The organism is Holdemania sp. 1001302B_160321_E10 (genome assembly GCF_015552275.1).
Taxonomy (GTDB): domain Bacteria; phylum Bacillota_I; class Bacilli_A; order Erysipelotrichales; family Erysipelotrichaceae; genus Holdemania.
Window position 1 is genome coordinate 1 of sequence record NZ_JADNEM010000013.1, and the last position, 57671, is coordinate 57671.

Genomic DNA, 57671 nt, shown 5'->3' on the forward strand with positions numbered 1-57671 from the left:
GCGCTGACGCCGGTGGATCAGCTGTTTCTGCTGGACTTCGACTTTCTGGCGAAGGCAGATCAGCCGGAGAAAGCGATACATGTCTATCAGTTAGCGGAGATCCTGGATCATGACATCTTGACAAACCTGATCTCGGTGGTTATCATAGAGATGAAGAAGATAATTCAGATGAATCATAGTTATGAAGAGCTGAGCCGGGCGGAAAAGTGGTGCTGGTTTCTCGAACGGTATGACGAGGAACACAGCGATTCGGTGGTAGTCCGGTTAGTGGAAGAAGATGAAATCTTTAAGGAGGCGGACAGCGTAATGAAGAGAATGAGCAGTGATCCGGCAATGCGGGATGCGGCGTTTGAGCATAACCGGCGGATGATGGACATGGCGCAGCTGCGCTATGAAGGCAAACAGGAAGGTTTGGCAGAAGGCCGGGAAGAAGGCAGAGTAGAAGGCATCGAAAAGCAACGATTAGAAACCGCAAGGGAAATGTTGAGAAATCATTGTGATGATCAGCTCATCCAGCTCTGCACCAAGATCAGCCTTCAACAACTGGAACAGTTAAAGAAAGAAATCGTTCCCGGTTTCAATCAAATCGAGGACGACTCAGAGCAATCCCATCTGGCAAGCGACTGAAAATAGTGAGGGGGATCAGGTGAAAAAATCAGTAACCTGTGTTACGGTTAGTCCGCTGTATTTTACGATCTGGAACATCGGATGATCAATTAGAGCTTTTCAGAGGCAGACAGCAGAGGATCGCAAAAATTGATTTTCATGAGAAGACCCGTTCCGGGTCTTTTTCAATAGCAGCGCATAAAAAAAGCAGGATTTCTCCCGCTTCAGCGATTTTCTTCTTTATAACAAATCGGCGACTTTCTCCGTATTTTTGAAATGCAGCTTCGCTACTTCTTTTAAATGCTGCTCGCCGTGTTTTTTGACGAAGGCCGCGCCGTCCTGATCGACAACGCTGCCGGCGCCTTTGGAAAACGACATATCCCATTGTTTCTCCATCGCGTCCCAGGCTTTGAGGAATGCGCAGCGGGCGATCATGGAAGCGCAGGCGACGGCAGGATAATGGCTTTCCGCTTTGGTTTCAAAATGCAGGCCGCGGATGACTTCTTTCTGCCCTTGACAATAACGATAATAGCTGGCTTGGGGCGTGAATTGATCGACGATCGCCGCCTGCGGCAGACTTCCGCGCTTACGCTTGAGATGCCCATACGCCTGATTATGCAGGATCGCCTTGATCTGGTTCATATTGCACTGGGTATGGATCTGATTGTATTTGGCCGGCGGCAGAATCAGTAAGGAATACGCTAGCCGTTCCATTAAAAGCGGCGCGGTCTGCAGAATCACTTCGTCGTTGATCTGCTTGGAGTCGTTGACTTTTAATTCCTGCAGCCATGCCAGATCCTGCTGCTCGACGGCACAGGCACACACGCAGACGGAACCGAAATAATCGCCGGTGCCGACCTCGTCGCTGCCGGCGTGGGTCTGTTTGGCGAAGCGTCGAAAATCAGCCTTTCCCTGGCTGAGATTGGTATTGACATTTTCCAGCTGATCCTCGGCCTGAAACGGCGCGGCGTAAATCATCGCGTCCTTTCCCTGAAAGACGACTTTATTGGATTGGTAAGCGGTAATCGTGCAGTTTTCCGGCTTGAGCTGATAGCGCGCATAGGCCGGGGCTTTGACTTCAAACTCGCTCCAGGCGGCGTACAAACGCTCGATCTGGGAGCTTGTCAGCAGCAGTGTTATCGTGTTCATGGATTCACCTCTGGTACTTATGATAACACAGGATTTGCAAAATCGCTTGTTTTTCGGTATCATGTTCCTCGGGTAGGAGTGATGGAAAATGGTAATTGAGAGCCAGACTTATATGGTAATTAACGCCGCGGTGCTGATCCTGGCGGCGATTCAGATTTTGATCGGGGTAAAACGAGGCTTTTTAATCCAGCTGATGGACTGCGTGGGTTTGCTTTTGTCGCTGTTTGCCGCGTGGCTGTTCTCGCCGGTGCTGGCGGAGTGGGTCGCGATCGTTCCAGCGTCGCTGAATCCGGCGCGGGATACGGTGCTGGGGCCCTGGGTGTATGGCTTGATGAATCAGATCGTCTGGTTTATCGCCGTGTTTATCCTCTGCAAGCTGATTCTGCTGCTGGTTCGTCCGGTGGTGAAAATGCTGGGGAAAATTCCGCTGGTCAAACAGGCCAATCAGCTGTTAGGCGGTTTGTTCGGGTTGGTCAATACCGGGATTTGGCTGGTCGTCTTTTCGATTCTGCTGATGCTTCCGTTTTTTGAAAACGGGCAGCAGGTGATCGACGCGACGCTGTTGTCGATGCCTGGCAAGGCCGCGGCGGTAATCAATGAAAAATTGCTGGAAATGCCGCAGGATGAAAACCAGCTGCAGAAGCTGGTCGACGGCTGGGATCAGCTGACCGACGAGGACCGCACTTTGATTAAAGACTGGCTGAATGAAAATCAGCTGACCTTTCAAAATCTTCAAGCTTTACTGAATTCACTGAAAGGAGAATAACGATGAACAGTAACAACGGCCTGGAGCTGGCGCTGATTAAGCAGCAAATTGCTCAGCTCTGCGCCTTTTCGTTAGGAAAACAAAAAATTGAGGAATTGCAGCCAAGCTTTTCGCCATTGGTCATTGCGAAGGAAAACCGGCGGATCGCAGAAGCGCTGCAGGCTGTAATTCAATTCGGTCCGATGCCGTTTTATGGAATCCGCGATCTTTCGCGGTCTCTGCATACGGTGCTGCGGGACGGCGTCTGTACGCCTCAGGAACTCATTCAGGCGGCCGATCATGCCCGCGGTGTCAGCGGTGCGCAGGGGTATCTGAAATCCGTGGAGCTGCCCTGCAAGGAAATCCATGAGCTGGCGGATACCATGGAGCCGCATCTGGAAGTCGCCGAGCAGCTGGAACGCTGTTTTACGCCCTATGGCGAAGTGCTCGACAGCGCGTCGCCGGAGCTGAAGCAGATCCGCCGCAGTCTGCATCAGACGGAAGCTGAGCTGGTGCGGGAAAGTCAGCGCTTCGTTCAGTCGCATGCGAGTCTGTTGACGGATTCGATCACGACGACCCGCAACGGCCGAATCGTGGTCCTGGCAAAAATTTCGGAGAAAAACAGCCTGGGCGGGTTTGTCCACGGCGAGAGCGCCTCGGGGGCGACAGCGTATGTCGAACCGGGCTGTCTGATCGAGCTGAACAACCGCAAGCAGACGCTGATCTCCCGTGAACAGGATGAGATCGACCGGATTCTCGTCGAATGCAGCCGTTTGTTAAAAAGCGTTGCCGAACCGTATTTAGCTAATCTGGAAACGCTGGCGATCCTGGACGCGCTGTTCGCCAAGGCTCAGTGGGGCCAGCGTTATAACGGCGTCGTCGCGAAGCTGTCGGAAGGGCGGACGCTGGTTCTGAATCAGGCCCGCCATCCGCTGATCGATCCGAAGACGGTCGTCGCCAACACGTATCGGATTATCGAACCGCAGAAAATGCTGATGATCACCGGTCCGAATACCGGCGGTAAAACTGTTTCGTTAAAGATTATCGGACTGTTTGTGTTAATGAGCTACTGCGGCATTCCGGTGTGCTGCGAGGATGCGGAAATCCCGCTGTTTGATCAGGTGTTTGTCGATATCGGCGATGATCAGTCGATCGTGCAGTCGCTGTCGACGTTTTCCGCGCACCTGGCGAAGCTGGCCGACGTGACTCAGCACGCAACGAAAAAATCGTTGGTTCTGCTGGACGAATTAGGCTCCGGCACCGATCCGAAGGAAGGCGAAAGCCTGGCGATCGCCGTGCTGAACGATCTGCGCGAGAAAGGCTGCTTAAGCGTCGTCACCACCCATTACGGCCGTTTAAAGCTTTATGGTAAGCGGCATGAGGACATTCTGGTCGCGTCGGTACAGTTCGACGTGGAGAAGATGATGCCGACCTATCATTTTATCGAAGGCCTGAGCGGTCAGTCGAACGCCTTTGAAATCGCCCGGCGATTCGGTTTGAAAGAGAAAATTATCCGGGAAGCGGAGTTTTTAAAGCGCCAGCAGCGTTCCCAGGAGGACGAGCTGATCGAGAAGCTGGAAGCCCAGATTCTGGAAAATCAACAATTAAAAGAAAAACAGGAAGCGCTGATCGCGCAGACGGAGCAACAGCGGCAGCGCCTCGAGCGTGAGCTGCAGAAGCTGAGCGAAGAAAAACAGCGGATTCTCGACGCAGCAGAAAAACAGGCGCAGAAGCAGCTGGAAGAGGTAAAAGCGGAAGGCGAGGCGCTGTTGGAAGAATTGCGTCAAAGTCAAAAGACGATGAAGCTGCACGAGATCATCGAGAAGCAGCATCAGCTTAACGCTCTGGGCAAAAGCGAAGCCCAGCTGGAAGAGGAAGCCAACGATGAGCCGGAACCGCAGTTTCAGGTCGGCGCCTTTGTGGAATTGAAAAAATCCAGTCAGATCGCCGAGATTTTGCAGCTGAAGCGCAATCAGGCTGTCGTCGATCTCAACGGCATCCGCACGACTGTCAAGCTGGAAGACATGCGGCCGACCCAGCGGCGGAAAAACAAGCCGGCGCTCTCCGGCATGTCGATGAAAACCCTGCGCGCGAAGACTGTGAATCTGGAATGCAATATCATCGGCTGCCATGTTCAGGATGGGCTGGAAATTGTCGACAAATATCTCGACGACGCCGTTGTCGCCCGGATCGGCTCCGTCCGAATTATCCACGGCGCGGGCACCGGCGTGCTGCGCAAAGCGGTTCAGGAGAAGCTTAACCGTGACAAGCGCGTCGAGAGCTGGCGGATCGGCGGCGCGGGTGAAGGCGGCGCCGGAGCAACCGTCGTCACGCTGAAGACGGGGAAAGCGAAATGATCAGCTCCGCACTGAAGGCCAAGCTGCAGACGCTGCCGTTAGAGCCCGGCTGCTATCTGATGAAGGACAAAAATGACACGATCATCTATGTCGGCAAGGCCAAGAAACTGAAAAACCGCGTCAACCAGTATTTTGTAGGCGCGCACAATTACAAGACGACCAAGCTTGTCAGCAACATCGTCGATTTCGACTACATCGTCACCTCCAGCGAGAAGGAAGCGCTGGTGCTGGAAATCAATCTGATCAAGAAATATCGTCCGCGCTACAACATCATGTTCATGGACGATTCCTCTTATCCCTATATCAAGCTGACCCATGAAGCCTATCCGACGCTGCGGGTTGTGCGCGACGCCAAGAAAGACCGCAAGGCGAAATACTACGGCCCGTTCCCGGACGCTTCGGCGGCGCATCAGACGATGAAGCTGCTCAACCAGCTCTATCCGCTGCGCAAGTGCGATAAAATGCCGAAGAAGCTGTGCCTGTACTATCACATCGGACAGTGCCTGGGGCCCTGCGAACTGAACGTCGATCCGGAAATCTACAAGGAAATCTCCGAGAAAATCACCCGCTTTCTGCGCGGGGACGTCAAGGATCTGGTCAGCGAGCTCAAGTCTAAGATGAACGCCGCAGTAGAAGAACTGGCGTTTGAAAAAGCCCGCGAGTACCGGGATTTGATCACTTCGATCGAGCACATCACCGACAAGCAGCAGGTTCAGGTTGAGGATAACAAGGACCGCGACGTGTTCGCCTGTTATGCAGATAAGGGCTACCTCGCGATCCAGGGCTTCTTCATCCGCTCCGGCAAGCTGCTGGAACGCCAGCTGTCGCTGACCCCGCTGTATGGCGATCCGGAGGAAGAACTGATTTCCTTTTTAATGCAGTATTATCAGAATCACCCGCTGCCTCAGGAAGTGATCGTGCCGCTGGAGCTGGATATCGAAGCGCTGCAGGAGGTCATCACCTGCAAGCTGATCCAGCCGGTCAAGGGCTACCGCAAAAAGCTGCTGGACATGGCGTCCAACAACGCCAAGACCAATTTGCTTCAAAAATTTGAAGTGATGGAGCGGCAGAATGAAACGACGGAGGAATCAATGCGGCAGCTGGCGCAAAAGCTGCGGATACCCGGCTTGTCCCGGATTGAGATCTTCGATAACTCGCATATTTCCGGCGCCTTCACCGTTGCCGGCATGGTCGTATTCGAGGACGGCTTGCCATGTAAAAACGATTACCGGCTGTTTAAGCTGCATACTGAAAACAGCGATGTCGATTCGATGAAGGAAGTGCTGTACCGGCGCTATTTCCGGCTGCTGAACGAAGGCGGACGGTTTCCTGACCTGCTTTTAGTCGACGGTGGTCTGACTCAGATTGAAGCGGCGAAGGAAATTCTTGGTTCGCTTGACCTGGATATCCCGATCTGCGGCCTGGTGAAAAACGACAAACATCAGACGTCCAGCCTGATGAACGAACGTCTGGAGATCGTCGACGTCGAACCGGGATCGCCGTTATTCTTCTTATTAACGCGGATGCAGGACGAAGTCCACCGCTTTGCGATCAGCTATCACCGCAAGCTGCGTCAGAAAGCCCAGACAAAGTCGATTCTGGATGAAATCGACGGGGTCGGCGAAGTCCGCAAGAAGAAGCTGATGAGCACATTTAAGAGTTTTAAGCGGTTAAAAGAAGCGACGGTTGAGGAGATCGCCCAGGTTGTGCCGCAGGAAGTCGCGGAAAGAATTTTTGAGACGCTGCATGTGGAACCTTAACCCTGTTGTCCTGCATACTATGGTTTAGAAACCAAGAGGAGGACAGCGATGAAAAAGATTCTGACCCGGCGGGAGAAGGAAGTCTTTGATCTGTTGGTCAGCAATTACGATACGAAAGAGATCAGTGAACAGCTGAACATCAGTGAGAAAACCGTCCGCAACCACATCTCCAACGTGATCCTGAAGCTTGCCGTCAAAGGACGGGCGCAGGCCGTGGTGGAGCTGATCCGATGCCGCGAAATTGAAATCTAGCCCCCAAGAGGGGGCTATTCTTTTCGATTTATGTTATACTAAGACATGAGGTGGTTTTTTTGAAAATCAAACGCTTGCTTTTTGTCGCGGCGGTTGCCGCGTTATGCGCCGGGTGTTTAATCGTGATGAATATCCGCTACGACCGGCTTTCCCGCTATCCGTATCAGGATCCGAAAAGCCGCGCGCTGATCGACGAATACTTAAGCGATGAGGACATCGAGTATATCATCGAATATTCGATTGCCCCTTCAACGTTCGTACCGTATATCCAGGCGGAGCGGTTCAGCGTTTATCATGCCCCGGAATACAACTACATGGAGGAGGCGTTCTCCTACCGCAATTACGCGCCGGCCCTCATCGTCAAGATGGTAGAGGAAACGCGCGATCAGATCGCAGTGCAGGATCTGGCGCAGCTGATGCTGGTGTACAGCTACGAGGAAGTCAAGGACTGGCTGGACCGCGGCGATCCGTATTACCGCAGCGCCACGCTGGTGCTCGATCCCTCGGCGCTGGATACGCTGGTGGACGACGATCACACGATCGCCACGCATGTGCCGCTGCATTTGGAAGCGTTAGCGGATATCCCGCAGCTGACTGTCGAAGTTAACGGCGAGGAAAAGCCGATTCTGGTAGACGTGCGGCTGCAGCAGCCGCTGCGGCAGCTGTGCGAGGCGGCGGAGGCGGAGGTCAGCACGCGGGCCTGCGGCGGGCTGATCGTCACCGAAGGTTACGTCAGTTATCCAAAACAGGAAGAATTGTATAAGCAGGCGAAGGAACAATATGGTTCCTCGGCGATCCTGTATGTCGATTATCCCGGCCACAGCGAGCATCAGCTCGGTCTGGCTGTCGATTTTGCCGTGACAGGCAAGCAGTCGGAAGATTTCAGCACGACTGTGCAGTCTCAATGGCTGCAGGAAAACGCCTGGCGGTTTGGCTTCGTCCAGTCCTATACGGAAGACAAGGTCACGGAAACCAACAAGCTGGCGCGGCCGGAACACTACCGGTATGTCGGCCCGGCGCTGGCCCGGCAGCTGGTTGAGGAACATCACACGTTGAAAGAAGGCACAGAATGATCGGCGTTTTTGATTCAGGAATCGGTGGTCTGCGGTTATTGGATAAGCTTCGTCAGCGGTGGCCGCAGGAAGATTTTGTTTACCTGGCGGATCAGGCGCATGTCCCGTACGGTTCGCTGGACCGCGATACACTACTGGATTTATTGCAGCTGAATCTGAACTGGCTGGAAAAACAGGGAGCCGAGCGGATCGTGGTCGCGTGCAACACGGCCAGCGCGACCGGCATCGCCCGCCGTTATCGCGGTCAGGCGCAGATCGTGGAGATTATCTCCAAGACATGTGAACAAATTCCGGCTTCGACTGCGAAGATTCTCGTGCTGGCGACGCCGTTTACCGCCCAGTCGCATCGCTACCAGCAGGTTTTAGCGCGGCAGCTTCCGCAGGCGGAGGTCAAGGAAGTCGGCTTGAGTTGTCTGGCGTTTATGATCGAGCATCTCTGTCCGAAGCAGGAAATTGAAACGTATCTGAAGGGCGAACTGAACGCTTATCGAGATCGCTACGACGTTGCGGTTCTGGCCTGCACGCATTTTCCTTTCGCGCGCGATCAATTTGCGAAGGTGCTGGGAATCCCTTTGATCGATTCGGAAAGCATCGCGCTCGAGGCGCCGGCCCAGCCCGGAAAGGGCACGCTGCGGATCGCGACGACCGGCAGTGTCGAGCTGTTAAATCGGCAACTGCGTGGCTTGATGAACTGGGATGTTCCCTGCGAACATGTCCAGATTGAAATCTGAGCGAAGTCTTGTCGGGGGATCAGGAGAATCGAACGAGCCCCTGTTGCTTTGGAATAAGCTGGAAGAAGAATGGGAAAACCCGTTCTTTTTTTGTTGAAGGAGAAAGCCTGGCCAATTTCCAATGCCGAAAATTCAACTCCCTGCGGCATCATTTTGAATGCCATCGGTGCATAGACTGTGACAGGAGGGGATGTTCATGAAAATCAAACCTGAAACGTTGAAGCAGGGCGCGGCTCTGATGTTCGGCGCGGTCGCATTGGCCGCTTATCTCACTACCGTGCTGTGGCCTTCCCGCTCGCAGCCGGTTCAGACCGTCAGCGGATCCGACACGAGTGGGGATATGGTTCAAGTCTACTTACTGGACGAAGACGCGACGCTGATTCCCTATACGCTGGGGATTGAGGAAGGGCTGGATTTAAACCAGAAGGTAGCCGAGGTCCTGCGGTTGATGACGATCGGCAACGAGCCGGTGCAGGGAGTGTGCGGACTTTTGCCAAACAATGCCCAGCTGGAAAACTGCGCGCTGCAGGGCAGCCAGCTTTCACTTTACTTCCCGGAGAATTTCCGTAATTATGATCCCAAGACGGAAATGCGGTTATTGGAAGGACTGACATGGGCGGTCACGCAGTTTGACGAAGTCAGCGAGGTTCTGCTTTATTTGGCCGGTGAACCGCTGACGCACATGCCGCAGCTGTCGACGCCGGTGCCGATGCCATTAAACCGGCAGATTGGAATCAATAATTTTGAGAATACGGTTAACCGCCTGCATGACAGCCATTCGTTGACAGTGTTCTATACGCGTCAGAAAAACGGCTCCAGCGTCTACGTGCCGAAAACGCTGCGCATCAGCAATCAGACGAGTCTGCAGGACAAGCTGTCTTCGATTCTGGCGGACATCGGCGTGTTCAGCCAGCTGAAGCAGCCGTTGGCAGGGACTCCGCTGACGGTACTGGATTGTTCGCTGGACGAAGACCTGTTGACGATCAACGTCAGCGGCGAGATTCTGGACGAGGAGAAGAAGGTCAACGAAGAACTGGTTACCAGTCTGCTTCTGAGCATTCAAAGCTCGCTGGGCGTCAGTCAGGTTCAGCTGCAGGTCGACGGTGTCACGGTCAATCTCAGCGGCGTCAACGACGATCCAATCGACCTGAATTCCTTAATTCTCAATCAAATATTGCTTTAAGGAAGGCGGCAAATCTGATATTATAAGTACAGGTGGTAAAATGAAGATAGTAGTGGTGAGCGATAACCATGGTCGGAGTGAACCGCTGGAGCAGATTTTAGAGCTTCATCGGGATGCGGATGTGTTTATCCATTGCGGGGACAGCGAACTGCCGCCGCAGTTTTTACAGGGGTATGTGTGCGTCAGGGGCAACAATGATTTTTATTATGAATATCCGGAGATGAAAATTTTAGAGCTGGAGGGTCATCGCATGATGATCGTTCATGGTCATCATCATCTGTATATGGGCCAGCTTGACATGTTGGTCAGCAAAGCGCGGCGGCAGGGCTGCGACTTTGTGTTTTACGGCCATACGCATATCTTTTCCAGCCAGCAGCGCGACGGCGTGATTCTTGTGAATCCGGGCGCGCTGTCCCGCAACCGCGACGGTACGCCGCCCTGTTACGCGGTGATTACGATCGACGGGAGCGACGTCAGTATTGACCGCGTCAACTGGACGCGGCCCCGGGACTGAAGACCTTCGGCGCTTACAATCACGCAAAGAAGAAGTTGAAAATCACCGGAGTGCGCTGATTTTCAACTTTTCCTGTTTGCCGATCAAAGGCGAAGGCCAGGACTGACCGGTTGCGAACCGGTCTGCTTGATTTGCGCCGAATGTATCAAAGGGTCATGCGGAAAGAAGTTCAATCATGAAAAAAATTAAAATTAGATGCCGGAAATGCGGCGATATCATCGAAAGTTTTTCCGTCCATGACTTTAAGTTTTGCCGCTGCGGCAGCGGTCGCCGTGGATGGCGGGCATGAATATTTAAAGCGATGTGGTAATTTGGAAGAGATTGAAGATTTCAGCGAAGTTGAGGAGAATGACGAATCAAATTGAGCGCCATGAACGGAACGAACGGAGCGAAGCCGTTTGAACATCGCCAGATCCCTTTTGCTTTAAGCGTGAATATTCTTCAAACTGGATCTGAAAAGCGTGCGGCAATCCCGTTCATTGCCTTCTATTCATGGACCATCAGGGAGAATTACAAAAAGATCAAAGGTTTCCGGGTTCTGCGCATAAGGAACCAAACTTTCCTGTGTCATAGCCGCAGTCCCTGCAGCAGTAACAAAATATGCCAAAATCGCTTGCATTCTTCAACACTTTTTGATATTATGATTGAGCGTTCAAAACATGATAGAAAACAATGTCCCGGTAGCTCAGCTGGATAGAGCATGCGCCTTCTAAGCGCACGGTCAGGGGTTCGAGTCCCTTCCGGGACGCCACTTTGGAAAACCAGAAGTCCTTCATTGAAGGATTTTTTTGTACGATCGCAGGCAAAAAACATGCCGCTGCAAGCGGGGTGTGCTATAATAAGATCAGCCAAAAGAAGGATTCCTTCTTTTATTTTTGAACAAGGGGTGATGACGATGAGCTCAGGATTTTATGCGGAATGTCTTGAAGAAATCGCACAGCTGATCCGCCAGGGCCGCATTCAGGAAGCCCGCACGAAGGTGGATACGGAGCTGGCGATGCCCTATGTGCCTTCCGACGTGTTGCCGGCGCTGCAGGATTTTGATCAGCAGCTGCGCTTAATCGCGGCGGAAAACCGCAAGCCGGGCGTTGGGGTGATGAGCCTGGAGGAGATTGAGGAGAGCCTGAAAGGCGATCGCGAACATCAGCTGCGGGCGGTCGACGCGCTGCATGGGATGAATCTGCGCTCCTGCCTGGATTTGGTCCGCGCGTATCTGGAAACCGATCCCGATCCGCTCGCTTCGGCGCTGCTGATCGATTCGCTGATCGATCAACAGATCAGCGAGGAGCTGACGCTGAACCGGGATGGGATAGGCTACACGTTTATTCCCCGTTACCAGGAAGGGGCGGCGGAAAGCGACGGCTTTCTTTTGGCCCGCGCGTTGATCGGCGAATGGCTGGAAAACGAAAACCCTTCCTTATTTAATTTGTGCGAGCAGGTGCTGATCCGCGAGGCGTATCTGGCGCTGCCGCTGGGCTTTGAAGAAGCGGAGGGCATATCGCTTGCGGCCAGCTGCGTTCATCTCGTATACTGCAGTATGCAGGATGAGGAGGGCTGGCGTCAGTTCGCGTCCCGGCATCAGCTTGAAAATGTCAATTTATTCGATTTAAAAAGCCAATTTATTTGAAATTCAGATAACTTTTGTTATAATAGAAAGGCTAGACATAAGGAGGACAAAGAAGTTTATGTCAACTTGGACACTAAAAGAAAAATCAACAGGCGAACTGAAAGTCACCATTGAGGGTGAAAACTGGAAAACGGCTCAGAAAAAAGCTTTTAATAAATTAGCGAAAGAACTGGAAATCCCGGGTTTCAGAAAGGGTTCTGTCCCAGCTGCCATGGCGAAAAAATATGTTCCGGCTCAGAAGATTATGCTGGAAGCCGTCGAGCATTGCGCGCAGGGTCTGCTGGACGCGGGTATCGAAGAGCACAAACTGTGGCCGATCTCCCGGCCGGAGCTGAACGTTGAGGAAATCAGCGAGGAAGCCGCGACGATGAGCTTTACGTTCGCGATCAAGCCGGAAGTCAAGCTGGGCGAATATAAAGGTTTAGCTTACGAAGTAGAAGAAACTTCAGTCAGCGAGGAAGAAGTGGAAGCGGAACTGAAGCGGATCCAGGAAAACTTCGCCGAGCTGGAAGTGAAGGAAGACGGCGAAGTTGAAAACGGCGACACCGCGGTCATCGACTTTGAAGGTTTCAAGGACGGCGTTGCGTTTGAAGGCGGCAAGGGCGAAAACTATCCGCTGGAGATCGGTTCCAACAGCTTCATCCCGGGCTTTGAAGAACAGCTCATCGGTATGAAGAAAGAAGAAACGAAGGACATCAATGTCACGTTCCCGGAAAACTATCAGGCTGCTGAGCTGGCTGGCCAGCCGGTTGTCTTCAAGGTTACGGTTCACGAAATCAAAGCGAAGGTGCTGCCGGAGCTGAACGACGATCTCGCGAAGGACGTCAATGCTCCGGATGTGGAAACCATGGACGACTTAAAAGCGCTGATCCGCAAGAACCAGGAAGAACAGAAGCGGCAGAACGCGGAAAACGAAGCGACCAACAAGCTGATCAGCACGGTCGTCGACGCCTGCGAAGTGGAAATTCCGGAAGTCATGATCAAGAATGAAACGGACGATATGATTCAGGATTACGCCAACCGTCTGCAGCAGCAGGGTATTTCCTTAACGCAGTTCTTCCAGATCACCGGGCAGAGCGAGGAAACGCTGCGCGAACAGATGGCGAAGGACGCTGAAAGCAAAGTCAAGCTGCGCTTAGTTCTGGACGCGATCGCGACGCAGGAAAATCTGGAAGTCGGCGAGGAAGATATTGATACGGAATACGGCCTGATCGCCTCTCAGTACAATATGGAAAAAGAGAAGGTCAAGGAACTGATTCCGGCGTCTTCGATCTCCTACGACGTCCGGCTGCGCAAGGCGCTGGACCTGATTAAGGATTCCACCAACAAATAAGACGCTTCGCGTCTTTTTTGACCTTTATAACACGTACTATTTCAGACAAGGAGGGTGTCAATGAACAACGAAAAAATGGAAATCAGTGTTCCGGTCATCGCTACACGAGGAATCATTGTTTTTCCCCAGCAGGACATCATGATTGAGGTCGGCCGGGAAAAGAGCATTCGTGCCGTTGAGGAAGCAGAAGAAAAGTTCGATGGTCATGTCTGGCTCGTCTGCCAGAAAGACATCATGGTTGACAATCCTGCTCCTTCAGATCTCTACACGTTCGGCACATTGTGCCGGATCAAAAATATCCGCCGTAAAGAAGGCTTTATGCGGATTACCTTCAGCGGACTGGAACGGGCAAAGCTGGTTTCGATTCAGGATGAGGACAGAATGTTTATGGCGACGGTGCTGCCGGTTGCGGATGAAGCCGGCGATAATCTCGAGGAGATGGCTTTAATCCGCCGGGTAGCTAAGGAATTCGAGAACATTGCGTCCAGCGCCAACAATTTCCCGCCGGAGATCATCGCGCAGCTGACCAAGGGCGTTTCCGCCCCGACGCTGTCCGATCAGTTCGCGCAGTATTTCCCGCTGCCTTTGGAAAAGAAGCAGGTGCTGCTGGAGACGTTGAACGTCAACGAACGGCTGATGATGATCATCCAGGAGCTGGAAAAAGAAAAGCAGCTGTCCGACATTGAAAATAACATCAATGAAAAAGTCAAGGAGCGGATCGATGAATCGCAGAAGGAATACTACCTGCGCGAGAAGCTCCGCGCGATTAAAGAAGAACTGGGCGATGTGTCCAATCAGAGCGACGATTCCGAGGAACTGCGCCGGATGATCGAGGAAAACCCGTATCCGGAAGCAATCAAGGAAAAGGCCCGGGAAGAACTGGCGCGGTATGAAATGCTGCCGGGGGCATCCGGGGAAGCCGGGGTTGTGCGGACTTATCTCGACTGGCTCTTAGGCGTGCCGTGGTGGCAGGAAACCGAAGATAACGAAGACCTCAAGCTGGTGCAGCAGCGCCTGGATGAGGATCATTTCGGTTTGGAAAAGGTCAAAGACCGGATCATGGAATATCTGGCTGTCAAACAGATGACCCATTCGCTGAACGCGCCGATTCTGTGTCTGGTCGGGCCGCCGGGCGTCGGCAAGACGTCGCTGGCGAAGTCCGTGGCCAGAGCGCTGGATCGGAAGTTTGTCAAGGCATCGCTGGGCGGCGTGCGCGATGAAGCGGAAATCCGCGGTCATCGCCGGACGTATTTAGGCTCGCTGCCAGGCCGGATCATTCAGGGAATGAAGAAGGCCGGCGTCGTCAATCCAGTGTTCCTGATCGACGAAATCGACAAGATGGCCAGCGATTACAAGGGCGATCCGTCCAGCGCGATGCTGGAAGTGCTGGATCCGGAACAGAACAAGCTGTTCTCCGATAACTATCTGGAAGAACCGTACGATCTGTCGAAGGTCATGTTTATCGCGACGGCCAACACGCTCGATACAATTCCGGCGGCGCTGCGCGACCGTTTGGAAATCATCGAGCTGTCCTCATATACCGAGGTGGAAAAGGTCAGCATCGCTAAGGAACATCTGATTCCGAAGCAGGCTGAAATCAACGGCCTGAAGCCGAGTCAGTTTAAGCTGGGCGAAGAAGAGCTGATTTATCTGATCCGTCATTACACCCGGGAAGCCGGCGTGCGTCAGTTGGAGCGGGTGATTGCTTCGCTGTGCCGCAAGAGCGTCCTGGCGATCATGAAGGATGGCAAGCGTTCGGTCAAGATCACGAAGAAGCTGATCGTGGAATGGCTGGGCAAAGAGAAATTTGAATACGGCGTCAAGGAGAAAAAAGATCAGATCGGCGTGGTAACCGGGTTGGCCTATACGTCCTTCGGCGGCGATATCCTGCCGGTCGAGGTCACTTACTTCGACGGGAAGGGCAAACTCATCGTTACCGGTCAGCTGGGCGACGTCATGAAGGAATCGACGGAAATCGCGCTGGACTATGTCAAAAGCAAAGCCGTCGAATTCAAGATTGATCCGGCTTTCTTCGATAAACACGATATCCACATCCATTGTCCGGAAGGCGCAGTGCCGAAGGATGGGCCGAGCGCCGGCGTCACGCTGACCACGGCACTGGTTTCCGCAATCACCCGGATGCCGGTTCATGCGAATCTGGCGATGACGGGTGAAGTCACGCTGCGCGGCAACGTGCTGCCGATCGGCGGTCTGCGTGAGAAATCGCTGGCAGCGCACCGCAGCGGCATCTCGACGGTCATCATTCCGAAGAATAACGTCAAGGATCTTGACGAAGTTCCGGAAATTGTTAAGAATGACATTCATTTCATCCCGGTCGAAACGGTCGACCAGGTTATTCAGGAAGCGCTGGTTCGCTAAATGGAGATCAGGGAAGCCGAGCTCGTCGTCAGCGCGCCGTCCAAGGCACACTGGCCTGAAAGCGAACTGCCGGAGATCGTGCTGGCCGGCCGCAGCAACGTCGGCAAATCCTCGCTGATCAACACGCTGTGCGGCCGCAAGGCGCTGGCTTATGTCGGCAACACCCCGGGCAAGACACGGTTGTTGAATTTCTTCGATATCGATCACCGCTTCATGTTCGTCGATGTGCCGGGCTATGGGTTTGCCAAAGCGTCCAAGCAGATGCTGATCCAGTTCGGCGAAATGATGGAGGACTATTTCTCCAGCCGTTCACAGCTAAAAGGCCTGATTCTTTTAGTCGATATGCGGCACGCGCCGACGGAGGACGATATCACGATGGCGGACTATGCCCGTTATTATGAAATTCCGTTTGTGGTTGCCGCGACGAAACTGGACAAAGTGCCGCGCTCTCAGCAAAGCAAACAGATCAACGTTATCGCCAAGGCTCTGGCCTGTGCGCCGGAAGCGATCATTCCGTTCTCTTCCATCACGAAGCAGGGCCGGGAAGAACTGCTGGAAGCGATTGACGTCTTATTTAATCCAGAAGAGCCTGAATCCGAGTGATTCGGGCTTTTTTCATATTTTCCTCGGTTTGGCATACACTGAAATTGAAGCAGGAATGCTGGGGAGGAACCATAGATGAAACCAATGAAAATTGAGAAACGACTGGAGCTCAGCCGTCCGGTCGATCAAATTCTGCAATGCCAGATCACCAACGAGATTCAATATCATACCGAAGCCGACGGGATCCGGGCTTTAGGCTCCTTATGGGTCAAGGGGCAGGCGGCCGATGAACAGGGCGCTTATCCGCTGAACGAAGAAATCACGCTGGACGTCCTGGCGCCCTTGGATAAGCTGCAGGAACCGTCACAATTCCGGATCCGGCTGCATCATTACGACGCCCGGATCGAAGCCCGCGGGATGATCGTGACGATTTATTTGAATGTATACGGCATGAAAGAGGAAAGGGCGACCGCAATTCTGGAAACTCAGCCGGAGAAACGAGAGTCGGAGCCAACCCCGCTGCCGGAGATTACACAGCCAGCGGCGGAACCCACAGCGCTGACTCCGTCGGTCACTGAAGAGCCGGCTGCCGCTGCAGCACCGATCCTTCCGGCTGCGGCATCTGTGCAGGAGGAAAAAGCGCTGGCTGCGGAAGGGCCGGCTGTCAAAGAAAATACGGTCATGGACGAAGAAACGAACGATCCGGCGGAAGCGGCCGTCAACGAGGACGTCGGAGAAATCGAAGATTTGTTTGACGACGCGGAGAATGTCATCGTGACCAGCCGGTACATGCTGGCGCAGGTCAATGATACCTATGCTTCGATTGCCCAACGCTACGGGGTGAATGAAAAGCAGTTGATCGCCGTCAATCACAACAAGCCGCTGGAGGAAAAGACGCTGATCCTGCTGCCGCTGTAAGTGGCCGATCTGCAAGCTGCTAATCATGGTTGTAAGGAGGACTGGACACAGTCCTTTTTTTCTGGATTTGAGTAAAATCAGAACAAAACCGGAGCTATCTGTCTTTTTAACAAGAACGAAAAGAAGGAAATAGCTTGCGATTCAGCTGAAATTCAGATACAGTGAAGTAAACAAGACAAGGGAGGGGAATTGAATGAAAAAAACAGCGGTCATGATCTACCGGGCGTTTTGCATGCAGGAGATCAGCTGTCTGACCGATTGGTTAGTCGGATTGGGCAAACCGATGATCGTCTGCGCGGCGGATCATCAACCGGTAAAAACGGAAGAAGGCTTTACCGTGCTGCCCGAATTCAGCTATGATGAAGTCAATCTTGACGAGATCGACTGCCTGATTCTTCCCGGAATCAGCGAATTTCCGGAAGTGTTAAAGGATCAGCGCCAGCTGGACTTTTTAGCCCGGTTCAAGGAGCGGCCGGATATTTTGATTGCCGCGATCTCCGTGTCCCCGGTGTTATTAGCGGCGGCGGGGTTGTTAAACGGGATTTGTTACTGCGGTGGATTTTATCAGGAAGTGCTGGACGATCTGCCGTTTATGGAAAAAGAAAATTTCCGCTTTGAGCCGATCGTCGTAGAGGGCAACATCATGACGGCTTTCGGCGGGGCGTTCCGTGAGTTTGCCTTAGCGGTGATGGAGAAACTGGGCTTCGAAGTGCCGGCGGATACTTTCGGTCCGCTGGCTGAAAACTGGACTAGGGATAAGCTGAACTTCACGATGGAATCGGAGGTTGAAAAAACGTATTGGAAAAACGCGCTGGCGATGCTGAAACGGGAATGTCCGCAGTTTTTTGAGAAGCGCGGCTGAGGCTTTTGTTTTCAACTCCGCTAGTTTGCTTTTTCGTTTTATTCTTGCCTTTTTCGTCTTTGGAGATGTCGGAATTCGTTGAAATTCGATTGACAAGCGGGGATCCAATGCCTATAATAAAGCCATCTACGTTGAACGGAAGAAGTAGCGGCTTTGGGAAATCAGAGAGCTCCCGGAAGGTGCAAGGGAGCCAGAAGAAGCAGTGAACAGTCGTCCGGAAGTTGATTTTCTGAATTTTAAGTAGGAAGATCCGAATGCCGTCGTTACCGGTGAAAGCGCATCTTTGAAGAAAGATGAAGTAAGGTGGTACCGCGCGTGAAGCGTCCTTGTTACAGGGCGCTTTTTTTGTTCAACGAAGGAAAAATAAAAAACAGGAGGAAGAACTGATGAAAAAGGAACTGGCCCCGAAATATAACCATCTGGATGTGGAACAGGGCTATGACAACTGGATCAAAGAAGGCTATTTCACAGCCGGCGACAAAAGCAAGGATCCGTTCTGTATCGTGATCCCGCCGCCGAATGTTACCGGCAAGCTGCACCTGGGGCATGCCTGGGATACGACACTGCAGGATATCATCGCCCGTTACAAGCGGATGCAGGGCTACGACATGCTGTGGGTTCCGGGCATGGACCACGCCGGCATTGCAACGCAGGCGAAGGTGGATGAGCGCCTGAAAAAAGAAGGCGTTTCCCGCTATGATCTGGGCCGTGAGAAATTTCTGGAACGGGCTTGGGACTGGAAGGAAGAATATGCCGGGCATATTCGTCAGCAGTGGGCGAAGATGGGCCTGTCGCTGGACTACACCCGCGAGCGTTTCACACTGGACGAAGGCTTAAGCAAAGCCGTTGCCAAGGTTTTTGTCGACTACTACAACGACGGCCTGATTTATCAGGGCGAGCGGATCATCAACTGGGATCCGGCGGCCAAGACGGCGCTGAGCAACATCGAGGTTATTCATAAGGAAACCGAAGGTGCGATGTATACGTTCAACTACAAGGTCGTTGAAACTGGCGAATGCTTTCAGGTTGCGACGACCCGTCCGGAAACAATGTTCGGCGACGTCTGCGTCGTTGTGCATCCAGACGATGAACGGTTTAAGCATCTGATCGGCCTGCACGCTGTCAATCCGGCGAATGGGGATGAACTGCCGATCATCGGCGACGACTACATCGACATCGAATTCGGAACCGGCGCGATGAAATGTACGCCGGCCCACGATCCAAACGACTTCGCGATCGCAGAACGCCACCATCTGCCGCGGATCATCTGCATGAATCCGGATGCGACGATGAACGAGCGCTGCGGTGAGTTTGAAGGCATGGACCGCTTTGAATGCCGCAAACAGCTGACGGAAAAAATCCGTCAGGAAGGCAATTTGATCAACATTGAGAAACATATCCATCAGGTCGGCTATTCTGAACGGACCGACGTCATCGTCGAACCGATGCTTTCCAAGCAGTGGTTTGTCCGCATGAAGCCGCTGGCGGAGGATGTTCTGAAGCATCAGGAATTGGCTGAGGAAAAGATCAACTTCTACCCGCCGCGCTTTGAAAAGACCTTCACGCAGTGGCTGGAAAACATTGAGGACTGGTGCATCTCCCGCCAGCTGTGGTGGGGCCACCGGATCCCGGCCTGGTACCATAAGGAAACCGGTGAGATTTACGTCGGTACGGAAGCGCCGCAGGATCTTGAAAACTGGAATCAGGATGAGGACGTTCTGGACACCTGGTTCTCCAGCGCACTGTGGCCGTTCTCGACGCTGGGCTGGCCGGATAAAACGCCGGATCTGGAGCGTTATTATCCGAATGACGTGCTGGTCACGGGCTATGACATCATTTTCTTCTGGGTCGCCCGGATGGCGTTCCAGGCCCGCTACTTCACAAAGTCCCGGCCGTTTAAGGATGTTCTGATCCACGGTCTGATCCGCGACGCCCAGGGCCGCAAAATGTCGAAATCGCTGGGCAACGGCGTCGATCCGATGGACGTCATCGCCAAGCACGGTGTTGATAGCCTGCGCTTCTTCCTGACGACCAATTCCACGCCGGGTCAGGATATGCGCTACATTGAGGAAAAGCTGGAAGCGTCCTGGAACTTCATCAACAAGATCTGGAACGCATCCCGTTTCGTCATGATGAATATGCCGGAGGATTTCACGCTCGAGGACATTGACCTCAGCACGCTGTCGATCACCGACACCTGGATTCTCAACCGGTTGAATGAAACGATTGCCTCGGTGACCGCCAACATGGACAAGTATGAGTTCGCGCTGGTTGGCAATGAGCTGTACAGCTTCATCTGGGATGATTTCTGCAGCTGGTATATCGAATTAAGCAAAGCTGGATTGAACAGCGAGGATGCCCAGGTCAAGCGGGCGACCCAGTCGACGCTGATCGTCTGCCTGCGCGCGATCATCCGTCTGCTTCATCCGTTCATGCCGTTTGTCACCGAAGAAATTTACAGCGTCCTGCCGCATACCGAAAAAGCATGCTGCCTGGCGGCCTGGCCGACGCCGGTGGAAGGCCTGGACTTAAGCCATAACGAGGAAGTCGATCAGCTGATTTCCGTTATCAAGACGATTCGACAGGTCCGCGTCGATTACAATCTGAAGCCGTCCGCGCCGCTGGCGATGACGATCCGGAACGCGCAGAACCAGCCGGTCGCTGTCGACGCTCCGATTGCTTCGATTTATGAGAAGATGTGCAAGGCCAGCTGGAAAGCGGAGCTGGATGGGGAAATGCTCGTCCGACCGATCTTAGGCGGATCCTTAAGTATTCCGATGAGCGACGTCGTCGATCTGGAAGAGGAAAAAGCCAAACTCAAAAAAGAAGCCGAACATCTGAACGCTGAAATCAAGCGTGCGGAAGGCATGCTTTCCAATGAACGCTTTGTCGCTAAGGCTCCGGCTGAGAAAGTCGAAGCGGAACGCAAAAAGCTGGAAACCTATAAGCAGCAGCTGGAAATCGTCCAGACCCGCTTGCAGGAAATTGAGAAATAAACGCTGTCAAAGGAATTTCATCTTCCAGACAGAATTAACGATCACCCGGTCCTGTGGACCGGGTTTTCTTGTGGAGTGACCGATTTCAAAAGCGTCGGCGATGGCAGCACGTTGAGCGATGTTCACCGCAAGGGGCACAAAGAAAGGCCGGATGTTTCTTGCCTAAGTCAAAAATGGAAGAAAACAGATCAATCTGAAGAAAAGTGGGATCTGCGGCAGAAACACGCGCTGAAAGCAGGCATGATCCGCAGACGCCATCGAGAACATAAGAAGGAAAACGAAAACTGGCTTTCTAAAATCTTTCAGAAAGTTTTACGCCCGGGGCTAGACAAAATGCGGCAAGTGTCGTTATCGTCATGGGCTTCGCTGTCACCGACGCTTGTCTTTTGGCGAGGAGAAGACTACAATAAAATAAATGATAGCGCTTACAATCAAGCGGATTGAGATTCCGTCAAAGTCGAAAGGCTTTCAGCATACATTGAAATGAGGTGGTATTCGATGACGGAGAAACAATATCTTTTAGGTACGGATGAACAGCAGCAATGGATGCAGGAGTACACGTTTGCCCCGCGCGGCATCGGGTTCAAAGAACCCGGCGTGCTTGGAATGGACGCGAAGGAATTCTCAGCGTTCAACGTGGCCAAATCATTTTATCAGGTGCATCCGGAGGTTTTTAACTTAAAACTAGTTGCGGAGAAGACCGGCGTGGCGGAAAGTGAGATCGCAGCCCGGCTGAAACGTATGGTCGATCGCCGGTTAATCATGTTTGTGAAGAATTCTTCCGTTTCCGCTCTGGGCTTTGGTTTGTATTACTGGATTGTGAAAATGAAAGAGGACTGCCCGCCGCAGGCAAAGGTGCAGCTGGCGGAATGGATTCAGAATAAGGATGAGATCTGCACCGGTTATTTAACGGAAGGTGATTTCGATTTCTTCTGCGGCAATCACATGCGTGTGCTGGACAATCTGCTTTGCGGCGTGATCGAACCGATCCGGCGCAACCGCTGGGTCGAATCCATTCATCTCTGTCCTATCCGCCGCGACGTCCGCGAATCCCACGTCAATCTGTGGGACGCTCCGAAAGCGGATTACCGCCGCTATCTGTGGTCGGACGCGCAGAAAGCCAACTTTTTAAACAGTCAGAACGAGATGGACGCTACGGACTTTGCGATCATCGACATTCTGAACAATGTGACCTCGATCGAAGATTTCTTTGATTACGAGGTGCTCGGCCAGCTGTCCGGTCTGGATCCGGCGGCGATGAAGAAGGATCTGGGCTGGATCGTTGATCATCAGCGTTATGTCGTGCCGATGTTCTATTTTAATTATCAGGCGCTGGGTCTGAACATGCATTGTTATCTGATCCGCTTGTTCCAGAATGTGACCAGCTGCCGCAAGGAACAAATTGTCGACGAGCTGACCCGGTGTCCGGAATTCAACAATATCTTCGAGTTCTCTGATGGCATTTACGACATTCTGGTGAGCGCTTATACGCAGCTGACAGATCTAGACGCCTTGCGCACAATGTTAGACGGTTACGCCGAGATCGAAGAAATCTGGGAAGCTGACAGTCCGCGGCAGTTCCGCCGTTGGACGGCGCGGCTGGATAAAGACGCGGATATGTGGGAGGAATGTATTTTTACTGATGATTTCCTGCAGGACCGCACGAGCTTGCCGATCGAACCGGCGGGGGAATGGCAGGAGAAAGGCGGTGAAGAACGATGAAGACCAATGCGATCCGCGGGTATGTTGTCGATCGGCTGCAATATGCTTTAAACCCATCCAGCATCGCGGTCATCGGCGCCAGCCGCTGTCCGGGCAAGGTTGGCCATAAGGTTATCGACGGCTTACAGAAATGGGGCTATCAGGGAAAAATTTACCCGGTGAATCCGCGTGCGGAGAAGGTCGCGGGCTTAAAAGCTTATCCGACCCTGCGGGAGATTGAGGAGCCGGTTGATCTGGCGTTCATCGCGGTGCCGGCGCATCTGGTCAAATCGATTCTGGAAGACTGCGTAGCCAAGGAAGTAAAAATCGTCGTGATCGCGACCAGCGCTTTTAAGGAGATCGGCCGCGGCGAACTGCAGGATGAGCTGACAGAATATTGCCGGACCAACGAACTGCCGTTGATCGGACCGAACTTAGTCGGCATGGGATCGCCGGCGCTGAATTTCAATTGCGGCTTTATCCCCTATCTGCCGACGCTGGGACCGGTAGCGATGATTTCCCAATCCGGCGCCAACCTGTTGGCGGCGTTAGGCACCTCGCAGAAGGATCACTACGGCATGAGCTTCTTCGTTGGGTTAGGCAATAAGGCCGACGTCGATTTCAGCGAATTTATCGCCTATGCCGGCAAGGACGACAACACGAAGTGCATCGCCGTCTATATGGAAGGGCTGGACAGCCCGGAGGCGTTTATTGAAGCCTGTCAGTCGGTGGCTAAGCCGGTCGTCGCGATCAAGGTCGGACGCAGTCCGATCGGCGTGAAAGCGGCATTTGCCCACACGGCCAGCGAAAATGTGAAGGACGATGCGTACTATGACGAGGTCTTCGCCCAAGCCGGAGCGCTGCGGGCGACGACATGGCAGGAGTTTCTCGATGTTTCGCTGGCGCTGGGAACCCAACCGGCGCTGCGCGGCGAAAACGTCGTGATGATTACCAACGGCGGCGGTTCCGGCCTTCTGAGCTGTGACCACTTTGACCGCTGCGGTCTGCCGCTGAAAGAATTAAAGGAAATCTCGCCGAGTCTGGCCGGGCGCATCCGCGCGTACATGCCGATGTTCGGCTCGCCGCTCAATCCGGTCGATATTTCCGGCACCGCTTCGCCGACGCAGTACAAAGGCGCCTTCATGCAGGCGATGCGCGATCCCGCAGTCGACGGAATTCTTGGCTCGATCTGTCCGACAGCGGTGACTAACGTCGATGCGGTCGTCGACGTTGTGATCGAAGTCCACGACCGTTACCGCCGCTTAGGTAAACCATTTATCATGGAATGCCAGGGCGGAGAGGAATGTCAGCGGGCGATCATGAAGCTGCGTGATCACGGTATCCCGGCGTATTCGACAGCGGAACAGGCGGTTAACGCGATGGTGGCGTTATATCGCTATGGTCAGATGCAGAAAAAATAAATGAAAAGGGTAAAGCGAAAAGTTTGAGATCCAGCGCTTCTTTTCTTGAAAGTTTTTAATAAATGATAAAGGATGAAAGAGCCGCGGCATTTCAGAATAAAAGCTGAAATGCCGCGGTTTTTCTGTGATTTGATCGCGCAAAGACAGAAAATCGGTTAAGCTAAAGACAGAAGACAGAAGACAGAAGACAGAAGACAGAAGACAGAAGACAGAAGACAGAAGACAGAAGACAGAAGACAGAAGACAGAGATAAGGATAAAAAGAGAGAACTGAGAAAAAGAGGATAAGCGATGGCGCTTATCGGAAAGGAAAAAATATGGCAGAAAGAAAAATTATTTTAAATCTGGCGGTGAGTTTGGATGGCTATATCTGTGATCCGGAAGGGGATTTCGCCTGGATCAGCGGTCAGGGAGACCGTCGGCTGGACACTGTTCCCCATTACGACATCGAAGCTTTTGCCAGCCAGATCGACGTGATTGTGATGGGACGCAAAGCCTATGAGGACTGCGGGCTGGACTTTGTCGCAGAGCCGCAAACCAAGCAATTCTGGGTCGCCTCCTCCAAGCCGCTGGCTTTAGAGCCGCCAGCCCGGTGGATCAGCGGGGATCTGGTCGCTTCGGTGCTGGCGCTGAAAGAGCAGCCGGGCAAGGATATCTGGCTGTTCGGCGGAGCTGGCATAGTGGATCCGTTTATTCGGGCCGACGCCATCGACGAATACATTGTCGGGATCATTCCGATTCTGCTGGGGCAGGGGCGGCGGTTATTTCATGAAGGCTTCGCGCCGATCATGCTGCATCTGGAACAGTTCTGGATTGACGACGGCGTCGTGGTGATGCGCTATCGCCGCCGCGGTGAGACTTTGGGGAAGTGACAAAATCCGCGAACTGTCGGAATGGGGATAGTAAAAGATGAGGCAGGCGATCGGAAGTCATGGTATAATAGGAACGGGTGATAACCATGAAAACAAAAACGAAATTGATGATTGCGGCCGGCGCCGCCGCAGGCGCGACTGCCAGCTATTACGGCGTCTGCGAACTGGCGTATAACCGGTTTATCCGCCGCGGTCCGAAGTTCTTTGCGATGGGTCCGCAGGAAGACGCGCTGACTGAAGAACAGCGGGCGGAACGCCGGCAGCGTCAGGAAGCGGTGCAGAGCTGGTTTGCGGCCAGCCAGGTGCTGGATCTGACGCTGACTTCTTTTGACGGGCTGCGGCTGCACGCAACTCAGATTCTCAACCATCCCGACAGCGACAAGTGGATCGTGATGGCGCATGGCTATGGCGCGGACAGTCTGGCGCTTTTGCCAAGAGCGAAAACGTTTGACGAAGCCGGCTTTAACGTGCTCCTGCCGGATCTGCGCGGGCATGGGTTAAGTGAGGGAGATTATGTCGGCATGGGCTGGAATGACCGGCGCGACCTGATCGCCTGGACGGACCGCATCGCAAGCGAGCATCCGGCAAGCCAGATCGTCTTGTTCGGCCTGTCTATGGGTGCGTCTGCGGTGATGATGGCCTGCGGCGAAGAAGATCTCAGCGATCAAGTCGTCTGTGCGATTGAGGACTGCGGCTATACCAGCGTGCCGGCGATTGCGGAAAAACAGGTGCGCAGTGCGTTTGGAATCGCGACTCAGCCGGTTCTGATCGGGCTGTCGACCTTGATCAAAATGCGCTGCGGCTACTCTGTTTGGGAAGCCAGCGCGGTGGAGCAGCTGCGGCAGTGCCGTGTTCCGATGTTGTTTATCCATGGCGAAGAGGACGATTTTGTCCCCTATGACATGGTGTTTGAGAATTATTACGCGTGCGCCAGCGAAAAAGAGCTGTACACCGTGCCGTCAGCCGGGCATTGCGAAGCCTGCCGCAGTCCGCATTATGACGAGCGGCTGTTCCGTTTCATCCGCCGTTTCCTGCATTAAGCAGGCAGGCGACCCTCAAATTTGAAAAAAAGTTTAAATCTGAAAAAAGCCTAACAGACCAGTTCTGAAAGGCTTTTTTGTCATTTTGAGGGAATCTGGTTAGACCAAATATATGTAAACGTTTACAAAAACTATGGAAATTCCTGGTCACTTCCGCTATAATAAGTCTATGAAAGTTGGCTGGAAAATACGCCTATAAGGAGGAACAATGAGCGAAAAATATGTTTATCTTTTCTCTGAAGGAAATGGTAAAATGCGCGAGCTGCTCGGCGGAAAAGGGGCAAATCTGGCAGAAATGACCAATTTGGGCATGCCGGTTCCGCAGGGCTTTACCGTTACGACGGAAGTCTGCACGCGTTACTATGAAGATGGAGAAAAAATTGCGCCGGAGATTACGGAGGAAATTAACCGCAATCTGAAAACGCTGGAAGAAATGACAGGCAAGAAGATGGGCGATAAGGAAAACCCGCTGCTGGTTTCCGTTCGTTCGGGTGCCCGCGCTTCCATGCCGGGCATGATGGATACGATCCTGAATTTGGGCATCAACGACGAAGTCGTCGAAACGATCGCGGCAAAGACGGAGAATCCGCGCTTTGCTTACGATAGTTACCGGCGTTTCATTCAGATGTTCTCGGACGTTGTCATGGGCTTGCCGAAAAGCAAGTTTGAAGTGATTATCGACGAACTCAAGGACCGTAAGGGCGTTAAGCTCGATACGGAACTGGATGCGGACGATATGAAGGAAATGACTGCGCGTTTCAAGGAATTCTACAAGGAAAACCTGAACGAGGACTTCCCGCAGGATCCGAAAGAACAGATGATCCGCGCCGTTGAAGCGGTATTCCGTTCCTGGAATAATCCGCGTGCGATTTACTACCGCAAAATGAACGATATCCCGGGTTCCTGGGGAACAGCCGTCAACGTCCAGATGATGGTGTTCGGCAACATGGGCAATACCTGCGGCACCGGCGTCGCGTTTACGCGTAACCCGGCGACCGGCGAAAATAAACTGTTCGGCGAATTCTTAATGAACGCGCAGGGCGAAGACGTCGTTGCGGGGATCCGTACACCGCAGACGATCGACGAATTAAAAGAAGTTATGCCGGATGCATACAACAGCTTCGTGGAGATCTGCGGCAAGCTGGAAAAGCATTACCGCGATATGCAGGACATGGAATTCACGATTGAAAACGGCAAGCTGTTCATGCTTCAGACCCGAAACGGCAAGCGTACCGCGGCCGCGGCGTTAAAGATTGCCTGCGATATGGTAGCGGAAGGCCTGATTACGAAAGACGAAGCGCTGATGATGGTCGAACCGAAGGCGTTGGACGCCTTGCTGCACCCGCAGTTTGATCCGGCTGAATTGAAACAGGCGCATCTGATTGCCAGCGGCCTGCCGGCTTCGCCGGGAGCGGCCTGTGGTCAGGTTGTCTTCAGTGCGGAAGACGCGATTACGGAAGCCAACAAGGGCAAAAAAGTCGTGCTGGTTCGTCTGGAAACCTCGCCGGAAGACATCGAAGGCATGAACGTCGCTCAGGGGATCCTGACTGTTCGTGGCGGCATGACCTCGCATGCGGCGGTTGTCGCGCGCGGCATGGGACGCTGCTGTGTCTCCGGCTGCGGTGAAATCGACATCCATGAAGAAGAAAAAACCTTTACTGTCGGCGGCCACACCTATAAAGAGGGCGACTGGATTTCGTTAGACGGTTCGACTGGCAACGTTTACGGCGAAGCCGTGAAAACAGTTCCGGCACAGATCTCCGGCGATTTCGAAACATTTATGAAATGGGCGGATGAACGCCGCGTGCTGCAGGTCAGAACGAACGCCGACACGCCGAAGGATGCGAAGCAGGCTGTCGCTTTCGGCGCTCAGGGCATTGGCTTAGTCAGAACAGAACACATGTTCTTTGATTCCAACCGCATTAAAGCAATGCGGGAAATGATTGTTTCCTCCACGGAAGAACAGCGCCGCGCCGCTTTGGCAAAACTGCTGCCGATGCAGCGTTCCGACTTTGAAGGCATCTATGAGGCGATGGAAGGCCGCCCGGTTACGATCCGTTATCTGGATCCGCCTTTACATGAATTCCTGCCGACTTCCTCGTATGACATCGCGACGCTGGCTCAGGACATGAACCTGAATATTGACGATCTCAAGAGCATCATTACTTCGCTCCATGAGTTCAACCCGATGATGGGTCACCGCGGCTGCCGTCTGGCGATCTCCTATCCGGAAATCGCAGAAATGCAGACGCGCGCAGTCATTGAAGCGGCGATTAACGTCAACCGCAAGCATCCGGATTATCACATTACGCCGGAAATCATGATTCCGCTGGTTGGCGACGTCAACGAGCTGAAATATGTCAAGAATATCGTTACCAAGGTTGCAGATGAAATCATCAGCGCTTCCGGTATTGAAATGAAATACATGGTCGGCACGATGATCGAAATTCCGCGGGCTGCTCTGTTAGCGGATGAGATCGCGGAGGAAGCGGAGTTCTTCAGCTTCGGCACCAACGATTTAACGCAGATGACATTCGGCTTCTCGCGAGATGACGCCGGCGGATTCCTGTCGCATTATTACGACAAGAAAATTTACGAGCAGGACCCATTTGCCCGTCTGGATCAGCATGGCGTCGGCAAGCTGGTCGCGATGGCGGCAGAGCTGGGCCGCAAGACCCGTCCGAACATCAAGCTGGGCATCTGTGGCGAACATGGCGGTGATCCAAGCTCGATCGAATTCTGTCACCGCGTTGGACTGAACTATGTTTCCTGCAGTCCGTACCGTGTTCCGATCGCTCGTTTGGCAGCAGCGCAGGCAGCGATTAAGAATGACAAGCACTAAAATTTAAAGAGGCTCAAAAGGCAGGCTGATTTACGGCCTGCTTTTTTCTCGTTCGAAGATTAAAAACGGGATGTTCAAAAAATTCAGTCCTTTGAAAAAAAGAAAAAAGACAAGGCAGGGAGTTCGCTTTCTCTTTAGAAAACGTTTATAATAAAAGCAAGGAAAGATAGGTGATTGAAGTATGAAAAGTATTTGCGTGATCAGCGGCGGCGGCAGCGGCATGGGTTTGGAAGCAGCGAAGATTTTAGGCCGGAAACATAAAATCATTCTGATGGGAAGAACGGTGGCCAAACTGGAAAATGCCGTTAAACAGCTGCGTGATGTGGGAATCGAGGCCGAGGCTTACCCGGCCGATGCCAGTCATCGCGAATCGGTCAGGCAATTAGCGGCGTATGCGGCGCAGCAGGGTGAGGTCAAAGTGCTGATCCATGCCGCAGGCGTTTCTCCGCACATGACAGATGCGCAGAAAATCTTCGAGATCAACGCGATCGGAACGATGAACATGGATGAGGAATTCGTGAAAATCATGCCGGAAGGCAGCTGCATCCTCAATGTTTCCAGCATGTCGGCGTACATGCTTCCGGCGGATAAGGAGCCAAAACAGATATATAAACTGAGTCTGAGTGATGCGGAGGCCTTCCGTCTGGCAGTGAATCAGATGCTCAGCCAAGTTCCGCGAGAGCAGCAGACCGGGACAGCCTATACCCTTTCCAAAAACTTTGTTCTCTGGTATACTGCGTGGATGGCTGTGAAGTTTGGCAAGCAGGGAATTCGGATCGTCTCAATTTCGCCGGGTACCTTTAAGACACCGATGGGTGAAATTGAAGGCAAGGAAGCCGCTTCCTTCGCAGAGCGCGGTGCTTTAGGCCGGATGGGCGAACCGGAAGAAATCGCGAAGATGATGGCGTTTATGGTCAGTGATGAATGTTCCTACCTGACCGGCGTCGATATTCTGTATGACGGCGGTTCTGTTGCCGCGCTGCAGGCGATGAGGGAAGATCGAGCTCAGTAACAACAGAAAAAGAGAATTACAGCGTGAAGCTGGAGCCAGCGTTTTGAAAAAGACGTTTCGTGCTTCAGCTTTTCAGAACGAAAAGAGGAGAAGAACATGAAAACAAAATTTGCGATTTTAGGGGCTGGCAAGCTGGGCAGCATTGTGGCGCGGGCCTGGAAGTCCGGCAAGATGCCGGAATATGAGCTGGTCGGCATTCTCAGCCGGACGGCGGACTCCGCTCAAGCCCTGGCGGAGGAGGTCAGCGTGGCCTGGACAACTCAACTGGAAGAGCTGCTGAGGTGGAAACCGCAGATCGTCGCGGAAGCGGCTTCCGTCGAGGCGGTAAAGGCCAATGCGGTCGCGGTTTTACAAGGCGGAGCGGATTTCGTCACGCTGGCGATCGGGGCGTTTGCGGACGCTGATTTTTATGAAGAAGTGCAGGCGGTGGCGCGCGCAGCCGGCCGCAAGGTTTACATCGCTTCCGGCGCGATCGGAGGCTTTGATTTAATGCGCACGGCGGCTGTGATGAGTCCGATCGAAGCGTCCATCACTTCCGAGACCGGACCACAGTATCTGCGTACAACGCCGGTCTATCGTGAAGAAATGGCGGCCAGCGAAACGACGCTGACCGCTTTTGAAGGCACTGCTAAGGAAGCGATCGCTTTGCTTCCCCGCCGGGTGAACGTCGCCGTTGCCACGTCGCTGGCCACCAACGGGCCGGAGCATACCGGTGTGAAGATCGAAAGTACGCCGGGCTTTATCGGTGATACCCATACGATCCGGGTGGAAGGTGAGGAAATCAAGGCGGAAATTGCGATCTATTCCCGCACCAGCGCGATCGCCGGATACAGCGTTGTGGCTTTGCTCAACAACATCGCTTCCCCGATTCAGTTCCAGTAGTTTTTCCTTCCCGGCAGGTATAAATCGGAAAAAAACGCCGAGAATACTGGCAGGAGGAATTAATGATGAAAAAAACAATTCTGCGGTACGCTGCGGTCTGCTTGGGATTTACTTTGATTTTGGGCGGCTGCAGCAGAAACAACAATTCAGCCACACCCACGCCGTCGATGACCCCTTCGACCTCGCCGGAAAGCTCGATGACACCGACGGAAACGGTGGAACCGATTGCCAGTATTCAGGATGTTCTGGATCACTTCCAGAATAACAATTACACCTTCAACCAGGTGACACCGATTGAAAACACGGATTTCAACGCACTGGAAGGCACCTCATTTCAATACAACGATCAGGTCTATTACCTTTATCGTTTTGATCCAGCCAACGAGGAAAGTCAGAAAATGCTGAACTATGCGAGTCAGAACGGCCGGATGAAGGTCAACGCTAACGGTCAGGAAACCGAATACTACGCGTATGTCAACGGCAATACAGCTTTGATCTACGACAGTAAGGAAATGATCGAAGACCTGAAGGAAATCTATTCGCAATACCGCAATTCCACAACGCAGGGTCAATAAGACTCTGCCTTTTCTTTCCCGTGATATAATGAAAGCAGAAAGCAGAAGGCAGGGATGACGATGCGCAGAAAAGGAAGCTTTATCGTCGCATTGCTTGCGATGATGGTGATGCTGAGCGCTTGCGGCTGGCTGGATCAGCTGTGGATTCTGGCCAAGACGAGCCGGGCGCTGACGACGATGGAATCCGTGACCGCAGACATCACGATTGAGGCTGAAGGCAAGGCTGGCAACCGCTATCTATGGCTGCCCTATCATGTTGCCGGACAGGGTGTGCTGCAGGGACGGATGGAAGAACCCGCAGTCAATCTGGATTTGCGCTGGCAGGGCGGCAGCGGCGTGCTTCAGATTCCGCTGCATGTTCAAGCTCAATGGTGCTGGCAAGAGGACCGCTGGCAAAAATATGATCTGAATCAGAAACAATGGGTTGATCAGCCGGGGGCCGAACCAGCCTTGCCGGATTGGAAAGCCATTCTGGCTGTTTTGAAAGCCGGCCGCTGGTCGATGCAGGAAACGATCGGGAACGTCCGCTGTGCCGAGGTCAGTCTGACGCTGGATGCAGTTACGGCCGCAGCTTATTTCAAAGAATGGGGTCTGGAAGATCCGATTGCCGCGATGATCGAAAGTCAAAAAACGCTGACTGTTCGGTTCGCGGTAAAGGAGGAAACCGGGGAACCCGTCCGCTTAACGCTGGACAGCGGCGGAACGGAGGAGCTTTCCGGCGATTTGTCGATGACGCTGGATCAGCTGCATATCCAGGTTGATTTTTCACAGATCGACCAAACGACCTGGGTGCAGCCTTAAACCCGGTCATCGTTCTGAATTTCTGGAAAAAATTCATTTCCATTGACAAGGCAGGAAAACCGGTGTATAAAAGAGGTACATACAAAGACCAGGACATGATCGTTTCAGAACTTGGATCAGAGAGGTTTCCGGAAGGTGCGAGGAAGCTGAAAAGGGAAACGGTTACCGCCTGCGAGTATCGCTTTTGAAAAAGCGACGATTCTCATCGTTATTGAGCTTGAGTGCCTGTTTCATGGAAGAAACAGGAAATAAGGTGGTACCGCGTTGAACAACGTCCTTAATCAAGGGCGTTTTTTTGTGGTCTTAGAAAAACAGGAGGAAGGAACTATGATCAACATCAAAGAAGACGAGCATCTGCATGTGCTCAACCACAGCTGTGCGCATTTGTTGGCGCAGGCTGTCAAACATCTGTATCCGCACGCAAAATTCTGGGTTGGACCGGTCATTACCGACGGTTTCTACTACGACATCGACTTGGGTGATGATGTGCTGCATGAGGAAGATTTGGCGAAGATTGAAAAAGAAATGAAGAAGATCGCCAAGGATGGCAAGCGTATTGTCCGGCATGAAATCTCGAAAGCGGAAGCGCTGGAGATGTTCAAGGACGATCCGTACAAGCTCGATCTGATCGGGCACATGGACGAAGACGATACGGTGATCAGCTGCTACTCCCAGGGGGATTTCACCGATCTGTGCCGCGGCCCACACGTTGAGAGCGTCAAGGAGCTGAAGCATTTCAAGCTGCTGAAAGTCAGCGGCGCGTACTGGAAGGGCGATGCCAACAACAAGATGTTGCAGCGGGTTTACGGCATCTGCTTCGATACCGACGAGGAAGTCCAGAACTATCTGAATTTCCTGGAAGAAGCGAAGAAGCGCGATCATAAGAAATTAGGCCGTGAGCTGGATCTGTTTATGATGAGCGAGTATGGCCCGGGGTTCCCGTTCTTTTTACCGAACGGCATGATCCTGCGCAACGTTTTGGAAAACTACTGGTATGAAGAACACACCAAGGAAGGCTATCAGTTCATCAAGACGCCGATCATGCTTTCCAAGGAATTGTGGGAGCTGAGCGGACACTGGGCAAATTACAAGGAAAACATGTATACGACGATGATCGACGACCGTGAGTTTGCGATCAAGCCGATGAACTGTCCGGGCGGAATGCTTGTGTATAAAAATGGTCTGCATTCCTATAAGGATCTGCCGTTGCGCGTCGGCGAGCTGGGACAGGTCCACCGTCACGAAGCCAGCGGTGCCTTGAACGGATTGTTCCGCGTCAGAACGTTCACTCAGGACGATGCGCATATCTTCATGCGCGAGGATCAGATCGAGAGCGAAGTCGTCCGTCTGATCAATTTCATCGACCGTGTGTATTCGGTGTTTGGCTTAAGCTATGAAATCGAGCTGTCGACACGGCCGGAAAAGAAATATATCGGATCGATTGAAATCTGGGATAAAGCGGAGGCGGCGCTGGAAGCGGCGTGTCATGCAGCGGGCAAGGCCTGCAAGATCAATCCGGGCGACGGCGCGTTCTACGGACCGAAGCTGGACTTCCATTTAACGGACAGTCTGGGACGGGTCTGGCAGTGCGGCACGATCCAGCTGGATATGAATCTGCCGGAACGCTTCGATCTGACATATGTCGACGCGGACGGTTCCAAGAAACGTCCGATCATGCTGCACCGCGTCATCTTCGGCTCGATCGAGCGCTTTATCGGCATTCTGATCGAACATTACGCCGGTGCTTTCCCGATGTGGCTGGCGCCGCAGCAGGTCGTCATCGTTCCGGTGCATCATGAACGGCATCTGGACTATGCGAAAGAATTGGAAGCGATGTTGTTGGCCAAAGGCGTGCGCGTGAAGGTCGACGGCCGCAACGAAAAGCTGGGCTACCGTGTTCGTGAAGCGCAGACGCATAAGATTCCGATGCAGATTGTCGTCGGCGACGGCGAGGTTGAAAACAACACGGCGACGGTTCGCCGGTACGGCAAGAAAGACTCTGTGACGCTTGGCAAAGAGGAATTGCTGGAAAGTATCCTCAACGAAATTGAAACGAAGGCGCGCGTATGAAGAAATGGCTTTGTTTCCTCAGCGTTCTTGCGCTGACGGCGGGGTGCGCCGCCAATCCTAAAACACCCGAAGCAACTCCGGAAACATCGCCGGAGCCGACTGCGGAAACCACGCCGGTTTCCTTGTCGATCCTGGGTCCGACCGGAGCTCCGGCGCTGGCCTTGATTGCGCCGATGAAGGCAGGACAGGATGTGACGCTTGTCGACGGTACGGATGTACTGCAGGCCGCGTTCGTCAATCCGAATCCGGAATATGACGTGATCGTCGCGCCGAGCAATCTGGGTGCGAAGCTGGCCGCCAATGGCAAGACAACCTACCGGATGGAAAGCGTCTTAACCTGGGGAAATCTGTATCTGGTCGCGGCGGATGAAGCGGCCTTGGAAAACACAGGTGTCTTTGCGGCCTTCGGCGAAGGTGCGGTACCGGGCAAGGTGCTGGAAACAGTTTTACAGGCTAACCCGGTTACGCCGGAAATCACCTGGTATGCCAGTGTGGCGGAAGTCCAGGGCGCTATGCTGGCGGGGAAAGCCGACGTGGCACTGATGGCGGAGCCGGCGGCGACGGCGACAATCGCCAAAGCGAAGGAGAATGGTCAGGTGCTGAAGATCGTCATGGATCTGCAGGAACAATGGAAGACGGCTACCGGAACCCAGGGCTATCCGCAGGCGGCGCTGTTTGTCCGTCAGGATCTGCCAGAAGAAAAGAAAGCAGCCGTTGAAACCATGCTGCAGTCGATGCGCGATTATCTGGCGCAGGCGGAACAGGATTCGTCGATCGTTGAAGCGGATATTGAAACACTGGGTGCTCAGACGCTGGGCGTGCCTGGCGGCGCTGTGATCGCTAAGACATGGACGCGGATGAATCTCAACATCGTTAACGCACGGGAAGTTCAGAGCGAACTGGAATCCTTCCTCACGCTGTTTGAGATTACGGAACTCGCGGGCATATTGGCAGAATAAAACAAAAGATTCACTGAGAGAAGGTCAAGCCGGCCTTCTTTTTTTATGGATTGTAAAAATTTCGTTATGAAAAGAAATAATTTTCAGAATGTGTTGAAAACGAATGAAAACAAGCGATATAATAGAAATCAGAGAAAGGGTGGTACACCAATGACGATGGACTTAAACGAACGGATTTTTTATTACTTTAACGAACTGACAAAGATCCCGCACGGCTCCCGCAACGAAAAACAGCTGAGCGACTGGCTCGTTCAATTTGCGAAGGATCACGGCCTGCGCTGGATTCAGGATGAGATGAACAACGTCATCATTTATAAAGCCGGCACCGCTGGCCTGGAAAAGGCGGGCGCGGTGATTCTGCAGGCGCATATGGACATGGTCTGCGAGAAGGAAGCAGACGTGGATTTTGACTTTGAAACGCAGGCGTTGAATACTTATGTGGAAGACGGCTGGCTGAAAGCCCGCGGCACGACGCTGGGGGCGGACGACGGCGTGGGCGTCGCGATGATGCTGGCGCTACTGGAAGCAAACCAGAAACCGCATCCGCCGCTGGAATGCGTGTTCACAGTGATGGAAGAGATCGGCTTGAATGGCGCGCAAGGGTTAAAGAAAGACTATTTTACGGCGAAACGGATGATCAACATGGACTGTGGCGGCGAAGATAAAACCGTGGTCTCCACCGCGGGCGGGTTAGTCTGTACGATGACGATGGTGCGGCCGCAGGAAAGTTTTGAAGGCAGCGGCTGGAAATTGACGGTTTCCGGACTGAAAGGCGGACATTCCGGTTCGAATATCGATAAAGAGCTGGGCAATGCGAACAAAATCGCGGTCCGCTGTCTGCGGGAGCTGGTCAAAAACGAGCTGGAGGTCTGGATCGCGGATTGGGACGGCGGCAATAAGGACAACGCAATTCCGCGCGATTGCTGGATTCGTTTCGCCAGCCAGGATTCGCGCAAGGTCCGGAAGTGCGTCGAGCAGGTAGCGGAACAGGTAAAGGCGGAGCTGAAGGCCAGCGATCCGGACGTTGCCATTTCATTGGAAGCTGATTCTTCGATCAGCGCGGTTTACTCTGCGCAGGATTCCAAAGCGTTCATCAATTTCATCACCGTCCTGCCAAGCGGCCTGCGTGCCAAAAGCATGGCGATTCCGGGCCTGACCTGGGCTTCGGAAAACCTGGCTTCGATCAAGCGGCGCGGATCCAGTCTGATCGTCACGATCTCGATGCGTTCAGCGCAAAAGAGCTGGATTGAAAAAATGAGCGACGAACTGACGATCCTGGCGGGATTGTATGGCTGGACCTGCAGCTTTGCTAACGGTTATCCGGCATGGGATTATTGTGAAAAGAGCGCGATGCGGCAGAAGCTGGCGGCCCTGGTTCAACAGAAAACCGGGAAGGAATTAAAAACGGAAGCCGGCCATGGCGGTACGGAATGTGGTGTGTTCTGTGAAATGATTCCGGGGATTGATATCGTGACGATCGTACCGGAAGCCAGCGGCGCGCATACACCGCAGGAAAAGCTGAATCTGGCGTCATTTAAACGGACATACGACCTGCTTTGCGAGCTGTTGGCGAGCTTGGAAGATTAACGCTGCATTCTGATTAGTTTTTGCTTGGCAGGGGGGGACGCGTATGGATCTGGATCTGATTTATGATTATTTTGACGAGGAACATCGCTTAACCGCGACGCCGGCCCGCAGCATCGAACTGTTGACGACGAGAATGCAGATTGCGAAAGTGCTGAAACCGGGTATGCGGATTCTGGATGTGGGAGCTGGAAGCGGAGCCTACAGTCTGGCTTATGCCCAGGAGGGCTATGCGGTCACCGCGGTGGAACCCGTGAAAAAGCACTGTGCACTCATGAAGGCGAAACGCCGGCCGGCCATGGATCTGACGATCCTGGAAGGCAACGCCCTCGATCTGACGATGCTGGAAGCCGCTTCGTTCGACGTCGTCCTGTGTTTGGGACCGCTCTATCATCTTGAGCATGAAGCGCAGCGGACACGCTGTCTTGAACAGGTGCTGCGCATGCTGAAACCCGGCGGATCCGCATTCTTCGCTTTTATCAATAACGATATGGTGTTCATAACGGAAGCGATGGTCTACAATCCGGATTTTCTGGACAACGGCCGGTATGACCGCAGCACGTTTAAGGTGGCGGATATCCCGTTTGTTTTTCTGACGCTGGATCAGGTTCGCTGCTGGCTGGATACGCTCGGCTGGAAACCGGCTCAGGTTTTCGCCGCGGACGGCATGGCCGAGCTGCTGGCGGACAAAGTGAACGCACTGAGCGCCGAACAGTTTCAGCAATGGCTTGCGTTTCACTGGGCGATGTGCGAGAAGCCGGCGATGCTGGGCGCGAGCAATCATGTTGTTTTCAGGCTGGATAAAGTGTGATGAATATCGCAAAAGGGCGGAGCTGACCGCCTTTTTTGTGCATTGATCCGCAAGGTCGGGAAAGGGCGAAAAATGGGAAATAAAGATAGCGTTTTCATTCGGACTGATGATATAATAAATCCATGAGAAAACAGCGAACCGGTTTGAAAAAAGAACAGTTCCTTACGATCGTGATCCTGATGATCCTCTGGCAGCTGCTGGCGCTGAGCGTCAATAACGACATTTTGATCCCGATGCCTATGGATGTGGCGCGGCGGATGCTTGCGGATGTATCGCAGCCGGCCTTCTACGCACAGACGCTGAGTACTCTGGGGCGGATGCTCAAGGGCTTTGGAATTTCACTGATCCTCGCGTTGGTCTGCGGGTTTGCGGCAGCGACGCAGCCGGTGATCCGGCGCTTGATCGAACCGCTTGAGGTGATCGTCAAAACGATTCCCAATTTGTCCTACATTATGATTTTCCTGATCTGGCTGGGCAGCGAAGGCAGCGTCATGGTCACCAGCTTCTGCGTGCTGTTCCCGGTCTTTTATACAGCGGTTTTGTTGAGTCAGGATCTATTGGACAGCGAGCTGCAGGATGTGCTGCGCTGCTACCCGGAAAGATCGGTGTCTGTTTTTTGGAAAGTACGTCTTCCGCAGGCTTTGCCGCATCTGTTGGCGGCGATGAAAACCGGCTTCGGCTTAGGCTTGCGGGTCTGCGTCATGGCGGAGGTGCTGACGCAGGTGAGAGTTGGAATCGGCCGGCAGATGTCGTATGCGGCGCGGATCGCGCTGGATATGACGGGTCTGTTCGCCTGGACGCTGTGGATTATTCTGATCAGCGCGGCGGCGGACGGCTTGTTCAGCTGGCTGCAGAAAAAGGTTGAATCATCCCTGTGATGTTTTCAATATAGAAACCCAAATAACACGTGGAGGTGAAAGGATGGGGAAACTCAACGAACAGTCGGTGCAGGTCATTGATCGGATCGTCGATCGGCATCGCGGCCGGCCGGGACCGGTGAAGCTGATGCTGCACGACGTCCAGAAAGAGCTGGGCTATATTCCGTTTGAAGCAATGGAGAAAATTGCCGCAGCGTCAGGCGTTTCAGCCGCCGAGGTGTATGGCGTCGTCACGTTCTATACGCAGTTTACGACCGAACCGAAGGGCAAGCATGTCATCAATGTGTGCATGGGCACAGCCTGTTATGTCAAAGGATCGGCGGATTTACTGCAGCGGATTTGCGATCTGACCGGTACGAAGGTCAATCAGACAAGCGCCGACGGTCTGTTTTCGCTCGATGCAACGCGCTGCCTGGGGGCATGCGGATTAGCGCCGGTAGCGATTCTGGACGATCAGGTATATGGCAACGCGACCAGCTCCACCGCGCTGGAGGACCGGATCAAAGCGATCATTAAAACCGAGTCCGGCGTTCAGTAAAAGAAGAAAGAGGAGAAGCACATGAAATCATGGAATGAACTTCGCGAACTCCGGGCGAGCGCGGCGAAGGAAATCGCATTGCGCAATCCGGGAGCTTCGGCCGCTGCGGGGCCGGAACGGCTGCATGTTTTAGTCTGTGCCGGCACCGGCTGCACATCGTCATCTTCGGCGTTGATCATGGAGCAGATGCAGCAGCAGTTAACCGCCCGCGGTCTGGATCAGGAAGTCCGCGTCATCAAGACCGGCTGTTTCGGTCTGTGCCAGAAAGGTCCGATCGTTGCGGTCTATCCCGATAAAATTTTCTACTGTCATGTCAAACCGGACGATGTCGGCGAGATCATCGAACAGCACTTCATCGGCGGGCAGCCGGTAAAACGGCTGGAGATGAACGACATTGACGAAATCACGCAGGAAAAGATCTTTGATATCGACAAGATCCGCTTCTATGCCAAGCAGCAGCGGATCGCGTTGAAAAACTGCGGTCAGCTCGATCCGGAGAATATCCGCGAATATATCGCCCGCGACGGCTATGAAGCGCTGGCGAAAGCGCTGCATGAAATGCAGCCGCAGGAAGTAATCGACGAAATTAAGAAATCCGGCCTGCGCGGCCGCGGCGGCGGGGGCTTCCCGACCGGTGTGAAATGGCAGTTTGCGGCAGATCAGCCGGCGGGCGACAAGTATGTTATCTGCAACGCCGACGAAGGCGATCCGGGCGCGTTTATGGATCGTTCGATTTTGGAAGGCGATCCGCATGCCGTCTTGGAAGCAATGGCGATCGCGGGCTATGCGATCGGCGCCCAGCAGGGTTATGTGTATATCCGCGCGGAATACCCGATCGCGGTGAAACGCTTGCAGATTGCGATCGAACAGGCGAAGGAACTCGGTCTGTTCGGTGAGCATATTTTAGGTACGGACTTCAGCTTTGATATCGAGATCCGCCTGGGCGCGGGCGCGTTTGTCTGCGGTGAGGAAACCGCGCTGATCCAGTCGATCGAAGGCAAGCGCGGCATGCCGGTGCCGAAGCCGCCGTTCCCGGCGGTCAGCGGCGTCTGGGGCAAGCCGACGATTATCAACAACGTCGAAACCTATGCCAATGTGGCGCAGATCATCCTGAAGGGCTCCGGCTGGTTCAATGCGATCGGCACGGAGAAATCCAAGGGTACCAAGGTCTTTGCGTTAGGCGGTAAAATCGTCAACACCGGACTGGTTGAGATTCCGATGGGCACGACGCTGCGCGAGGTGATTTATGAAATCGGCGGCGGCTGCCCGAACGGCAAGAAGTTCAAAGCGGTGCAGACCGGCGGCCCAAGCGGCGGCTGTTTGACCGTCGAGGATTTGGATACGCCGATTGACTTTGACAATCTGATCGCTTTGGGCTCGATGATGGGGTCCGGCGGAATGATCGTTTTGGATGAGGACAACTGCATGGTCGACGTCGCGCGCTTCTACATGGAGTTTATTGTTGACGAATCGTGCGGCAAATGTACGCCGTGCCGCGTCGGCACCAAGCGCATGCTGGAACTGCTGACGGATATCTGCGAAGGCCGTGGAACGATGGAAACGCTGGACGAGCTGGAAACGCTGGGCAAGATGATCAAAGATACCGCATTATGCGGTTTAGGTCAGACCGCTGCCAATCCGGTGCTGTCGACGCTGCGCTTATTCCGCGACGAATATGAAGCGCACGTCAAAGAAAAACGCTGCCCGGCCGGTGTCTGCAAGAAGCTGCTGCATTACTCGATCGATCCGGAGAAGTGCCGCAAATGTTCGATGTGTGCCCGCAACTGTCCGGTCGGCGCGATCAGCGGCGTTCCGGGCCAGAAACCATATGTGATCGACCACGACAAGTGCATCAAGTGCGGCGCTTGTATGGAGACCTGCCGCTTCGGTGCGGTCAAGCGCGATTAAGGAGGGCCGCGGAAACATGACGAAAATTAATTTAAAGATCAATAATATTCCGGTTCAGGCCGAGCCGGGTTCCACCATTCTGGAAGCGGCGCGGGCTGCAGGCATCCAGATCCCAACGCTCTGTTATTTAAAAGACGTCAACAAGACGGGCGCCTGCCGTGTCTGCACGGTTGAGATCAAAGGCGCGAAAAGCCTGGGCGCCGCGTGTGTATATCCGGTCAGCGAGGGAATGGAGGTCTTCACCAATTCTCAACGCGCTTTGGAAGCGCGTAAGCACACCGTCGAGCTGATTCTGTCCAACCATTGCGGAGATTGCCTTTCCTGCATCCGCAACCAGAACTGCGAGCTGCAGAAGCTGGCGCAGCAGCTGGGGATCCGCAAGGTGCGTTATGAAGGGGAGAAAACACCGCCGACGTTTGACGAGGTTGCGCCGGGGATCGTCCGCGACACGTCCAAGTGTGTGCTGTGCGGACGCTGCATTGAAACCTGCAAGAAGGTTCAGGGCCTGGGCATTCTGAGCTTTATCAACCGCGGCTTCAACACCAAGGTCGCACCGGTCTTTGATAAGAGCTTCAACGACGTCAACTGCATGCAGTGCGGCCAATGCGTCAACGCCTGCCCGGTCGGCGCTTTGTTTGAAAAAGAAGACATTCACCGTGTTATCGAAGCGCTGAACGATCCGGATCAGCATGTCATCGTCCAGACGGCCCCGGCGGTACGCGCGGCGTTAGGCGAGGAGTTCGGCCTGCCGATCGGCACGCGCGTTACCGGCAGGATGGCCGCAGCGCTGCGGCGGATCGGGTTTGACCGCGTCTATGATACCAACTATGCCGCGGATCTGACGATCATGGAAGAAGGCCATGAGTTCATTGAGCGCGTCCAGCATCAGGGCGTGCTGCCGATGATCACGAGCTGTTCGCCAGGCTGGATCCGATATTGTGAATTTGAATATCCGGATCTGCTGGAGCATTTGAGTTCCTGCAAGTCGCCGCACATGATGTTCGGCGCGATCCTGAAATCTTATTACGCACAGACGCATAATCTGGATCCGCGCAAGATCACGGTCGTTTCCATCATGCCGTGCACCGCGAAGAAGGCGGAGGTTGTCCGTCCGGAAATGCGCAAGGATGGCGTGGCGGATGTGGACGTTGTCCTGACGACGAGAGAATTAGGGCGGTTGATCAAGATGTATGGAATCAACTTTGAGAATCTGCCGGATGAAGATTTTGATCAGGATATGTTCGGACAATATTCCGGAGCCGGCGTGATCTTCGGCGCCAGCGGCGGGGTCATGGAAGCGGCGCTAAGAACCGTCAAAGAAACGCTGGAAAACAAACCGCTCGATAGTCTGGACTTCACGGTTGTCCGGGGCATGGAAGGCGTGAAGACGGCAGAGCTGGAGGTCGCAGGAATGCAGGTCAAAGTTGCGGTCGCTTCCAGTATGAGCTGCGCTAAACCACTTTTGGATGAAATCCGCGCCGGCACCTCGCCGTATCATTTCATCGAGATCATGGGCTGTCCGGGCGGCTGCATCAACGGTGGCGGTCAGCCGATTATCAACGCTTCGATCCGCAACGGCTTCCGGCCGATTGACTGGAAGAAGGAACGGGCAAAGGCGTTATATGATGAGGATGCGCTGCAGAGCGTGCGTAAATCGCATGAGAATCCGCAGATCATCGCGCTGTATGATCAATTCCTGAAAGAACCGGGAAGTCCGCTGGCACATGAGCTGCTTCATACGACCTATTCTAAAAAAGAACGTTTCAAATAAGACAGTTGTTAAAAGATAAAGCAAAGAGGGAAGGACTTCATGTTTTTCCTTCTTTCGCTTTTTGCGGAGGGAGTGCGGGACATTGAAAAAGATTTTAAAAGGTATCGGTGTGATGATCGCCGGGCTGATCGCTTTGATCGTTAGCTATGGGATTTTTATGCAGGTCAATTATTACCGGATCGCGGATTATCAAAGCTTGGAAACGGTGAACAATCCGCCGGCGCGGCTTGATGTTGATCAGGAGTATACGCTGATGACGTACAATCTTGGCTTTGGAGCGTATTCGGACGACTATTCTTTCTTCATGGATACCGGAAAGATGAAAGACGGGAAAGCGACGCGGGGAAAGCATGGCCGGGCTTTAAGCAAGGAAGCAGTGATTGCCAATACGCAGGGCAGTCTCGCCCTGATCCAACAATCATCGCCGGATTTTATATTCCTGCAGGAAGTCGATGTGAAGTCGTCGCGGAGTTATGGCGTCGATCAGGCGGCAATCCTTCGCTCTGCATTTTCGGGGTATGGCAGCGTCTTTGCCTTGAACTTCCATAGTCCGTATTTAATCGTCCCGCCGCAGGAACCGCATGGTTCGGTGCAGTCCGGATTGTTGACGCTGTCGAATTGGCATGTGGATGAAAATGTGCGGCGGCAGTTTCCTGTCGACGGCTCTTTTATTACAAAGTTTACCGACTTGGACCGGTGTTTTCTGATCAGCCGGTTAGGATTAGATAACGGAAAAGAGCTGGTGCTGATTAATGTTCATCTGTCAGCCTACGATCAGGGAGGAACGATCCGCGCGCAGCAGCTGGCCTTGCTTAACCAAGTGCTGATTCAGGAGCGCGAACAGGGAAATTATGTGATCGCGGGCGGTGATTTTAATCATGACATCGCCGGTACGTTGGATTTCTTTCCTTCCCAGCAGCAGGTTCCGGATTGGATTTTTGCGATGAACACCGCGGATCTGGCAGAAGGGTATCACTTTGTTCGGGCAGATAACGCCGATGAAACCGCGACCTGTCGCGGCGCGGATATTCCGTTTGAGGCGGGGGTCACGTACCAGGCAATTGTCGACGGATTCTTGGTTTCGGATAATCTTACGGCGACAGCGGAGAATATCCAGAATGACTATCGGTATTCCGATCATAATCCGGTCGTATTGGAATTCAGAATGAATTAGTTGAAGGTTAGAGCGTGATAGAGGGGGCTCCGGCATAATGGCCGGGGTCTTTTTTTATGAATTTGTTAGGAATTGCTTCGTTATAATTATGTGGCTGAATAACCATACAGGACATGAATTTGGTTGTTGATTACATTTAAGCCCCTTTTTATGGCAAAAAAATCACACATTTTTTGACAAACAAAATTCAATGCCAAAAACTGGTAGAATCGTTTATTTTTAATACATGTCCCATTATAAATGGCTTATTTCCTTGTGTCAATAATAGTGTACATTATCTGACGGTTAGCGACTGTTAGAGATTTCGCAGGGGGCGAAGGAAGCAGTTCTTTTTTTATGAACTGATTCCCATCGAGAGAGGGGGAGCAGCATGACCAAAGGTGAAAGCATCGAGCTTAGAACAAGGATATCGGTATCATTATCAATTAAAAAATGGGTCGGCAAGGGGATTAAGCGTCTCAACGATATCCTGGCGGGGATTGCCGGATGTCTGCTTCTGATTCCGCTTTACTTCTATGTCCGCCATAAAAATCATCAGGAAGGCGACTATGATCCGGTGTTCTTTAAACAGACACGGATTGGCAAGGATGGCAAGCCGTTTGAAATGATCAAATTTCGATCGATGATTCCGAATGCAGAAGCCATCCTTGAACAGTTGATGAAGACGGATCCCAAGATCCGGGAAGAATATACAATACATAAAAAATTAAGACAGGATCCGCGCATCACCACGGCGGGTGAATTTCTTAGAAAGACGTCGCTCGATGAATTTCCGCAGTTAATCAACGTTCTGAAGGGCGAAATGACACTGATCGGTCCGCGTCCTTATCTGCCGCGGGAGAAAGAAGATATGGGCGAATATTATAATCAGATTATTCAGGTCAAACCCGGCTTAGGCGGGTTGTGGCAAGTCCGGGGACGAAGTGATCTCAGCTTCCACGACCGCTGCGAACTGGATAAAGAATATGTCGAAAACTGGAATTTGCTGTGGGATTTCAAGATTCTGTTGAAAACGTTGCAGATTGTCCTTTTAAGAAAGGGGGCAATGTGATGCGCTGGTATTTTGTTGAAGTTGAAAAGCATCATGAGGAAGATGTCCTGGAATTAATGAAAAGCTCACCTTTCGAAGCTTTCCTACCCAAGAAACAACGTTATTTCAAAAAGCAGGTATTGGTGACCTGGGTAGAGCGCCTGTTATTTCCAGGAACGATCATGATTACCAGTGATTTTCCTCAAGCTGAATTTACAAAACAGTTCAACGAATGGCTTTCTCAGCATTCCGATATATCTCAGTGGATTCATTTAGAAGAAAAAGAGTATTTCTCCCTCCAGGAAGATGAACGGCTTTTCCTGAATTCATTAATGAATGAACAGCATGTAATTCCGATTTCAAACGGCTTCTTAAATGAGAAGCAATTAATTGTCGAATCCGGACCTTTGCAAGGATTGGAATCGCGGATAAAGAAGATTGACCGGCATCAGCGAACCGCGCAGGTTCAGTTTCAGATCTGCGGCCAGTTGATGTTGCTTTACTTGGGATTGATTGTTAAACAAAATGATTGAATTTGATTTGGATAGTTGCATGGGCACTTCCAATTCAGTTTCATGGTTATTTTTTACAAACTCATCGGAAGCTTGAGGTGGCGAAGCCTACCTTTTTTTATTAATCGACAAGGATGTGACAAAATTGAAGAAAAAACAGAAAAGAAACAAAACAAAGATTTTGTTGATTGTGGCGGGTACGTTAATAGGTTTAATCGCTGTGATTGGCATCAGCGGAAATTTGTATGTAGATTCTTTATTAAATAAGACTAACCGTTCAAAGAAACTGACCGATGAACAAGCAATGGTGAATCAGGAAGTTAAAGATCAAGTGCAGGACCACAAGATTGTAAATATCGCTTTATTCGGTTCCGACAATCAGGATTGGAACGAGTGGACTGATACTGAAATGCAGCGGTCCGATGCGACAAAGATTATCTCTTTAGATTTTAACGCAAAGAAAATCAAAATCACTTCATTGCAGAGAGATACTCTAGTCTATCTTCCTGAACCCTACAATGATTATGATAAATTAAATCATGCCCATTGGCGCGGAGGTCCAGAATTAGCGATTCAGACGATCAATTTGAATTTTGATATGGATATAACGCAATATGTCGGATTCAGCTTTGAAGCGACAGTAAAGTTGGTTGATTTGGTCGGCGGAATTGATCTTTATCTGACAGCCGAGGAAACACATCAAAAGATTCGTGATTTACAAATTGACGGCGATGACGGAGTTTATCATCTGAACGGTCAACAAGTGAAAGAGTATTGCCGGATCCGAACCATTGACGATGACTTTCATCGCATGAAACGTCAGAACACCGTCATTATGGCCATCCTGACAGAACTCAGAACAAAGAATTTCTGGGAACTGATGGATATCGTTGAAGACATGATGCCTTGGATCGAAACGAATCTGACTAACGATCAAATTAAGAATTATATTATGAATCTACTGACCTTTGATTTAAAACATATTGATCAATACCAGATTCCTTCTGCTGGAATGGAAGCCATCTACAAAACCGTAGAATATAATGATTTCAGTCCACTGTATATAATGGATAGCTATCAACAGATGGTGAAGGACATTCATGAGAACATCTATGAAATGGAAAATTATCAGCCAAGTACAAAGGTAATTGAACTTGAGAAGTCAATCTATGAGAAATTCGGAGGACCTGAATAAGGTTCTTTTTTAGTGAGAAGAGAAAAGGGAGAAAAGAAAAATGAACGAGAACGAAGAAATTGAAATCGATCTGTCGCGAGTGTTTGAAATCATCAAAAAACATTTTAAACCTTTCGTACTGATCATTCTGGCCGCTTCCATTGTGGCTGCTTTGATCACACTGTTTCTGATACCAAAAAAATATACGGCGGAAGCAAAGCTGATCATTGTCCAGAAATCTAATCCGGACAGTCAACAGATCAGCTATAACGACCTTCAAACATCACAAAAGCTGGTAAATACTTATAGCGAGATTTTGAAGAGTGAAGCGATCAGTGATGAAGTGATTCGAAATCTGAAGTTAGAAGACTTAGATACGGAAGGGTATCAGAAAATTGTTAAGATCAGTTCAGTGAAAGATACGGAAGTCATTACGATTGCAGTAACATCAAAAGATCCAAAAGAAGCCGCAGTGATTGCGAATGAGATCGTGGATGTATTTCGAGATAAGATCTATTCTATTATGAACATTGAGAATGTAACAGTTTTAAATTCCGCAAAAATTCCAGAGAAGAAATCCAGTCCATCAAATATTAAAAATACAATGATTGGTTTCTTGCTGGGCTGTGTTATTGATGGCTGCATTGTTTTATACATTCTATTGAATGATCGAAATATCCGGACCGAAGAAGAATTAAAACAGATTTTTGATTATCCGATTATCGGTTTAATACCTGATATGACGCATGGAATAGGAGGTGCAGAATAATGTTAAGAGTTGGAGAAGAATTAATTACTATTCTGGATCCTGAATCTTCTGCATCCGAAGCTTACCGAATATTAAGAACCAATATTCTGATGCGGAACTTCGATCGGGATATGAAAGTCATCAACATTATTTCAACAACTGCCCAGGAAGGAAAAACGACTTGTGTTCTCAATCTGGCTATGGTATATGCCCAATTACAGAAGAAAGTCTTAGTCATTGATTTAGACTTACGCATGCCAACGATTCATAAAAAACTGAAGTTAAAGAATAAAAAAGGTATCTCGGATATCATCGGGCATCAAGCAGAATTTGAAGAAGTGGTTCTACAACCTTATGAGAATGTGGATGTGATTACCGCAGGAACGAAGATCCCATTTGCTTCCGAGTTTATCCAGTCAAACGCTTTGAAAGAATTCATTGAGGAGAGAAAGAAAGAATACGACTTAATCCTTTTGGATTGCCCTCCGGTTGGATTGGTGACGGATGGCATCGTGGCAGCTTCTTACTGTGATGGAACGATTCTAATCTGTGCCTCGAATCGGAATGACCGGAAAGAATTACTTCGAGTCAAAGATCAGTTAGAACAGACACAAGTGAATGTCATTGGAATTGTGATGACGATGATGCCGGTTCAACGAAAATACTATAACAGCTATGGTTATCGATATAGCGATACACAGAAAAAGACAACACAGAAGAAAAAGAAGAATTCAATCCTTTCATCCATCACGAAAAAGAGTGATAAAAAGAAATGATTGATATTCATAGTCATTTGATTCCAGGAGTGGATGACGGAAGTCAGAGCCTAGAAGAATCACTCTCTTTATTGAAGCAAGCTGAACGAGATGGTATCACAGAATTGATTACAACTCCGCATTTCATGAAAAATGGTGAATTCAGGATGAAAGCGTCAGAGCTTGTTAAGCGATTCAATGAACTGAAACAGGCTTATAAAGGTCCGATTAAGCTTCATTTAGGGAATGAGCTCTATATTCACCCTGACTTACCAGAACTATTAGAAAGGGGAGAAGTCTTAACCTTAGCTGAATCAGATTACATCCTAGTCGAGTTTCCATTTCAAAATTATAGAGATGAATATGATGAAATTCTCTATGAGCTGGCACTAAGATATCGAATCATTATCGCTCATCCTGAACGTTATCGATATGTTCAGAATGATCCGAACTTTTGTCTTCGATGGCTGAATGAAGGGTATCTGTTACAAGCAAACCAAAACAGTTTATTTAAGAAAGAAACAAAGAGAGTGCTCATTCTAATGATCGAACATGGCTTTATTAGTTTTGTAGCCAGTGATGCCCATAACGTACATCGACCTTGCTTACTCTCAGAAGCAAAAGCATTTCTTGAAGAAGAATTTGGAAATACTATAGCATTTCAACTGATTGAGGAGAACCCAAGAAAGATTTTGAGTAATGAAAAGATTCTTCATTATCATCGAAAGAAAATTCAGAAAAAGAGACGAAAGTTGAATTTGAATATATTCCAGAGAACAATTTAAAAACCCATTAGTGCTCTTGAATAATTGTTTAAAAGTCTTTAATTGAAAGAAGTAGTTTGGGATATAGGGATATTTATAAAATGGAAAAAAATTAATCATGAAATCAAAATTAGCTGAATTCATATTGCTGTAACTTGCCTAAATTTATACTATTTTTCTTAATGGTCTACTAGACTGGGTTCTTACTCGGATTTAGGCGAAGATAAAAAGGGCAGGCAAGATATAACGCTTTATTTTACCTGCTTCTTTGTATGGAAATTCTATTCCTACCCTAAACCGAGTAAGAATCATAGACTATGTAGGTTCTTTTGTTTTATTAGGCTTAACTATAAATGCGATATGAGATAGATGTTGCTTAGTAAAGATGTGGCATGATAGAAATAAGAAAAGGCAGAGAATTAAAAACTTATCTCTATGTTTTTCGTATCTTCTTAGGCGAAAAATTAATGAAAATCCCGTAAATACAGAACATTGAGTAGACATAAAGAAGGTGGGCATGCCGCATTAAATAGAGAAAATCTACCTATTGTTTTAGATGAAGAAGAAAAAGTTTCAAAATCGTTTTGATGTTGGTTTTGATGAAAATGAAAGTCTCCATGATGGGACTATTTGGGGGAAGCGCATAGTAAATGATGAATGAAAAAGCAAACAAAAAGAAACTGAAAATAGCGATGTTGGGGCAAAAACGAATTCCGTCGAGAGAAGGTGGAATAGAAATTGTTGTAGAAGAATTATCTACCAGAATGGTTGTGTTGGGACATCAAGTAACCTGCTATAACCGTAAGGGACATCATGTAAGCGGCAAAGAATTCGATGATAGTGCATCGAGCGAGTATAAGGGTGTTCGCCTTAAATCAGTCTGTACTATTGATAAGAAGGGATTGGCTGCAATGAGCTCATCTTTTTTTGCCTCTTTAAAAGCTGCTTTTGGAAGATATGATGTGGTTCACTTCCATGCAGAGGGTCCATGTGCAATGCTGTGGTTACCAAAGCTGTTTGGTAAGAGATGTATTGCAACGGTTCATGGCCTGGATCACCAAAGAGCGAAGTGGGGAAAGTTTGCTCGTACATATATTATGTTTGGCGAAAAATGTACTGTTAAATTTGCGGATGAAATTATTGTGTTGAGCGAGAGTGCTCGAAATTATTTTAAATTTACATATGGACGCGAAACACGGTTTATTCCAAATGGAGTGAACAGACCAGTTCAGAGAAGTATAAAGTTATTGAAAGAAAAATATCCTTTAGTAGCTGAAAAAGGTTATTTTTTGAGCCTTGCGAGAATTGTTCCGGAAAAGGGTTTTCATTATTTGATTGAAGCATTTAAGCAGGTTAAGACAGATAAGATGCTTGTGGTTGCTGGTGGTGCTTCAGATAGCGGAGAATACATGGAACAGCTTAAAGCAATGGCTGTCGATGACAATCGAATTGTTTTTACTGGATTTGTCCAGGGACAATTGTTAGAAGAATTATATAGTAATGCTTATGTTTATTGCTTGCCGAGCGATTTGGAAGGTATGCCACTAAGCCTGCTGGAAGCAATGAGTTATGACAACTGCTGTTTAACCTCAGATATTGCAGAGTGTGCAGAAGTGGTTGAAGATAAGGCAGTTACTTTTGCAAAGAGCAATGTTGATGATTTGAGAGAGAAATTACAGATGCTTTGCGATCACCCGGAAAGGAGAGAGAAGTATAAAGGCGAAGCCGCGGACTTTATTTGCCAGAAATATAACTGGGATGATGTAGTAGAACGAACATTGGAATTATATAAGAAATAAAGTGAAAGGAATTAGAATAGATGAAGGTCTTAATGATTAACAATCTCCTCTAACCGAACACAGGTAGTGAGATGTACATAGTGAAAACGCTGGAAAAATAGCGTATTTACGGCACTTTCCAAGAGATGGGCAGAGCTGCGAGTGCGGTTTTTATCTCGCTACTTAGGTTCAGTAACAGCATATGATTTTATCATAAGGACTTTCAGTATCACTACCTGCGTTTGTATGGAGCACTCTGGTTTATGAATAACACATTGGAAGTGCTGCATCTGAACAGAGGTAGTGAAATAGAACATAGAATAAGGAGAAATACAACGTGAGGACGCTGATTTTGAATAAATTTCTGCACCGAAACGGCGGAAGTGAGACGTATATATTCAAATTGGGTGAGGCACTGGAGCAGCATGGACATGAGGTTCAGTACTTCGGAATGGAGCACGAAGGCCGCTGCGTGGGCAACCGGGTTAATGCTTATACATCCGATATGGATTTCCACGGTGGCAGCAAGCTGAGCAAGCTGACCTACCCAATCAAGACGATTTACAGCAAGGAAGCACGGGTGCAGCTGAGAAAAGTTCTGGACGATTTCCGGCCGGATGTCTGTCATCTGAACAACTTTAACTACCAGCTGACGCCTTCTATCATTCTGGAAATCGTGAAGTGGCGTAAGGAGACCGGAAGGAATTGCAAAATCATCTTCACGGCACATGACTACCAGCTGGTCTGCCCGAACCACATGCTGAATAATCCGAACACCCACCAGAACTGTGAGAAGTGCCTCGGCGGCCATTTCGTGAACTGCATGAAAGGCAAGTGCATCCACGGCTCCACGGCGAAGTCTGCCATCGGCATGATGGAGGCCGAGTTCTGGAAGTGGAAAGGGACTTACAAGTATATTGACACCATGATCTGCTGCTCTGAGTTCATGAAGAGCAAGATGGACAGCAATCCGCTGTTTGCGACGAAGACCGTGGCAATGCATAATTTCATCGATAAGGTGGAGTGGAAAGAGACAGAAAAGAAGGATTACGTCCTCTACTTCGGCCGCTTCTCTGAGGAGAAGGGCATCGGCACACTCATCAAGGTCTGTAAGGAGCTATCGGATGTGCAGTTTATCTTCGCCGGTACTGGCCCGTTGGAGGAGAGTATCAAGGGTGTAAGCAACATCAAGAATGTCGGATTCCAGAAGGGCGAAGCACTGGAAAAGCTGATCCGTGAAGCACGGTTCTCCATCTACCCATCCGAGTGGTACGAGAACTGCCCGTTCTCCGTGATGGAATCCCAGATGTATGGCACGCCGGTGCTGGGTGCTGATATTGGTGGTATCCCGGAACTGATCCAAGTCGGTAAGACTGGTGAGCTGTTTAAGAGCGGGGATGGTGACGAGCTGAAGAGCAAGATTCAGAAGCTCTGGGGCAATAAGAAGCTATGCGATGAGTATAGCAAGAACTGCAAGGGAATCAGCTTCGATACCATCGATGAGTATTACGAGAAAATTATGAAGGTTTATAGATAAAAGAGAGATAGAGGTATTAGAAAAATGGCTAAAAATAGCGAAAAGAAACTGAATGGTACGGTTATCGTCACTTACCGCTGCAACGCTCGTTGCTCTATGTGCAACCGTTATAAAGCACCTTCCAAGCCGGAAGAAGAAATTAGCATCGAAACCATCAAGAAGCTGCCGAAGATGTACTTCACGAACATCACCGGCGGCGAGCCTTTTATCCGCACCGACCTGAAAGATATTGTGCGTGAACTGTACAAGAAGTCTGATCGTATCGTTATTTCCACAAACGGCTTCTTCACTGACCGTATCGTTGACCTGTGCAAAGAGTTTCCGCAGATCGGTATCCGTATCTCTATCGAAGGTCTGGAACAGACCAACAACGAGATCCGTGGTCTGCAGAACGGCTACCAGCGAGGTTACGGCACACTGAAGAAACTGCGTGAGATGGGCATGAAGGACGTTGGTTTCGGTATGACTGTTCAGGACAAGAACGCACCTGACCTGGTTCCTCTGTACAAGATCTCTAACGAGATGGGTATGGAGTTCGCAACCGCTTCTCTGCATAACAGCTTCTACTTCGTTGAAGCAAAAAACATCATTCATGACCGTCCGATGGTTGCAAAGAACTTCGAGAATCTGGTCAATGAACTGCTCCGTAGCAATAGCCCGAAGAAATGGTTTCGTGCTTACTTTAATCACGGTCTGATCAACTACATCTATGGACAGAAGCGTCTGCTGCCTTGCGATATGAGCTTTGACACTTTCTTCATCGATCCGTATGGCGATGTTATGCCTTGCAATGGTACCAAGGACAAGGAAGTTATGGGCAACCTGAACAATCAGACTTGGGATGAACTGTGGAACAGCCCGGAGGCAGAGAAAGTTCGTGCAAAGGTTCGTTGCTGCGACCGTGACTGCTGGATGATTGGTAGTGTAAGTCCTGCTATGCACAAGTACATCTGGAAGCCTGCTACCTGGGTCCTGGTACATAAATTCAAGACACTGTTCACCAAACATCCGTATTCTATGTACGAGCTGAAGATTTGCCGTGATTACCGTGACGGTAAAGTCACAAAAGAGGAACTCGACAAGTGCAGCACTTGCGATATGAACTGTGTTATTAACAACGGTCTGAGTGAGGCAAGTAAAGAACAGCTGAAGCATAAGACCGGTGAGGAAATCGTGGATGCTGATATCGCACAGCAGATGGAGAATAAGTAATGGAGTTAGCTATTTTAACCCCTACTTTTAATCGGGGGGGTACTCCAAAATCTCTATGAGTCACTGAAAAGGCAAACATGCAAAGACTTTGAGTGGGTTATTGTAGATGATGGGAGTTCTGATAATACACAGGATATTGTTGAAAAGTGGATTGCAGAGGATGAAATCTGTGTCCGCTATCTTTATAAGGAAAACGGTGGAAAGCACACCGCATTGAATTTTGCTATTAAACAGATGGAGTCTAAGCTAACTTTCATCGTTGATTCAGACGATATTTTGGCGGGTGATGCAGTGGAAACAATACTGCGATATCACAGAAGGTATTAAGACGAGACGAATCTGTGTGGTTACGCATTTTTGAGAGCGTATCCGGATGGAAAAATCAATGGAAAAGAATTCATTCCGGACGAAAAAGTAGCATCTTATATTGAAGCAAGAATCAATTCAGATGATACGATGGCAGATAAAGCAGAAGTTTTTAAGACAACATGCTTAAAAGAATTCCCTTTCCCGGAATATCCGGGAGAAAAATTTTTGGGAGAAGATATTGTATGGGTCAGAATGGCAAGAAAGTACATGATGGTTCATATCAATAAGGCAATTTATATTGGAAATTATCTGGAAGATGGTCTTACGAAAAATCGCAGACTTAATAACATAAAATCTCCGGTTGGCTGTATGAACAGAGCAAAAGAATTTATGATGCCGGATATTAATAAAAAGCATCGGATGAAAGCGGCATTGCAGCATATTATCTATGGAAAGTTTGCGGGTGTGAGTGCTGCGGCCATCCTTGGAGATTCACCAGATAAAAAGCTAACGTTGATTTGTTTGGTTCCGGGACTGATTTTACAAAAAATATGGAAGCGAAAGTTTGTTCCAAAGTCTTAAGAAGAGCGGACGTCGTTTCTTAGTTGGAGGAATATAGTAATGAGAAAAGGCGTCGTCTCCGTGGTCTTGCCTATTTATAATGTAGAGAAATATTTGAATCGATGCATAAAAAGTGTGATAAATCAGAGCTATAAAAATTTGGAAATTATTTTAGTCGATGATGGATCACCGGACAACTGTCCAACACTTTGCGATGAGTGGGCAAAGAAAGACAATAGAATAAAGGTTATTCATAAAAAGAATGCAGGACTTGGATATGCCCGAAACACGGGGATTGAAAACGCGACAGGAGAGTATATCTGCTTCTTTGACAGTGATGACTATATCGCGCTTGATACAATTGAAAAGGCATATAGTTTGGCTGTTCAGGAAAAATCCGATATGGTAGTCTTTGGTTTTTGCAATGTCAAGGCCAATGGGGAAACGGGTAAAGCTGTAATTCCGCACACTGAGAAAACCGCATTTTCTGGACAAGAGGTACAAGATATATTTCTGGTCGATTTAATTGGACCGGATGTGAAAAACGGAAAGCAAACAAATTTGTGGATGAGTGCATGGGCATGCCTGTATTCATTGGAAATGATTCAAAAGGCATCTTGGCGATTTGTATCGGAACGTGAGATTATCTCTGAGGATATTTATTCACTGCTGGGACTATACAAATATGTAAGTCGGGTCTCTGTACTACCAGAGGCATTATATTTCTACTGTGAGAATACAGGCTCTTTAACACATACCTACAAGCAAGATCGATATAACAAAATTAAGAACTTTTATAAAGTTTGTTATCAATTGGCAACGGAAAACAACTATAGTGACAATGTAAAGGATAGACTTTCTTATCCGTATCTGTCTAACACAATTGCAGCAATGAAGATGATCGTTGGGGCAGAGCAGCCTAAAAAAGAACGGCTAAAGCAGCTTGAAACAGTTATAAACGATGAAATGTTGCAGGAAGTTATAAATAAGACTTCGCTGACAAAAGAAAAAATGTTGCGAAAATTATTACTCGAAGCAATAAAAAGACGGCGGAAAGAACTTTGCTATTGGATGTTAAAGGCAAAAGGGTGAGGAGATAATTCATGGGAGTCAAAGAAGTCTTAAAGAAAATTACATATGGAAAAAGATACTCATCTGAAACATATATAGATTATCTCCGAAAAATCGGTGTGAAAATAGGTGAGGATTGTACTATATATGTCCCATCCAAAACATTAATCGATGAACAGTATCCGTGGATGATAACAATTGGAAATCATGTGCGTATCACTGAAGGGTGTAAGTTACTTACACATGACTACTCTTGGTCTGTTTTAAAACTGTATAAGGGAATCGAAGAAGATTGTGGTGGCATTTATGGAGCTTCTGGACAAGTGAAAATTAATGATAATGTGTTTATTGGAATGAATACTGTAATATGTCGCGGAGTAACTATTGGGAGTAATGTGATTATTGGTGCAGGAAGTGTTGTGACTAAGGATTGTTCTTCAAATGGTGTTTATGCAGGAGTTCCTGCAAAGCGAATTGCTGAGGTTAATGATTTTTTGGAAAAGAGAAAAAGAGAGCAGTTAAACGAAGCAAAGGCATTGGCGGTTGGATATTATCAAAGATATGGAAAAAGGGCACCAAGAAACGTATTTCATGAGTATTTTATGCTTTTCACACAAGTAAATGATATTTCACCTGAATTTGAGGATAAAATGAAACTTTGCGGGAATTATAAAGAATCGTGGAAATATTTGAATAATCATAAACCCCAATTTACTTCTTTTGAAGAATTTGAGGAGTATTGTTATGGAAAATAAAAAGTGGGGAATAGTATTGCCATATTTTGGAAAATTTGGAAACTATTTTCAATTATTCTTGAATAGTTGTGAAAAAAATACAGGGTTTGAGTGGCTGATTTTTACGGATGATATGACTGAGTACAGATATCCTAAAAATGTTAAGATGATACCGTTTACTTTAGATAGAGTAAAAAAATTAGCCGAAAAGAAAATTGGAATTAATGTATCATTAGCATCACCGTATAAACTGTGCGATTTTAAACCAACATATGGCCTAATCTTTGAAGATTATTTGACTGAATACCAATATTGGGGACACTGTGATTGTGATTTGATTTTTGGAGATTTGGATGCTATTTTGGCACCATTGTTTGATGAAGAATATGATAAAATATTCGCTTCAGGACATCTAACATTGTACAAAAATACAAAAGAAAACTGTAGGGTCTTTATGAAAAACTACAAAGGAAAAACATTATATAGTGAAGCACTGCAATGTGATCAGATTTTTGTATTCGATGAGGATTACATTGGTGAGATGAACCAGGAGGGAAAAAACGTACACTCCATTTTTATTGAATTGGGAAAAAAAATTTATACAAAAGATTTGTCATTTAATGTGTCAGTTGATTGTGGAAAATTTAGAAAAGTGACATATATCCCAGAAAAGAGAAAATTTGAAAGAGAAATATATAAACCTAGGCGCTACTATTGGTACAACGGAAAAATCATGTCACTGGAAGAAAAAAAAACAGGAACACTGATAAAAAAAGAATATTTGTATATCCATTTGCAGAAAAGATATATGCGTGTAAAGTGTAAAGTGGAGTCCAAAATGTTCGAAATCTTGCCGGATAGATTTCGAGCGATAAATAGATTGCCGGTAAATGATTTGGAATTTCATAGAAAGACAATTGGGTTTACATATTTATACTGGTTTGACCAATATAGAGATAAAATTAGAAGGAAGTTAAAAATTAAAAGTAATAGCTGAGGGAGGTGAGAAAAGAGTGAACAATCGATTAAAAGTTAGTGTATACACAATATTTGAAATGTTGGTATATAGTTTGGCTTTTGCTGACATTCGGAATAATATCTTGAAATACGGATTAATTGTGCTTGTTGGTATTTTTCTATTATCCAAATTGTCACATGAACTGTTATTACAAAATAGGATGTTTAATATACTAGTTGCAGGATTTACCGTTGTTTCACTGTTAATTTCGTTTCAGTCTTGTGGGGTGACAAATAGAAATCCTCTTTTAGCAAACATAGTTTTTTGTAGTATTTTCATTGAGTTTGTTTTGATGGCAGAAGTCATTTCAGAAAGAAAAGGAATTCAGCATTTTTTGAAAACAGCAAGTATATGTGCAATAATATTATGTGTAGTTACTGATATATTAGCATTTACGGTAGGTGCAAATAAGGGCATCTATTTGATTGGAACGAAATTTCAGGTAGTTTACCATCATATATTAGCAATTGCATTGTATATGATGTTTAATAAGGATGCGATGGAAAACAGGAAAAGTAGAAAGTATTACATTATCTGTCTAACATTGATCGGAATGTTTATAGTAACGATAATAGTTTCACTCCAAATTGATTGCTCAACAG

General features: G+C 49.9%; 52 protein-coding genes, 1 tRNA gene and 2 other annotated features (1 of these 55 running past the window's edge). Of the genes, 51 read left to right on the forward strand and 2 right to left on the reverse strand.

The features are described 5' to 3' along the window. Positions 1-627: PD-(D/E)XK nuclease family transposase (locus I2D94_RS09305; protein WP_195396508.1), on the forward strand; the 627-nt coding region annotated here is incomplete at its 5' end. A 219-nt stretch (positions 628-846) separates the two neighbouring features. Here the strand turns inward: I2D94_RS09305 and rnhC are convergent. Beyond that, complete coding sequence (gene rnhC, locus I2D94_RS09310; RefSeq protein WP_195396510.1) at positions 847-1755, reverse strand: ribonuclease HIII; 909 nt, start codon at positions 1753-1755, stop codon at positions 847-849. An 88-nt stretch (positions 1756-1843) separates the two neighbouring features. On the opposite strand from rnhC, the gene I2D94_RS09315 reads away from it, so the two are divergent. From I2D94_RS09315 to I2D94_RS09350, 8 genes are all read left to right on the forward strand, one after another. Next, on the forward strand, positions 1844-2521 hold the full coding sequence (locus tag I2D94_RS09315) for a CvpA family protein (RefSeq protein WP_195396512.1): 678 nt from the start codon (positions 1844-1846) through the stop codon (positions 2519-2521). A gap of 2 nt (positions 2522-2523) precedes the next feature. Next, positions 2524-4857 (forward strand): endonuclease MutS2, encoded by a 2334-nt coding sequence (locus I2D94_RS09320; protein WP_195396514.1) that lies wholly within the window; start codon positions 2524-2526, stop codon positions 4855-4857. Continuing rightward, positions 4854-6617: an excinuclease ABC subunit UvrC gene (gene uvrC, locus I2D94_RS09325; RefSeq protein ID WP_195396515.1), complete on the forward strand. Its 1764-nt coding sequence runs from the start codon at positions 4854-4856 to the stop codon at positions 6615-6617. The genes I2D94_RS09320 and uvrC overlap by 4 nt, the downstream gene beginning before the upstream one ends. A 48-nt stretch (positions 6618-6665) precedes the next feature. Further along, a complete protein-coding gene (locus I2D94_RS09330) occupies positions 6666-6869 on the forward strand; it encodes a helix-turn-helix transcriptional regulator (protein WP_006059179.1) in 204 nt (67 codons plus the stop codon). Positions 6870-6928: 59 nt separating this feature from the next. Further along, positions 6929-7942, forward strand: a complete 1014-nt coding sequence (locus tag I2D94_RS09335) for a M15 family metallopeptidase (protein ID WP_195396517.1) — start codon at positions 6929-6931, stop codon at positions 7940-7942. After that, on the forward strand, positions 7939-8673 hold the full coding sequence (locus I2D94_RS09340; protein WP_195396519.1) for a glutamate racemase: 735 nt from the start codon (positions 7939-7941) through the stop codon (positions 8671-8673). Before I2D94_RS09335 ends, I2D94_RS09340 begins: the two co-directional genes overlap by 4 nt. Before the next feature lie 196 nt (positions 8674-8869). Further along, positions 8870-9856 carry a GerMN domain-containing protein gene (locus I2D94_RS09345; protein ID WP_195396521.1) on the forward strand — a complete coding sequence of 329 codons (987 nt, stop codon included), beginning with the start codon at positions 8870-8872 and terminating at the stop codon, positions 9854-9856. Positions 9857-9896: 40 nt separating this feature from the next. Continuing rightward, on the forward strand, positions 9897-10370 hold the full coding sequence (locus tag I2D94_RS09350) for a metallophosphoesterase (RefSeq protein ID WP_072684350.1): 474 nt from the start codon (positions 9897-9899) through the stop codon (positions 10368-10370). Between the two features lie 169 nt (positions 10371-10539). Here the strand turns inward: I2D94_RS09350 and I2D94_RS09355 are convergent, their stop codons facing one another. Next, a complete protein-coding gene (locus tag I2D94_RS09355; protein WP_195396523.1) occupies positions 10540-10776 on the reverse strand; it encodes a hypothetical protein in 237 nt (78 codons plus the stop codon). Between the two features lie 268 nt (positions 10777-11044). Here I2D94_RS09355 and I2D94_RS09360 point away from each other — a divergent pair. From I2D94_RS09360 to I2D94_RS09560, 42 genes are all read left to right on the forward strand, one after another. Continuing rightward, positions 11045-11121, forward strand: a tRNA-Arg gene (locus I2D94_RS09360). Positions 11122-11265: 144 nt separating this feature from the next. Then, positions 11266-11997, forward strand: a complete 732-nt coding sequence (locus tag I2D94_RS09365) for a hypothetical protein (protein WP_195396524.1) — start codon at positions 11266-11268, stop codon at positions 11995-11997. A gap of 58 nt (positions 11998-12055) precedes the next feature. Further along, entirely contained in the window at positions 12056-13330 is a 1275-nt protein-coding gene (tig, locus tag I2D94_RS09370) for a trigger factor (RefSeq protein ID WP_072684353.1), read from the forward strand. Between the two features lie 60 nt (positions 13331-13390). Continuing rightward, positions 13391-15709: an endopeptidase La gene (lon, locus tag I2D94_RS09375; protein ID WP_195396526.1), complete on the forward strand. Its 2319-nt coding sequence runs from the start codon at positions 13391-13393 to the stop codon at positions 15707-15709. Beyond that, on the forward strand, positions 15710-16312 hold the full coding sequence (yihA, locus tag I2D94_RS09380) for a ribosome biogenesis GTP-binding protein YihA/YsxC (RefSeq protein ID WP_195396528.1): 603 nt from the start codon (positions 15710-15712) through the stop codon (positions 16310-16312). A 75-nt stretch (positions 16313-16387) separates the two neighbouring features. Then, positions 16388-17170 (forward strand): LysM peptidoglycan-binding domain-containing protein, encoded by a 783-nt coding sequence (locus I2D94_RS09385; protein ID WP_195396530.1) that lies wholly within the window; start codon positions 16388-16390, stop codon positions 17168-17170. Between the two features lie 193 nt (positions 17171-17363). Continuing rightward, a complete protein-coding gene (locus I2D94_RS09390) occupies positions 17364-18032 on the forward strand; it encodes a DJ-1/PfpI family protein (protein WP_195396532.1) in 669 nt (222 codons plus the stop codon). Positions 18033-18154: 122 nt separating this feature from the next. Next, positions 18155-18363, forward strand: a binding site (T-box leader). Between the two features lie 55 nt (positions 18364-18418). Beyond that, on the forward strand, positions 18419-21028 hold the full coding sequence (locus tag I2D94_RS09395; RefSeq protein WP_195396534.1) for a valine--tRNA ligase: 2610 nt from the start codon (positions 18419-18421) through the stop codon (positions 21026-21028). Positions 21029-21103: 75 nt separating this feature from the next. After that, positions 21104-21472 carry a hypothetical protein gene (locus I2D94_RS09400; RefSeq protein WP_195396536.1) on the forward strand — a complete coding sequence of 123 codons (369 nt, stop codon included), beginning with the start codon at positions 21104-21106 and terminating at the stop codon, positions 21470-21472. A gap of 54 nt (positions 21473-21526) precedes the next feature. Then, on the forward strand, positions 21527-22750 hold the full coding sequence (locus tag I2D94_RS09405; RefSeq protein ID WP_195396538.1) for an AsnC family transcriptional regulator: 1224 nt from the start codon (positions 21527-21529) through the stop codon (positions 22748-22750). Continuing rightward, a complete protein-coding gene (locus I2D94_RS09410) occupies positions 22747-24150 on the forward strand; it encodes an acetate--CoA ligase family protein (protein ID WP_195396540.1) in 1404 nt (467 codons plus the stop codon). Before I2D94_RS09405 ends, I2D94_RS09410 begins: the two co-directional genes overlap by 4 nt. Positions 24151-24466: 316 nt before the next feature. After that, positions 24467-25021 carry a dihydrofolate reductase family protein gene (locus I2D94_RS09415; protein ID WP_195396542.1) on the forward strand — a complete coding sequence of 185 codons (555 nt, stop codon included), beginning with the start codon at positions 24467-24469 and terminating at the stop codon, positions 25019-25021. 86 nt (positions 25022-25107) lie between these two features. Beyond that, complete coding sequence (locus I2D94_RS09420) at positions 25108-26061, forward strand: alpha/beta hydrolase (RefSeq protein WP_195396544.1); 954 nt, start codon at positions 25108-25110, stop codon at positions 26059-26061. A 208-nt stretch (positions 26062-26269) separates the two neighbouring features. Further along, on the forward strand, positions 26270-28903 hold the full coding sequence (gene ppdK / locus I2D94_RS09425) for a pyruvate, phosphate dikinase (protein WP_006059200.1): 2634 nt from the start codon (positions 26270-26272) through the stop codon (positions 28901-28903). A 181-nt stretch (positions 28904-29084) separates the two neighbouring features. Further along, positions 29085-29915: an SDR family oxidoreductase gene (locus I2D94_RS09430; protein WP_195396546.1), complete on the forward strand. Its 831-nt coding sequence runs from the start codon at positions 29085-29087 to the stop codon at positions 29913-29915. 96 nt (positions 29916-30011) lie between these two features. Continuing rightward, positions 30012-30797: an aspartate dehydrogenase domain-containing protein gene (locus tag I2D94_RS09435; RefSeq protein WP_195396548.1), complete on the forward strand. Its 786-nt coding sequence runs from the start codon at positions 30012-30014 to the stop codon at positions 30795-30797. 62 nt (positions 30798-30859) lie between these two features. Further along, complete coding sequence (locus I2D94_RS09440) at positions 30860-31372, forward strand: hypothetical protein (protein WP_195396550.1); 513 nt, start codon at positions 30860-30862, stop codon at positions 31370-31372. A gap of 60 nt (positions 31373-31432) precedes the next feature. Continuing rightward, on the forward strand, positions 31433-32173 hold the full coding sequence (locus I2D94_RS09445) for a hypothetical protein (protein ID WP_195396551.1): 741 nt from the start codon (positions 31433-31435) through the stop codon (positions 32171-32173). Between the two features lie 75 nt (positions 32174-32248). Continuing rightward, positions 32249-32455, forward strand: a binding site (T-box leader). A gap of 45 nt (positions 32456-32500) precedes the next feature. Beyond that, positions 32501-34243: a threonine--tRNA ligase gene (thrS, locus tag I2D94_RS09450; protein WP_229056834.1), complete on the forward strand. Its 1743-nt coding sequence runs from the start codon at positions 32501-32503 to the stop codon at positions 34241-34243. Beyond that, complete coding sequence (locus I2D94_RS09455) at positions 34240-35202, forward strand: MqnA/MqnD/SBP family protein (RefSeq protein ID WP_195396553.1); 963 nt, start codon at positions 34240-34242, stop codon at positions 35200-35202. Before thrS ends, I2D94_RS09455 begins: the two co-directional genes overlap by 4 nt. A 150-nt stretch (positions 35203-35352) precedes the next feature. Continuing rightward, complete coding sequence (gene pepD, locus I2D94_RS09460; protein WP_195396555.1) at positions 35353-36789, forward strand: beta-Ala-His dipeptidase; 1437 nt, start codon at positions 35353-35355, stop codon at positions 36787-36789. A 43-nt stretch (positions 36790-36832) separates the two neighbouring features. Beyond that, positions 36833-37597 (forward strand): bifunctional 2-polyprenyl-6-hydroxyphenol methylase/3-demethylubiquinol 3-O-methyltransferase UbiG, encoded by a 765-nt coding sequence (locus I2D94_RS09465; RefSeq protein WP_195396557.1) that lies wholly within the window; start codon positions 36833-36835, stop codon positions 37595-37597. Positions 37598-37719: 122 nt separating this feature from the next. Beyond that, complete coding sequence (locus tag I2D94_RS09470) at positions 37720-38475, forward strand: ABC transporter permease (RefSeq protein WP_195396559.1); 756 nt, start codon at positions 37720-37722, stop codon at positions 38473-38475. A 43-nt stretch (positions 38476-38518) separates the two neighbouring features. Beyond that, positions 38519-39013, forward strand: a complete 495-nt coding sequence (locus tag I2D94_RS09475; RefSeq protein WP_006059211.1) for an NAD(P)H-dependent oxidoreductase subunit E — start codon at positions 38519-38521, stop codon at positions 39011-39013. Between the two features lie 21 nt (positions 39014-39034). Then, complete coding sequence (locus tag I2D94_RS09480; protein ID WP_195396561.1) at positions 39035-40921, forward strand: NADH-quinone oxidoreductase subunit NuoF; 1887 nt, start codon at positions 39035-39037, stop codon at positions 40919-40921. A gap of 16 nt (positions 40922-40937) precedes the next feature. After that, a complete protein-coding gene (locus I2D94_RS09485; protein ID WP_195396563.1) occupies positions 40938-42692 on the forward strand; it encodes an NADH-dependent [FeFe] hydrogenase, group A6 in 1755 nt (584 codons plus the stop codon). 82 nt (positions 42693-42774) lie between these two features. Next, positions 42775-43866 carry an endonuclease/exonuclease/phosphatase family protein gene (locus tag I2D94_RS09490; RefSeq protein WP_195396565.1) on the forward strand — a complete coding sequence of 364 codons (1092 nt, stop codon included), beginning with the start codon at positions 42775-42777 and terminating at the stop codon, positions 43864-43866. 370 nt (positions 43867-44236) lie between these two features. Continuing rightward, positions 44237-44917, forward strand: coding sequence for a sugar transferase (locus tag I2D94_RS09495; RefSeq protein ID WP_195396567.1), 681 nt, complete (start codon positions 44237-44239; stop codon positions 44915-44917). Next, positions 44917-45429, forward strand: coding sequence for a transcription termination/antitermination NusG family protein (locus tag I2D94_RS09500; protein ID WP_195396569.1), 513 nt, complete (start codon positions 44917-44919; stop codon positions 45427-45429). Before I2D94_RS09495 ends, I2D94_RS09500 begins: the two co-directional genes overlap by 1 nt. Positions 45430-45544: 115 nt before the next feature. After that, positions 45545-46603 carry an LCP family protein gene (locus tag I2D94_RS09505; protein WP_195396571.1) on the forward strand — a complete coding sequence of 353 codons (1059 nt, stop codon included), beginning with the start codon at positions 45545-45547 and terminating at the stop codon, positions 46601-46603. Between the two features lie 40 nt (positions 46604-46643). Then, positions 46644-47351, forward strand: coding sequence for a YveK family protein (locus I2D94_RS09510; RefSeq protein ID WP_195396572.1), 708 nt, complete (start codon positions 46644-46646; stop codon positions 47349-47351). Beyond that, entirely contained in the window at positions 47351-48106 is a 756-nt protein-coding gene (locus tag I2D94_RS09515) for a CpsD/CapB family tyrosine-protein kinase (RefSeq protein WP_195396574.1), read from the forward strand. The genes I2D94_RS09510 and I2D94_RS09515 overlap by 1 nt, the downstream gene beginning before the upstream one ends. Further along, positions 48103-48870, forward strand: coding sequence for a tyrosine-protein phosphatase (locus tag I2D94_RS09520; protein ID WP_195396576.1), 768 nt, complete (start codon positions 48103-48105; stop codon positions 48868-48870). The genes I2D94_RS09515 and I2D94_RS09520 overlap by 4 nt, the downstream gene beginning before the upstream one ends. A gap of 629 nt (positions 48871-49499) precedes the next feature. Then, positions 49500-50648 (forward strand): glycosyltransferase family 4 protein, encoded by a 1149-nt coding sequence (locus tag I2D94_RS09525; protein ID WP_229056836.1) that lies wholly within the window; start codon positions 49500-49502, stop codon positions 50646-50648. 316 nt (positions 50649-50964) lie between these two features. Further along, a complete protein-coding gene (locus I2D94_RS09530) occupies positions 50965-52164 on the forward strand; it encodes a glycosyltransferase (RefSeq protein WP_195396578.1) in 1200 nt (399 codons plus the stop codon). A 24-nt stretch (positions 52165-52188) separates the two neighbouring features. After that, on the forward strand, positions 52189-53376 hold the full coding sequence (locus tag I2D94_RS09535) for a radical SAM protein (RefSeq protein ID WP_195396580.1): 1188 nt from the start codon (positions 52189-52191) through the stop codon (positions 53374-53376). Between the two features lie 99 nt (positions 53377-53475). Beyond that, positions 53476-53703 (forward strand): glycosyltransferase family A protein, encoded by a 228-nt coding sequence (locus tag I2D94_RS18680; RefSeq protein ID WP_370544612.1) that lies wholly within the window; start codon positions 53476-53478, stop codon positions 53701-53703. 30 nt (positions 53704-53733) lie between these two features. Further along, entirely contained in the window at positions 53734-54267 is a 534-nt protein-coding gene (locus tag I2D94_RS18260; RefSeq protein WP_229056837.1) for a hypothetical protein, read from the forward strand. Between the two features lie 39 nt (positions 54268-54306). After that, a complete protein-coding gene (locus I2D94_RS09545; protein ID WP_195396582.1) occupies positions 54307-55338 on the forward strand; it encodes a glycosyltransferase family 2 protein in 1032 nt (343 codons plus the stop codon). Positions 55339-55349: 11 nt separating this feature from the next. Then, positions 55350-56072, forward strand: coding sequence for a DapH/DapD/GlmU-related protein (locus tag I2D94_RS18580; protein WP_195396584.1), 723 nt, complete (start codon positions 55350-55352; stop codon positions 56070-56072). Continuing rightward, positions 56062-57048, forward strand: coding sequence for a DUF6625 family protein (locus tag I2D94_RS09555; RefSeq protein WP_195396585.1), 987 nt, complete (start codon positions 56062-56064; stop codon positions 57046-57048). The genes I2D94_RS18580 and I2D94_RS09555 overlap by 11 nt, the downstream gene beginning before the upstream one ends. Before the next feature lie 16 nt (positions 57049-57064). Next, on the forward strand, positions 57065-57671 hold the 5' portion of the coding sequence (locus I2D94_RS09560) for an O-antigen ligase (RefSeq protein ID WP_195396587.1). The gene runs 596 nt beyond the window's last position; only the first 607 of its 1203 coding nucleotides appear in the window; its start codon is at positions 57065-57067; the stop codon falls past the right edge of the window.

Coding starts and splice junctions, on each gene's coding strand:
- rnhC (WP_195396510.1), bottom strand. CDS start 1,755: ATGAACACGATAACACTGCTGCTGACAAGCTCCCAGATCGAGCGTTTG.
- I2D94_RS09315 (WP_195396512.1), top strand. CDS start 1,844: ATGGTAATTGAGAGCCAGACTTATATGGTAATTAACGCCGCGGTGCTG.
- I2D94_RS09320 (WP_195396514.1), top strand. CDS start 2,524: ATGAACAGTAACAACGGCCTGGAGCTGGCGCTGATTAAGCAGCAAATT.
- uvrC (WP_195396515.1), top strand. CDS start 4,854: ATGATCAGCTCCGCACTGAAGGCCAAGCTGCAGACGCTGCCGTTAGAG.
- I2D94_RS09330 (WP_006059179.1), top strand. CDS start 6,666: ATGAAAAAGATTCTGACCCGGCGGGAGAAGGAAGTCTTTGATCTGTTG.
- I2D94_RS09340 (WP_195396519.1), top strand. CDS start 7,939: ATGATCGGCGTTTTTGATTCAGGAATCGGTGGTCTGCGGTTATTGGAT.
- I2D94_RS09345 (WP_195396521.1), top strand. CDS start 8,870: ATGAAAATCAAACCTGAAACGTTGAAGCAGGGCGCGGCTCTGATGTTC.
- I2D94_RS09350 (WP_072684350.1), top strand. CDS start 9,897: ATGAAGATAGTAGTGGTGAGCGATAACCATGGTCGGAGTGAACCGCTG.
- I2D94_RS09355 (WP_195396523.1), bottom strand. CDS start 10,776: ATGTTCAAACGGCTTCGCTCCGTTCGTTCCGTTCATGGCGCTCAATTT.
- I2D94_RS09365 (WP_195396524.1), top strand. CDS start 11,266: ATGAGCTCAGGATTTTATGCGGAATGTCTTGAAGAAATCGCACAGCTG.
- tig (WP_072684353.1), top strand. CDS start 12,056: ATGTCAACTTGGACACTAAAAGAAAAATCAACAGGCGAACTGAAAGTC.
- lon (WP_195396526.1), top strand. CDS start 13,391: ATGAACAACGAAAAAATGGAAATCAGTGTTCCGGTCATCGCTACACGA.
- yihA (WP_195396528.1), top strand. CDS start 15,710: ATGGAGATCAGGGAAGCCGAGCTCGTCGTCAGCGCGCCGTCCAAGGCA.
- I2D94_RS09385 (WP_195396530.1), top strand. CDS start 16,388: ATGAAACCAATGAAAATTGAGAAACGACTGGAGCTCAGCCGTCCGGTC.
- I2D94_RS09390 (WP_195396532.1), top strand. CDS start 17,364: ATGAAAAAAACAGCGGTCATGATCTACCGGGCGTTTTGCATGCAGGAG.
- I2D94_RS09395 (WP_195396534.1), top strand. CDS start 18,419: ATGAAAAAGGAACTGGCCCCGAAATATAACCATCTGGATGTGGAACAG.
- I2D94_RS09405 (WP_195396538.1), top strand. CDS start 21,527: ATGACGGAGAAACAATATCTTTTAGGTACGGATGAACAGCAGCAATGG.
- I2D94_RS09410 (WP_195396540.1), top strand. CDS start 22,747: ATGAAGACCAATGCGATCCGCGGGTATGTTGTCGATCGGCTGCAATAT.
- I2D94_RS09415 (WP_195396542.1), top strand. CDS start 24,467: ATGGCAGAAAGAAAAATTATTTTAAATCTGGCGGTGAGTTTGGATGGC.
- I2D94_RS09420 (WP_195396544.1), top strand. CDS start 25,108: ATGAAAACAAAAACGAAATTGATGATTGCGGCCGGCGCCGCCGCAGGC.
- ppdK (WP_006059200.1), top strand. CDS start 26,270: ATGAGCGAAAAATATGTTTATCTTTTCTCTGAAGGAAATGGTAAAATG.
- I2D94_RS09430 (WP_195396546.1), top strand. CDS start 29,085: ATGAAAAGTATTTGCGTGATCAGCGGCGGCGGCAGCGGCATGGGTTTG.
- I2D94_RS09435 (WP_195396548.1), top strand. CDS start 30,012: ATGAAAACAAAATTTGCGATTTTAGGGGCTGGCAAGCTGGGCAGCATT.
- I2D94_RS09440 (WP_195396550.1), top strand. CDS start 30,860: ATGATGAAAAAAACAATTCTGCGGTACGCTGCGGTCTGCTTGGGATTT.
- I2D94_RS09445 (WP_195396551.1), top strand. CDS start 31,433: ATGCGCAGAAAAGGAAGCTTTATCGTCGCATTGCTTGCGATGATGGTG.
- thrS (WP_229056834.1), top strand. CDS start 32,501: ATGATCAACATCAAAGAAGACGAGCATCTGCATGTGCTCAACCACAGC.
- I2D94_RS09455 (WP_195396553.1), top strand. CDS start 34,240: ATGAAGAAATGGCTTTGTTTCCTCAGCGTTCTTGCGCTGACGGCGGGG.
- pepD (WP_195396555.1), top strand. CDS start 35,353: ATGACGATGGACTTAAACGAACGGATTTTTTATTACTTTAACGAACTG.
- I2D94_RS09465 (WP_195396557.1), top strand. CDS start 36,833: ATGGATCTGGATCTGATTTATGATTATTTTGACGAGGAACATCGCTTA.
- I2D94_RS09470 (WP_195396559.1), top strand. CDS start 37,720: ATGAGAAAACAGCGAACCGGTTTGAAAAAAGAACAGTTCCTTACGATC.
- I2D94_RS09475 (WP_006059211.1), top strand. CDS start 38,519: ATGGGGAAACTCAACGAACAGTCGGTGCAGGTCATTGATCGGATCGTC.
- I2D94_RS09480 (WP_195396561.1), top strand. CDS start 39,035: ATGAAATCATGGAATGAACTTCGCGAACTCCGGGCGAGCGCGGCGAAG.
- I2D94_RS09485 (WP_195396563.1), top strand. CDS start 40,938: ATGACGAAAATTAATTTAAAGATCAATAATATTCCGGTTCAGGCCGAG.
- I2D94_RS09495 (WP_195396567.1), top strand. CDS start 44,237: ATGACCAAAGGTGAAAGCATCGAGCTTAGAACAAGGATATCGGTATCA.
- I2D94_RS09500 (WP_195396569.1), top strand. CDS start 44,917: ATGCGCTGGTATTTTGTTGAAGTTGAAAAGCATCATGAGGAAGATGTC.
- I2D94_RS09510 (WP_195396572.1), top strand. CDS start 46,644: ATGAACGAGAACGAAGAAATTGAAATCGATCTGTCGCGAGTGTTTGAA.
- I2D94_RS09515 (WP_195396574.1), top strand. CDS start 47,351: ATGTTAAGAGTTGGAGAAGAATTAATTACTATTCTGGATCCTGAATCT.
- I2D94_RS09520 (WP_195396576.1), top strand. CDS start 48,103: ATGATTGATATTCATAGTCATTTGATTCCAGGAGTGGATGACGGAAGT.
- I2D94_RS09525 (WP_229056836.1), top strand. CDS start 49,500: ATGATGAATGAAAAAGCAAACAAAAAGAAACTGAAAATAGCGATGTTG.
- I2D94_RS09535 (WP_195396580.1), top strand. CDS start 52,189: ATGGCTAAAAATAGCGAAAAGAAACTGAATGGTACGGTTATCGTCACT.
- I2D94_RS09545 (WP_195396582.1), top strand. CDS start 54,307: ATGAGAAAAGGCGTCGTCTCCGTGGTCTTGCCTATTTATAATGTAGAG.
- I2D94_RS18580 (WP_195396584.1), top strand. CDS start 55,350: ATGGGAGTCAAAGAAGTCTTAAAGAAAATTACATATGGAAAAAGATAC.
- I2D94_RS09555 (WP_195396585.1), top strand. CDS start 56,062: ATGGAAAATAAAAAGTGGGGAATAGTATTGCCATATTTTGGAAAATTT.